Raw genomic sequence first — 57671 nt, 5'->3', positions numbered from 1 at the left:
AAGATAACAGCGGCGGCAAGCCAGTCAGGCTTGGATGACGCATTGGTCGATGAAGGCGTCTGTCTTTCCAATCCTTTTGTGACTCGTATTTCAATGCGTACCGGCAGCCCTGCTTCTGGTCTTGAAACTCAAGCAATGACCGGCAAGATGCGCGCGTCGGAGGCATATATAACATGACAATTTGGCAGACACGCGCAGCAGCGCTTTACGATGGCGGTTTTCGCCCAATGTTCATTGGCGGCCAGTGGGTTCCGGCCGCGTCAGGTGAGGTTCTCGAGGCTCGCAACCCCGCGACAGGCGCGCTTCTTGCGACGGTGCCGAAAGGTGGCAGTGCCGATATCGATGCGGCCGTCGCGGCCGCGCGCCGCGCCTTCGAAGGTCCGTGGTCGAAGTTTACCCCCTTCGAGCGTCAGGCTCTGCTTCTTCGCATCGCCGATCGGTTCGAGGCGGAGTGGGAAAATCTCTGCCTCTCCGACACGCTCGATATGGGCATGCCGATTTCCCGAACGCTGGCAAACAGCCGCCGCGTGATTGGAATGCTGCGCTTCTATGCCGGCCAGGCCGTGGCCTTGCATGGTGCAACAATTCCGAATTCCTTCCCGGGCGAAATCCTGTCGCAGACGGTGAAGGAACCGGTCGGCGTGGTCGGCGCCATTATTCCCTGGAATGCCCCGATTGCAGGTTCCGTCTGGAAGATTGCACCCGCCATCGCAACGGGTTGCACCGTGGTCCTGAAGCCATCGGAAGAGGCGTCCCTGACCGTCCTGATGATCGCTCGACTGATGACCGAAGCCGGCCTGCCGGAGGGTGTTCTGAACGTGGTGACGGGCACGGGGTCGGAAGCGGGCGCGGCGCTCGCTGCCCATCCCGGCGTGGACAAGATCGTATTTACCGGCTCGACGGCGACGGGCCAGGCCATTGCGCGCGCTGCAACCGGCAATCTCAAGCGCGTTTCGCTGGAGCTCGGCGGCAAGTCACCCGTGATCGTCTGCCGGGATGCCGATATCGATAAGGCGGTTCCTGTCGCGGCCATGGCCGTGTTCGCCAATTCCGGACAGATCTGCATCGCAGGGTCGCGCCTGTTCGTGGCGCGAGAAATCCATGATGAATTTACCCGCCGCGTCGCGGCATACGCAGCCGCGCTCAAGATCGGCAATGGTGTGCTGCCGGAAACCGAAATCGGGCCGATCATTTCTGATCGCCAGGCCGCCCGGATCGAAGGCTTCCTCAGTGCCGGGCGTGAACAGGGCGCAACCGTGCTGACGGGCGGCGCGCGATTGACGGGGAATGATTTCGAGGGCGGTAACTTCATCGCGCCAACGGTCTTCGGCGCCGTCACCGACGACATGGTCATCGCACGCGAAGAAATCTTCGGCCCTGTGATCTCTGCCCTGCCCTTCGACACGATTGATGAAGTGGTGGAACGTGCCAACGCCACGACCTACGGTCTTGCTGCAGGCGTATTCACCACGCATCTCGGCACCGCCCATAAGCTTTCCCGTCGGCTGAAGGCCGGCTCTGTCTGGGTCAACATGTATCACGCAATCGATCCGGCAGTTCCGTTCGGGGGCGTGAAGATGTCCGGCTATGGGCGCGAAGGCGGCGTCGAGCATCTTGAGGAATACCTCGACACCAAGGCCATCTGGATCAATACGGATTGACACGAGAACGGCTCGGTAGCTGTGCATTCGGAGCAGATTGAGAAGAATGGAAATACCGTATCTTCCTTTTCCAGGTTGCTTCGAATGCACAGTCACAAAAACTCGCGACGGAGCTAGATTTTCCGTCGCTCAACACGACCGATGCTTGGCCCAGGCGGGCGCAGCTTTATCTTGAGTTTCAATCAATTGACGTCGTAGGTTGAATCAAATCTTCACATTGTGAGCTTTGATTCGCCGTTGACTACGTTTCATCAGCTTCAAACGTTTGGACATCTGAGATTATTAGACTTTTGCGGAAATGAGATCTCATTTCCGCAGATGGGCTTAATCATTATTACTTATCTGAAGGCAAATGCGCGGACGGAATTCCCGCGTGCAGATATTGCTCGGCTTTTGTGGGGGGACACGGACACCGCGCGAGCACAGGCAAATCTACGCAAAGCAGCTTCACGCATCATAAATCGACAGAACGAAATCGGTCGGCAGTTCTTGTCATTTTCCGCCTCAAAGGTGTCTTTGGGAAGTGACATGCTCGAGGCGGATATCGATGGTTTGCTGGCGGCCGACCTTGGTATTGATCACGTGAAGGCCGACCGAATTGCGTTACGGCTACGGGAGGATTTCCTGGCGGACGTGAAGTCGCAGAGCGAAGGGCTTGCTGCTTGGATCGAGCGCGAACGTGATGCTCACCTAAGCTTGTTGCGCCCTCTGGTGCTTGCTTCGGATCTGACCGCTGGCAGTCGCGCAATGCGAGATGCAGCCATCAAGATACTGGAGCGCAACCCCGACGATCACGAAGTCCGCAACCATCTTGGCGGTTCATCGCGCCGACAACAGAACAGATGGCAGCTGCCATTTTCGACACCAGCGCAAGAGGCGTCACAGTTTTCCGAAGTTCCTAGCTTGGCTCACCATCATAGGCTTCCTCGGCTCGTTTTGCTTCCGCCCACATCCAACGGAGTGAATGTTGAGGTCGCGTCTTGCGCAGGTGCCCTGATAGACGATGTGACGATCGATTTATGCAGTCTTCGTGAAGTTTCGGTCATCGCTCCTTACACTGCCGCGAAAATACGTGATCAAATCGACAAGGCCTCGGTCTACGAAAATCATGGAATCCGGTACATTCTTGACACTCGCCTGACCATCGAAGGCAGCGGGTATTCCTTGTTCGCTCAGCTGATCTTCTTCGGAAGCGACGAGATTATCTGGGCAGATCGTTTCCATCTTTCGGACGCCGGATCAACCACATCCCGGCGCGAAACAGCATACCGCATGGCGGAAGCGATCTCACGGCAGATCAACACGAGCGAGTTCGTGCGTTCCGACTATGAGGCCAATGGATCAGTTTATCGTAGCTTCCTGCGCGGCCAAAACCATCTCATGAGACTGGGCCTTCCAGACGTACGACGGGCGCGCAAACATTTCCGCGAGGCTCTCCAAGTTGATCCGGAGTTTGCGCCCGCACAAAGTGGCATGTCGCGGAGTTATTTTCTGGAGTGGCTTATAACCGCACAAAACGACAGCCAATTGCTTTCCCTCGCAGAAAACTATGCAAAGGCTGCGATTGCGTCGGATTCGCGCTTGCCAGCGGCTTACAAGGAGCTGGGGGTCGCTAAACTCTACATGCGGCAGTTCGACGAAAGTGCCGAGTTTTTTGCAACTGCGGAATCCTTAAGTCCTGACTATGCAAACCTGATCGCGAGTTTTGCGGATGCCTTGATTCAGGCATCGCGTCCGATGGAGGGCTTGACAAAGGTGCAACAAGCGATTGAACTCAACCCTAAGTCTCCGGACGAATATTTCTGGACTGCGGCAGGCGCCTGCTATTCTCTCGAGCGATACGAGGACGCGTTGAACTATATCGGCCGGATGAGTGACAGGGCACCCGCGGACAGGCTTTCAGCAGCCAGTTGGGGAATGCTTGGCGACACGCGCAAGGCAGGCCAGTTTGTCCGCAAGACATTTGAAGTTCATCCTACGTTTGATCTCGATTCATGGATGGCATTGGTTCCGTTCAAAGAGGAGTGGCAGAAACAGCATTACAAAGAAGGATTGGTGAAAGCAGGCTTTTGATCGAATGGCTGGTCATTCAAGAGAGGAAAAGAAATGACAAAAGTTGTGATCATTGGAATTGAGGGTGAAAGCGGGCTATGGGTTGCGGATTTGGGCGCTGGGACCGTCACCAAGGCGCCTCAGATGGCTGCAAGCACACTTGAGATCGCGAACGAACCGAATAGCACAGGCGCAGCGATCACGAAGGGGATCAATCTCGCTGTTGTGGCTGCTTCTGCGGAGTCCCTTTCCGGCGGTTACATGGACCGCTGACACCGGCAAATGGACTTCGATAGAAGAACGTCTTTCTCCTGCGATCGTGTTTGCCAGCCCCTGGAAACATGGCAGCGCATACAGGGTGTATTGCCAAGTTTTGGCATCACACGCCTGTCGCGCCTAACGGGACTTGATATGGTCGGCATTCCTGTTTGGAATGCCGTCTCTCCCAACGCAAAGTCGATCGTCATAAATCAGGGAAAAGGCGTTAGCGACATTGATGCCAGAGTATCCGCGGCGATGGAGGCCTTGGAGCGGCAGGTTGCAGCCAGTCCGTGTGTCGTGACAGTCGAGGCAACAGCGCGCGAGTTGGCGACGGCAGGGGAGCGGTACGAACTTCTCCCTCAATTGATTGCTGCTGGAGAGTCCGATCTTGACGTTGATGAGGTCATGATCTGGGTCAAGGGACAAGACCTAGTGAATGCAGATATCGTTTGGATCCCCTTCCATGCTGTGACGCTGGACCGTACATCAGAGAGATGCAGATTTTGGCAGTCATCCGATGGACTGGCGTCTGGAAATAACGCAGCGGAAGCTGTTTTGCATGGCTTGCTTGAGCGTATCGAACGCGATGCGGATGTGTTGTGGCGCCTGCAGTCGACGACCAAGAGGTTAAAGACCTGCATTGATCCTGGACATTTCGGCGACTCCACGATCAACTCCCTTCTTGAAAAATACGCCGTGGCTGGATTGAAGTTACGGGCCTTTGATCTCACCAGCGACATCGCCGTGCCGTGCTATGCAGTGGTTTGCGCCGACAACGATATACTCCGTGCCAGACAGCCACGCTTCCACGATATCACGGTTGGGTATGGCGCCCATCCGGTGGCTCAGAGAGCTATGATCCGGGCACTCACGGAAGTCGCCCAATCACGGTTAACCTACATTAGTGGTGCTCGCGACGATGTTTTTCCCGAGACCTACTCCCGCCCCTTAGCGCCGGACACGCAGATGTTGTTCGAGGCAGAGCCGCACGCTCCTGAAGATTACCCAGCCTTCGATGAGATCGATAGTCCGAGTTCTCTGTTGGAAAGCCTTCTCCATCGGCTGAAGATGATGCGAATCAACAGCGTGATTGCTGTGCAACTTCATGCACCGGACCTTCCCGTTGCTGTCGTGAAAGTCATCGTACCCGATCTGGAAAATCCGGACGGCGCACGCAGACACCGTTGGGGCCCGCGCGCACTCGCCATGGCCATCGGTACAATATGAAAATTATCTTTGTTGGACCGACTCTTCCGGACGCTATTGCCCGATGCGATCGTAACATCGTCGTTCGGCGCCCTGCGGTTCAAGGCGACCTATTGCAAGCTGTTCGGGAAGGGGCTTCCGTCATCGGATTGGTTGATGGAAATTTCGAATATACCGCACCCGTCTGGCATAAGGAAATTCTGTTCGGCCTTTCCGAAGGGGTCCGCATTTTCGGCAGTTCAAGCATGGGCGCCCTTCGCGCGGCAGAGTGTCATACGTTTGGTATGGTGGGGGTCGGCGAAGTTTACCGACGATTTGCGCGTGGAGATTTGATCGACGATTCGGATATCGCGCTGCTCCACGCCCCAGCGGAAATTGGATATGCCCCGCTTTCGATACCGCTCGTCAACATTCTTGTCACATCTGAGCGAATGCTTGCCGCCGGCATCATTTCTAAAACTGAACTCGACAGGATCGGCAGGATCGCTACCCAGGTTTTTTATAAGGACCGGACGTGGGAAAGGCTCGCAAAAGAGATGAGGGCGCAGGGCTCTGATGACGACGATATACTGATCGAAAAAGTGCGCGCATCCTATATTGATGTAAAACGTGAGGATGCACTTGCTTTGCTAGAGTTGGTTTCCAGCAGTCCCGACAAAAGATCGGATATGAGAGTTTCTTGGACTTTCAATTCCACGTCCATGTGGAGACATGTATTTCATGGCGCGAAGTCGTAGGCGAATATTTCTCGCTTTACGCGTGTCACGCTGATGTCACGCGCCAATCTCGACCATCGTCCCTATCTTAGTCTCTAGAGCGTTTTGTCGAAGAGCTTTAGAGGACGGGATGAGTTCAGACATGGCTATATTGCCGGATGAAGACAGAAGCGAAGAATTGGTAGCGCTTGCGCGCCTTCTTGCCTATGCCAAAATAACGGCTAGATTACTTGATGCCGAGGTTGCGGCTTTTTGCATTGATTCCGCGCTTGGCGCAGTCGTTGAGCAGCTTTCTGCCACGACAGAAGGAATCGCCGGTCTCCATAATATTGCAGACTCAACAAAGTTATTGCCTTGTTGATCGTTCAGGAAAAGTTGCCTTGCCCCGTGAACTCTCGTCCGGTGGCGGGCAAACGCCATCAGCGTCCTCACGAATGGATCGCAATGGCCGTGGCTGCAAGCCGCTACGGCCATTCCTGCGCAGCCTTCCCGCCAAAGTTCCAGAGCCGATCTGAGATGAGGACGAGTGGTTCAATAACCGCCGCCTTCTAGAGCCCATCGACAACCTTCCGCCTGCCGAGGCAGAAGAGGGATATTATGCCATGCTGCCCCCCAGCTATGGCTGTATAACTTAACCCGAACGGTCTCCGGCAAAGCCGGCGCGGTTCAAGGTGATTTCCCTGAACCGATGAACGTCACGACGTTGTTGTTATCCTTTAAAGCATCAAGCGGCCCTTCAAGAGCCGTTCTTGGCGGAACCAGTTGCGGCTCGATTAATATGATTTGCGGCGCCGTCTCTTCCGCATCCAGAAGTTCAAAGCCTTTCTCCAACATTTCCCCTATGTTGGGGCGGATCATATACACCGGGAAGGGCAGAAAAGAGCCGAAGGGGTCGTAGTCGAAACACCCAACGATGATGTCCCCGAAGGCCTCGCCATCATGTTTGCCCATGAAGCGTAACAGGCCTTCGAAATTGATCGACGAATTGATGAAAAAGCACCGGGGCAATCTGCCATGGCGGTCATAGAAGCGTTCGAACGCAAGTGCGGTCATGCCTGGCGAATAGCCGGTACTTTCTGTGTCATTTGCGATCGAACTTCCTATGATTTCAGCCTTTGCGGAGTGAAAGCCGATGATACGCTCCCGGCTGGCATGGTCGTCGCGGCCGCCGAACAGGTAGACGTCGTCCGGGTTTAAAGGTCCCGTTTGGAGGGCATGGCGAATGATCGCCGCGGTCAACGCCCTTGCGCCCTGCCGGTTGTCGGAAATCACTGAGGAAGCCAACGCGCCCGGCAAGTCGATGTTCACATGCGGAACGCCTGCCCGCGCGCAGACCCTGTGAACTCCATCCGGGTCCGTGGCGCCTGCGATAAAGAGCGAGTCGATGGAATAGGCGACCAGCGATTCCACCACGCGGCGTTCTTCCTCGGGATCGCGTTGTCCGGATACAACGACGGGAAGGAGACCGCGATTGCGCGCCTGCACCTCGAAAGTCTGTGCCATGGAGGAAAAGAAGCGCGTGTCATAGACAGGCAATAGTAAGCCGGCGAGGCCCGACCGCGAACTCCGCAAAGCGCGTGCCTGCTGATTGGCAGTGTATTTCAACTCTTCCGCCAGCGATGTGATCCTCTTGGCCGTCTCCTCCGAGATCCGGCGCTTGCGCCAGGTGCCGTTCAATACGGCACTGACCGTGGATGCCGATGCTCCCGATTTGATCGAGAGATCGTAAATCGTTGCTTTCTTTTGTTCTTTTTCGCCCATGCCGGAATCTCCCCGCTTCTGGCATTTGTAGATTACGAGGCCTCTTGACGAAAGCCCGCTTGGTGATAATCTAATTGCACCATCGATTGTGCAAGAGCGAAATATCGATTGCGCAGATGGTTCGCTAGAGGAGCGACGAGGGAGGAGCCTGTAACGGGCTTGAGGATATGGCGGCTGCGCAACACCGTTGCGGCCGCGCCTTTCCGCGTCAGGGGATATTAAGAGGAGGAGCCCCCATGAAGAGAATTCTTGCAGCTGCGCTCGGCGTTTCGCTGGCGCTCATGTCGTCTACTGCATCCTTTGCCGCCGAAACGAAAATCGGCGTGGTCGTGAAGATCGGCGGTATTCCCTGGTTCAACGCCATGGAGGCGGGCATCAAGGAGCGCAGCGCCAAGCTCGGCGTCAATGGTTTCATGGTCGGCCCGACCAGTGCCGATCCCGCCCTGCAGGTCCGCGCTATCGAGGATCTGATTGCCCAGAAAGTGGATTTTATCGGCGTCGTCCCGAACGATGCCAAGGTGCTTGAGCCGGTTCTGAAAAAGGCGCAGGCAGCCGGCATCAAGGTCATCACCCATGAATCGCCGAAGCAGGCCGGTGCAGACTGGGATTTCGAACTGGCCTCCGCAAAGGGTTTCGGCGAAGCGCATGGCAAGCTTCTGGCGGAGAAGATGGGTGGCAAGGGTTCCTATGCTGTCTTCGTCGGCTCGCTGACCGTGCCGCTGCACAATGCCTGGGCCGATGCGGCGATCGCCTATATCAAGGCGAATTATCCGAACATGAAGCTCGTCGGCGATCGTTATGGTGTCGCCGAAGATCTGGACAAGAGCCGCTCGACGGCCCTTGACCTGATGTCTGCCAATCCTGATCTCGCCGGCTTCCTGGCCTTCGGTTCGCAGGGGCCGATTGGTGCCGGTCGCGCCGTGGAAGAGCGCCGCAAGGATGGCAAGGTCTTCGTTATCGGGCCGTTCTCGCCGGGACAGGGCGCCAAGCTGATCAAGAGCGGTGCTCTGACCGGCGGCTTCATGTGGAACCCGAAGCAGGCGGGTGAAGTCTTCGTGACGCTGGCTGATCGCATTGCCAAGGGACAGACGCCGAAAGCTGGCGAAAGCATTGAAGGTCTCGGCACGATTACTCCGGATGGCAACACCATCGTGGTCGATCAGCTTTTGAAGATCGACAAGGAAAGCATCGACAAACTCGTTTCCATGGGCCTCTGATCCTCCCGGAGCCTTGGGTCGCGCGCGGTTTCTCTTCGTGCGACCCTTTTTCCAATCAATGAAAAGCAATAGGGCCGCGATCCAGTGGCTGACGACGGGAAACGCGCCCTCATGAGTGCAGAACCGCTTCTCTCCCTCAAAAACATCAGGGTTACGTTCGGCGGTGTTCGCGCCCTGAAGGGCGTGTCCTTCGAGGTCAATCCCGGCGAAGTTCATTGTCTGGCAGGCGAGAACGGCTGTGGCAAGAGCACGCTGATCAAGGTCATCACCGGTGTGTACAAGCCGGAAGAGGGCGCTGAATTCGTCTTTGACGGAAAACCCATCTCCGGGATGACGCCGACCTTGGCCCAAACGCTCGGCATTCAGGTCATCTGGCAGGATCTGGCACTGTTCAGCGAAATGTCGGTGGCCGAGAACATCGGTTTCCAGCTTGCCGTGACCGGCAAATTTGGCCTGATCAACAAGCGCGCGATTGACGAAGCAGCAGAAAAGGCCCTGGCGCGGCTTGGCGTCAGTCTGGATATTCATCAACCGTTGAAGGAGCTTCCGATCGCGCAGCGGCAGATCGTGGCAATCGCCCGCGCGCTCGTCGGCGAAGCGCGCCTGGTCTTCATGGATGAGCCGACGGCTTCGCTGACGCAATCAGAGGCGGATTACCTGATCGGCATTGTCCGCAACCTCTCCGCGTCGGGCATCGCGGTTGTCTTCGTTTCCCACCGACTGGCGGAAGTCCTGGAAATCTCGCACCGCATCACCGTGCTGCGTGATGGTGCTTTGGTGGGCGTTTATCCTGTCGAAGGCATGACGCAATCCCGCGTGACGGAACTGATGACAGGGCGCAATTTCGACAGCGCCGTCATTGCCGCCGACCACGACGATGCACCAGTGGTGCTCTCTGTCCGCAACCTGACCCGCAACGGTGAGTTCGTCGATGTTTCCTTCGACCTCCGCCGTGGCGAAACGCTGGGGATTACCGGGCTTCTGGGTGCTGGGCGCACGGAACTGGCGCTCACGCTGTTCGGCATGCACAAACCGCATTCCGGTGAAATCCTGCTGGAGGGACAGAAGGTCAGCTTCGGCTCGAACCGTGATGCCATCCGCGCCGGCATTGCTTATCTTTCAGAAGACCGGCTGTCGCTGGGGCTGAACCAGCCACAATCCATCGCCGACAATCTGGTCATGGCGTCGCTAGATCGAATTCTGTCGGGCGGGCTCATCTCACCGACACGCAAGGCAGATGTCGTTTCCCGATGGATCTCGGAGCTTGGCGTCAAGATCGGCACGCCCGATGATCCCATTCGCACGCTCTCAGGCGGCAACCAGCAGCGTGTCGCCATCGCCAAATGGCTGGCAATCGGGCCGAAGATCCTGATCCTTGACGCGCCGACAGTGGGCGTCGACGTCGGCGCGCGCGCGGGCATCTTCGAAATTGTCCGAAAGCTAGCGGCCGAAGGGCTTTCTATCATCATCATTTCCGACGAGCCGCCGGAAGTGTATTTCAATGCCGATCGTGTCGTGCACATGGCGGATGGCCGTTTCCAGGCTGTCTACGATCCGCGACGCGCATCGCTGAACGAGTTGGAGTCCGCTGTCTATGCGTAGGCTCATCCAGGGTCGCACGACCGAATTCACCCTGTTGGCCGTGATGGTGCTTCTCTGCGTCGGCCTATCTTTCGGCACAGATCGCTTCCTCACGATTTCGAACGCGTTTGATGTTCTCAACGTGTCGGCGGTCAACATCATCTTCGCTGTCGGACTGCTCGTCGTCCTGATTTCCGGCGGCATCGACATTTCCTTCGCTGTTGCGGCGTCGGTGGTGCAGTACCTCACGGTTCTGGCGCTTACGGCGCTTGGCGGCGGCAACTGGGCCGAAGGTTTTCTGGTCGCGGGGATCATCGGCATTGGCCTTGGCGCGATCAACGCCTTTCTGGTCTATCGTCTGCAGATCATTTCGATCGTCGCCACCATTTCGACCTTCAACATCTTCTTCGGCCTGCTGATGTTCTTCACCAAGGGCGTGTCGATCTACAATCTGCCGGACTGGCTCTCGACACGCGTCGTCTTCTACGAACATGAGATGGCCGATGGCTCCTGGGTGGAGTTGACGCTGCCGGTCGTGGTGATGATCCTATGCTGCGCTGCGACGTCCTTCATGATCTCGCGCACGACGACCGGCCGGAAGCTTTATGCCTTCGGCGACAATCCGGAAGGCGCACGCCGCTTCGGCATCAATATCAGCGCTATGCATTACATCTCCTTCGGCTGGCTTGGCCTGATGGCCGGTATCGCCGGCCTGATGCAGGCCCATTATGCGCAGGAGGTCGTTCCGAATGCGCTTTACGGCCGCGAACTCGATGTCCTAGCGGCGACCGTATTGGGCGGTGCGCGTCTCGGTGGCGGCAAGGGTTCGGTCATGGGCTGCGTGCTCGGCGTGCTGCTCGTCTCCATCACACAGAACGGTCTCAACCTGATGGGGGTCTCCCCCTTCGCCTTCAAGATGATCGTCGGCGCCATCATCTTGATTGCTATTACGCTCTCTTCCGCGCGCTTCGACAAGCTCTTGCCGGATACGCTGAAAAGCTCTGCTCGAAAGGGAGGCCAGGGGTGATGAAAACGCTTGTTCAGAAGTTCAACGCCGCATTCGGTGCGGACATGGGCGGCCCGGTGATTGCCTTTGTCGCGGTCATGCTGATCTTTGGTCTGGCAGCAGACAATTTCCTGTCCATGGCAACATTCGGCTCCGTTGCCTTCCAGCTTCCGGAACTCGGCCTGTTGACGCTCGCCATGCTGCTGCCACTGCTGACGGGCGGCATCAACCTGTCCATCACCTTTGCCGCCAACCTCTCCGGCCTCGCCGCCGCCTGGGTATTGCAAGCCCATGGTGGGGTGGATGCGCCGGCGAGCGCGTTCCTGTTTGCATGCCTTGCTGCGCTCGCAACAGGTGCGGCCTCCGGCGCACTGACAGGCGTTGCCATCGCCTATACACGTGCGCATCCGATCCTGGTCACGCTGTCGATGATGATCTTTCTCCGCGGTCTCGGAGAGTTTCTGACGCGAGGCGGCGATGTATCCGGTTTCCCGGCCTATATCGCGCCTATCGGCCATGGCTCGGTTTTCGGCTTTCCCATACCCCTGCTGATCTTCATCATCTGCGTGGCCCTCTGGCATGTGCTGCTTGTCCGCAGCAAGCTGGGCTTCGGGCTGCTGATGATCGGCTCCAACATGGAAGCTGCCCACTACTCCGGCCTGAACACGCGCAAGATCCTGGTGCTGGTCTACACGCTCTCCGGGCTGATGTGCGCGGTCGCTGGCATCATCATGCTGGCCCGATTCAATTCCGTACGCGTCGGCCATGGCGAGTCCTATTTGCTGATCACCGTGCTCGCGGCCTTTCTCGGCGGCATTAATCCGTTTGGTGGCTTCGGTCGCGTTTTGCCGGTCTTCGTGGCCCTGATCGTGCTGCAGCTCTTGTCGTCCGGTCTCAACCTGATGGGCGCGAACCAGCATCTCGCCACAGCACTTTGGGGCGTGTTGATGATCGTCGTCATGGCCGCGCGCACGCTTGCTTCGAACTATCGCATTTTCATGAGAAAGAAGGCCTGACGTGCAGGGACTTGGCATACATGCAATGATGTGGACCACGGTGTGGGACCACGCAGGGGCACAGCGCGCCATCGAAGGTGCGGCACACCATAAACAGGATTTCATCGAAATCCCCCTGATTGATATTCCGTCCGTCGACGCGAAACACAGCCGCGCCCTGCTTGCGAAGCATGACCTTCGGGCCGCGTGTTCGCTTGTCATGCCCGAGCCGGCCTGGCCCTCGGTGCGCCCGGACGCAGCCATCGACCATCTCAAGTCAGCCCTCGACAAAGCGGCCGAGATGGGTTCTGAGGCTTTGACCGGCGTGACCTATGGCGGCACCAATGAGCGCACCGGCTTTCCGCCGACGCAAGCCGAATACGACAATCTGACCCGGGCGCTTGGCGCCGCAGCGAAGCACGCGAAGACACTCGGACTTCAGTTCGGGATTGAAGCCGTCAATCGCTACGAAAACCATCTCGTCAATTCAGCGGCGCAGGCGGTTCAGTTGGTCGAGCGCATCGGTCTCGACAATGTCTTCGTCCATCTCGACACCTTCCACATGACCATGGAAGAAAAGGGCGTCGCCAACGGCATTCTCGCAGCACGCGACCACCTCAAATACATGCATCTGTCCGAAAGCGACCGCGGTACGCCCGGTTACGGCAATGTGCCGTGGGATCCCATCTTCGCAGCACTCGCCGCCATCGGATTCAAGGGCGCGCTGACGCTCGAAAGCTTTGCTGCCATGCCGGTTGAGATGGCAGGGGCCATTTCCACCTGGCGGCCTGTTGCCAGAGACGCGGAAGAGGTGTTCGACAAGGGCTTGTCCTTTATCCGCAATAAGGCGGTGCAGTATGGCCTTGCCTGAGCACGCACTAGACGGAAAGGACGCAAGTGATGGCTGAGGCAGTTTCCACGGGTGTGAAGGCAGCGGCTGCGAAGATCGCCGCCGCCGCCGCCGAACGTTTCCGCAGCCTGGGCCGCAGCCGCATCCTCGTCGGCATCGCCGGCGCACCGGGTTCCGGCAAATCGACACTCGCGGAGCAGGTTGTCGATCTGCTCACCAAAGACGCCGGCATCCGTGCCGCGCTGTTTCCCATGGATGGCTATCACTATGACGATGCCGTGCTGAATGAGATGGGTCGACGTGCCTTCAAGGGTGCGATCGACACCTTCGACGCCCATGGCCTGCGGCACATGCTGCAGCGGCTAAAGGCGAATGAAGACGATGTGATCGCCGTTCCGGTGTTCGACCGTTCTCTTGAAATCGCTCGCGCCGGTGGCCGACTCATTCTGCAATCGACGGAGATCATCGTTTGCGAAGGCAACTATCTGCTCGCCCGCCAAGAGCCATGGGACAGGCTGAAGCCGATCTTCGACCTCACCGTCTTTGTAGATGTGCCAGTGGACGATCTTCGGCGCCGTCTTCAGGACCGTTGGCGCGGTTTTGGTCTTTCTGACCAGGAGATCACCAGGAAGGTCGAAGAGAACGATCTGCCGAACGGCCTCTTCATCATGTCCAGTAGCGCGGAGCCCGATCTGCGCGTCAACAACGGCGGGTGAGCCGACTAGGCGGCCCGGTCGCTACCCATGACTTCAATTTCAAAGGGAGACATCCATGAAACACGGTATCTACTATTCCTATTGGGAGCATGAGTGGAGCGCGAAGTTCGGCCCCTATGTCGAGAAGGTGGCAAAGCTAGGCTTCGACGTGATCGAGGTCGCCGCGCACCATATCAACGAATACAGCGACGCCGAACTTGCCGTCATCAAGCAGAGTGCCATCGACAATAACATCATTCTGACAGCTGGCATTGGCCCTTCGAAGAGCAAGTATCTGTCCTCGCCGGATGCGGACGTGCGCGCCGCCGGCAAGGCCTTTTTCGAAAAGACGCTCGCCAACGTCGCCAAACTGGATATCAAGACAATCGGCGGGGCGCTGCATTCCTACTGGCCCGTCGATTATTCGCAGCCGGTGGACAAGGAAGGCGACTGGGCGCGCGGTGTTGAAGGCATTCACGGCATTGCCGACTTCGCCAACAATCTCGGCATCAACCTGTGCATCGAAGTGCTGAACCGTTTCGAGAACCATGTTCTGAACACTGCCGCCGAAGGCGTCGCCTTCGTGAAGCAGGTTGGCAAACCGAACGTCAAGGTGATGCTCGACACCTTCCATATGAACATCGAGGAAGACAGTTTTGGCGAAGCGATCCGCACGGCCGGACCTCTGCTTGGTCACTTCCATACCGGCGAAAGCAATCGCCGCGTCCCGGGCAAAGGGCGGATGCCCTGGCACGAGATCGGGGCTGCCCTTCGCGAGATCAATTACACGGGCGCGGTGGTCATGGAACCCTTCGTCAAGACGGGCGGTACCATCGGCTCGGACATTCGTGTCTGGCGCGATCTGACCGGTGGTGCTGACGAAGCGAAAATGGACGAGGATGCGCACAATTCGCTGGCATTTTCCCGTTTCGTGCTGGGCGGCTGATCCCGCTCGGCTCATGGGAGCAGCCAGATACGGACAGGTGTCAGCGCGCCTGTCCGTTAATTGACCCTCTGGCCGCTGGTCGGCCGGGAACGTCTCGGCGATCCCATGCGTCTCTCACGTACCGTTGAGGTGGTGGAACGCGCCTGGCATTAACGCGGGGCAACGGACCGCGTCGCATTTCCAACCTTCGGTTCCTGCCACCGATGCGCGACTGGCCGCGCGGCCTTTATGAAGCTGCCGACCGGATGATACTCATGGTGCATGACGGCCATGAAGATCACGGCAGCCCGCTTTTGCCGCTGATGAAATGGGTGTTGTCGCGCATCCCGAAGCTGGGGCAGATTTGCCGCCCAAGGCTCTAGATGTTTAGTCCCTGCCCTACCACAGGCCCCGAAAGCAACACGCAAACGCCGCGCTTGCTGACCACGCGTGCTATCCGTGCCGATCGGTGAACGCACCGTCCTCAATGGCGGGCTTTTCCAGCCGGCGGGGATCATCCATCTTTGTTATCAATCTCAGAGAAATGGACGCCTAGCGTCGAGGCAGACTTGCATGAAAAAAATCGGCTTTCTTTCTTTTGGTCACTGGACCCCTTCCCCGCAATCACAGACCCGGTCTGCGAGCGATACGTTGCTGCAATCGATCGATCTGGCTGTCGCAGCAGAAGAGCTTGGTGCCGACGGCGCCTACTATAGGGTGCATCACTTCGCGCGGCAGCTCGCCTCACCGTTTCCACTGCTGGCGGCAGTCGGTGCGCGGACCAAGAGCATTGAGATCGGCACCGGCGTCATCGACATGCGGTATGAAAACCCGCTCTATATGGCGGAAGACGCCGGCTCCGCTGATATCATTTCGGGCGGTCGCCTTCAGCTCGGCATCAGCCGCGGCTCGCCCGAACAGGTCATTGAGGGCTGGCGCCACTTCGGATATGCGCCTGCTGAGGGCATGACGGATGCCGATATGGGCCGCCAGCACGCCGAAGTCTTCCTGGAGGTGTTGAAGGGTGAAGGCTTCGCTCAACCACACCCACGCCCAATGTTTCCCAACCCGCCGGGCCTTCTGCGGCTTGAACCTTACTCGGAAGGTTTGCGGGACCGTATCTGGTGGGGTGCGGGCTCCAATGCGACTGCCGTCTGGGCCGCCAAGCTTGGCATGAACCTGCAAAGCTCCACGCTGAAGGACGACGAAACCGGTGAACCCTTCCATATACAGCAGGCCAAGCAAATCCGTGCCTATCGTGAAGCGTGGAAGCAGGCGGGTCACACGCGCACGCCACGCGTTTCGGTTAGCCGCAGCATTTTCGCACTGGTTGATGACCGCGACCGCGCCTATTTCGGCCGCGGTGGCAAGGAACAGGATTCGATAGGTTTCATCGACGAAAAGACGCGGGCAATCTTCGGTCGCTCCTATGCGGACGAACCGGATAAGTTGATCGCCCAGTTGGCCGCCGACGAAGGCATTCAAGAGGCCGACACTCTTCTTTTGACGGTACCGAACCAGCTTGGCGTGGATTACAACGCGCATGTCATTGAATCCATTCTCAAACACGTCGCACCGGCACTCGGTTGGCGCTGACAGTCATGACTTTCAGCGTCATCTAGATTGCGAGCGTTGGATGGATCTACTCGCCGTCGTATCCGATCACGAGCGGACCGTGTAACCGAAGTTGGCGCAGCCGTTGGAGAAGATGGCGAATGCTTCAGTGGTGGGGATGCAGAAGCGATGGCATCCCCCATGTCCGTCATTATTCAAGCACGTGTGGCACGACGCCAATCTTCGTATTCTCCACGCGCATCGTCGTGCAACGGATAGTATCTTTGCAGCGAACCGCCTTCCATGAGCTTCGCGCGCGAGAACTCTTCCCATTCGTGATGCTTCTGGGCCTCTTCAATCAGCTTCTCGGCCATGACGACAGGAAGCACGACGACCCCATCATCGTCTGCAACAATGATATCTCCAGGGATGACGGTCACGCCACCGCAGGCAATCGGGACGTTGACGGCGTTAGGGTAGATGCTCGTCTGGACATGATAGTTCGGCGTCCAGCCGCGCAGCCAGAGGGACAGATCGAGCTTTTCGACATTCGGCCGGTCGCGCATGCAGCCGTCGATGACGATGCCAGCCCCGCCTCTGCCTTTGAAATAGGTCGACATCATATCGCCAAACACGCCGGAGCTCATATCACCACGTGCGTCGACCACCACCACATCGCCCTCCTGGACGTGATAAAGCACGTGCCGGTGCAGCTGCGTCTCCGGATCGGCATATTCCCCTTCATTGAAAAGATCCGGCCGCTGCGGCAGGAATTGCAGCGTCAACGCCGGCCCGACGATCGACTTTCGCCGGTTTTGCGACACGGGACCGACCATATGCGGATTTCGATATCCCATATGGCCGAGCGTTCCGGCAACGGTGGCGGCGCCGATATCCTTCAGTGCGTCGATCAGATGTTTGGGTGGGCGCGTGATATCCAGACCATGTGTCATTGGAGACTCCGATGCATGCGTTACCAATTCGTGACGGAACCGTCACGCCGTGTTAGGTGCGGGGCTTCCCAGAAGCGGAAGCTTTGCGTCTTGATCATCTCCTCGTTGACCTCGACGCCGAGCCCCGGCAGATCGCTGACCGGATAATCGGCACCATCAAGCCGGGGTTGGACGGGGAAGAAATCGGAATTGTCGAAGCCGAGCTTTGCCTCCGGCGCCCTGGTTTCAAGCCAGGCGAAATTCGGGACGGCAGCGGCGAGATGGATGGTCGCGGCCGTGCAGACCGGCCCAAGCGGATTGTGCGGCATCAGATCGACGTAATGCGCCTCACTCCAGCCGGCGACCTTCATTGCTTCGGTGAGACCGCCGACATTGCAGACATCCAGCCTGTTGAACTGGTGGATGCCGCGCTCGATATAAGGCACGAACTGCCATTTGCTGGCAAACTCCTCGCCGATGGCGAACGGGATGTCGGTCATGCTCCGGAGGGATACATAGGCCTCCGGTGTCTCGTCCCGGATCGGCTCCTCAAGGAAATCCAGCACGCCCCGTCCAAGTTTGTTGCAGAAGCTTGCCGCCTCTGCCACCGACAGGCGATGGTGATAGTCGATGCCGAGAACGACATCGTCGCCCAATGCCTCACGCGCCTTGTTCAGCATGCGTGCCGTGACGCCGATCGACTCGCGCGGTTCGAAAATATCCCTGCTGCTTTGACCGCTGGGGAAGAAACGGATGGCTTGCCATCCCTGTGCGTGCAGTTCTCGGGCTCTCTCGATGGCAGCATCACCCTCAGGCTCATCACCGGTTGAAGCGAAGGTGGGAATTCGTTCGCGCTGCTTGCCGCCCAGCAGATCATAGACCGGCACGCCCAGCGCCTTTCCCTTGATGTCATGAAGGGCAATATCGATGGCAGAAATGGCCGCCTGCAGCACGCGCCCGCCTTCGAAATACTGGCTGCGATAGGTTTCCTGCCAGATCCGGCCAATCTGCATCGCATCCTGCCCAATGAGGAATTCACGATAGTGCTCGATCGCGCCGGTCACGGCCTTCTCGCGGCCGCTCAAACCACTTTCACCCCAGCCGAAGATGCCACCATCGGTCTCGACCTTGACCAGCATCTGGTTGCGTATCCCGACCCGCACCGGATAGGGCTTGATCGCCGTGATTTTGAGCTTCGCAGTCATGTACGCCTTCTTTTCCCTCGCATTGCTGTGGGGTTAGCTGGCCTGTAGGGCCATTTCCGTTTCACCGTCAAAGAGATGCATGCGGTCCTGGTCGAACTCGAGCCAGATCTGCTCGTCGGGAGCGACGGCGACAGTCGGCGGAACGGAGACATTGACGATGGCACCGGACAGGAATGCCTGGACGAACGTGATGTCCCCGGTTGGCTCCACCGTATAGGCTCTGGCGGGGATGCTCCCCGGCACCGCGCTCTTGTGCAGCTTGATCGTCGAATGCCGCGCGCCGAGAACGACCTTCTTGGTTTTTGCCTTCGCCACCTTCTGTGCATTGTGAGGCGAAAGCTGGAGGCGCCATCCCTCCGCGCCGATCAGCACGGGGGCGCCTTCCTCTGTTGACGCTTCGACAGGAACAAGGCTCATGGCCGGACTGCCGATGAAGCTCGCCACAAACATGTTGACGGGATGCGCAAAGACCTGAGCCGGCGTATCGTATTGCTGCAGATAGCCGCCGCTCATCACGGCCATCCGGTCGGCCATCGTCACCGCTTCCAGCTGGTCATGCGTGACATAGATGATCGTCGCCTTCAGATCCTGATGGAACCGCTTGATCTCTGAGCGCATCTGCACCCTGAGTTTTGCATCGAGGTTGGACAGAGGTTCGTCCATCAGAAAGACGGCCGGATCGCGAACGAGGGCACGACCGAGCGCCACACGCTGCTGCTGACCACCGGACAGCTCGCGTGGCTTACGCTCCAGCAGCTGCGTCATGTCGAGCACGCGCGCGGCTTCCCGGACCTTTTTGTCGATCTCGTCGCTGGGCAATTTGCGCATCTGCAGCGGGAAGGCCAAATTTTTATAGACCGATTTCTGCGGATAGAGCGCGTAGTTCTGGAACACCATGGCGATGTCCCGGTCCTTAGGGTCGAGGTCGTTGACCACCCTGTCACCGATGACAATTTCGCCGGATGAAACGGAGGTAAGCCCAGCCACGAGATTGAGCGTGGTAGTCTTGCCGCAGCCTGAAGGGCCGACCAGCGCGACAAATTCGCCGTCGTTGATGGTCAGCGAAACATTGTTCACGGCTTTGAAGGCGCCGTAGGTCTTGACGAGATCGTTGAGGACCACGTGGGCCACGGGCAACTCCTAATGTTTGACTGCGCCCTCGGTGAGCGCGCGCACGAAATAGCGTTGAAGAAGGAGAAACAGGACGACGACCGGGACGCTCATCATGAAGCTCGCCGCCATCAGGCCCGGGAAGTCCGTCGTATTTTCGGAGAAGAACCGCTGAATGCCGACCGGCAGTGTCAGCTGCTCGTTCTTTGAGAGGAAGGTGTAGGCGTAGATGTATTCGTTCCACGCGCCGATGAAGGAATAGATCGCGGTTGCAATGATGCCGGGGGTCGAAAGCGGCATCACGATCAGGACAAAGGCCTGAAAACGTGTTGCCCCATCAATCCGTGCAGCCTGTTCAAGCTGCACGGGAATGTTGTCGTAGAAGCCCTTGAGCAGCCAGATTGCCAGTGGAAGGCCGAATGTCAGGTAAGTGAGGACCAGGGATCCATGCGTGTTTACCAGCCCGATCGCGCGCATCAGAATGAAGAGCGGCACCAAAAAGATCACCGCGGGGAACATGTTGCGCAGAAGCACCGCGAAAAACAGGAAATTCCGGCCCGGGAAGGTGAAACGCGAAAAGGCGTAGGCAGCCGGAACCGCCACGATCACCGAGAGGATTGTCGTGGTCGTCGAAACGAACAGGCTGTTCCAGAAGAAGTGCAGGAAGTCTTGTCCCACGCTGTTTTGCGGGTCGAGCAGCTTCTCGTAGCTCGCGAGCGTCGGCTGGTCAGGCCACCACTGCGGTGGAAATTGCATCGCCGCGAAACCGGACTTGATCGAGGTGATCAGCATCCAGACCATAGGCAGGGCGGTATAAAGGAGCATGAAGACGAGAAAGATCCGTCCGCTCCACCGCCAGCCATCGATCTGCCTGCGGCGAGACGAGGGGCGGCGGGCAACAGTGTCGGTCATTGCGGTCATTCGGCACCGTCCTTCTGTTCGTTGCCGCTCAGCGCACGGACGTAAAAATAGCCCAACGACATGAGGATCACGAACAGCAGCACCGAATAGGCCGAAGCCACGCCCCAGCGCTGACGGCCAAAGGCGAGTTCGTAGATATGAGTGATCCAGATGTGCGATGCGTTCGATGGCCCGCCGCCGGTCATGATCCATGGGATGATGAACGAGTTGAAGTTGGCCACGGCCAACAGAAGGATCGTTACCGTCGAGACGTTTCTGAGATGCGGGAACGTCACATGCCAGAACCGCTGCCACGCATTGGCACCGTCGACTTTTGCCGCGCGCAGCAACTGGTCGGGAACTGTCTGCAGGCCCGCCATCATCATGATCATGGCAAAGGGGAACTCGCGCCAGATATTGACGACGATCAGCGAGGGCAGCACCGTGGAGACGCTATCGATGAAATTTGGCGGACGGTCGGTCCAGCCCAGTGCCACGAGAACTGCGCCGATAATCCCGAAGTCCGAATGATAGATCCATTTCCAGATATACGAAGCTGCAACCGCGCTGATCACCCAGGGAATGATCAGGATCGCCCGGAGGATGCCACGCCCCAGGAAGTCTCGATGCAGCGCAAGCGCGCAGGCAAAGCCCAGCACGAACGAAAGGAAAGTGGAGGCCACCGTCCATATCAGCGTATTTTTGGTGACGGTCCAGAACACCGGACTTGTGAGGATGGCGGTGTAGTTGTTGAGGCCGACGAAAACCTTGTCCCTCAACTGCAGGCCAGGCGGCGTGGCGAAGAACGAAAGCTCAATGGTGTAATAGATCGGATAGGCGATGACGATGAGCATCACGGCGATCGCCGGAAGGACGTAGCCATAATCCGCGCGATGATCCCAAATCTTCCGCAGCAGACCGCCTCCTTCGGGTCGACGTCTACCGACAGTCTCGGCCTTGCCGGTCAATATCGTCACTGTGCCATGCCCCTATTTATGGAAGATGCCGGCCGCAGACTCGGTGCGGCCGGTCAGTTCACCAGGCATGGGCTAGAGCCCGCCCTCCGTCAGGTTCTTGACCTTCTTGGCCGCGTCTTCCGCGGCTTGGTCTATGGTCATGGCGCCGGTCAATGCATTCTGCAGCATGTCCGGGACGATGATGTTCATGATCTCAGGCGATTGCGGCAGTGCCGGGAAGGGAATGCCGTAGGGCAGCATAGACGTTGTCACGTCCAGGAACTTGATGCTGCTCAGGCGTTCCTTCATCCATTTGGTCTTGAAGCCGTTGAGATTACCCGGGTTCGAGCCGGCATAGGCCAGCTTCAGCGACCATTCGGGGCTCGCCCACATGCAGCCGAGAGCCTTGGCCGCCGGTTCGTCAACCTTACCGCCCTCGACATATTCAGGCTTCAGGATGTGAATGTTCGAGCCGCCAAATACCACGGCACGCTTGCCGTCCGGGCCCGCCGGAATGAGACCGTAGCGCATGTTGTCGATGACAGTCTGTGCCTTTGCGGTATCCGCGCCGGTCGTCTTCTTCTGCAGGTCCAGCATGACCGTATAGTCTGAGGGATGCGAGACCATCATGGCGACCTGGCCGGCCAGGAACAGCGGCTGGTTATCCGCCTGTTGATTGGTCAACGCCGAAACCGGGACCGACTTGTCGCGCACATACATATCATAGGAGGCTTGCAGTGCTGCCTTGCTCTGCGGGCTGTTCAGCAGGATCTTTTTATAGGTCGGGTTCGCGGACGCTTCGTCGAACACGCCACCGCCATAAGCCCAGAGCTGCGGCATGAAACGGTAAGGCGTGTTGCCGGCATTCTTTCGCGCCACCAGGCCATAGCCGGCAATGCCGAGCTTGTCATGGATCTGCTTGGAGTATTTGACGACATCGTCCCAGGTCGCCGGCGCCTTTTCCGGATCGAGACCTGCGCGCTTGAAGATATCGGCATTCCAGATGAAGGCCATGGTTTCATTGTTGGTCGGCACGCCGTAGGTCACGCCCTCCCAGGTGACGGCCTTCATCGCGCCGGGCCAGAAATCGCTGGTGGAATAGCCGAGATCCTCTGGCTTCAGCGGCCGAAGATAGCCCTTTGCTGCAAATTCAGTGCCGCCCAGGATCTGCAGGCGAATTGCCATGGGCGCCGCATTGCCGAGGAGGGCGGTGCGGAACTTGTCCAGAAGGTCGTTATAGGTCAGGGCCTGGTCTTCGAGCTTGATATTCGGATAGGTCTTGCGGAAGGTCGCAAAGAAATCCTTATAATACTCGCGCAGCATGTCTGGGTCGCCCTCGAACACGCCTTGATACCAGAATGTCAGTCGCCCCTTGTAATCAAGGGGGGTGACTTTGGCACAATCGGCCGCCGTATCGAAATCCTGCGTGCCGGCAATGGAACGCACATACTCCGGTGACCACTTACTCAGGTCGACCGGTGCCGCCAGTGCGGATGTGGATATCAACGATACCGATAAAGCAGTGGACACAGCGCCGCACAAAACGGCACTGCCCAACGAATGACTGGTCATAGGATCCTCCCAGATTCCTCCGATGCCGCTCTGTGTCGAAGCGAGCGGTCTTTCACTCCCCGGCCGTCGGACGCTCCACCCAATGTATCCACTCGACCAGATTGTACGTTTTCAGATCTGAGTTTATCTGTCAATCGAGGAAATCGTACATTGTTTTCGCGATAACCGCGTGATATTTGCAAATTTAGAGTATTTTCTGGGGACAAACTTGGCCGACACAACTGAATTTAAGGCGCAGCCACCCGAAGGGATCGACGCGCTCGGTGCCTCAAACGAAGGCGCCTCCCTCTATCAGCAGATCAGGGATGACATCATCGAAGGACGGCTTGCTGCAAACGAGCGGCTTGTGGTCACCGACCTTGCGAGGCGTCACGGCACATCAACCAACCCGGTGCGCGAGGCTCTGCAATTGTTGCGGGGAGAAGGGTTTGTTACCCTCGTCGCCAACCGTGGTGCCAGGGTTCGGCCGATCGACCAGGATTTTGTTCGGGACATTTACGAGATCGGTGTCCTCATCGAGCCGGCTCTGACGCGTTGGTTCGTGAATATGGCCACCGCAGAGGATATCGCCGAGCTTGAGCGCATCCAGGATTTGATCGAAGCGAACAACTTCAAAGACCCATTGCGACACAGCGAGTTGGACACCGCCTTTCACACCGTCATGTATCAGAAGCACTACAATCGCCACGCGGCGGAACTCTGGTGGAAACACCGTGAAGTGCTGCGCGCTGTCAGCCGCCGTTTCAATTTCACGCTTGCCAGGCGAGCGGCAATCCTTAGCGAGCATCGCGAGCTTATTGCGCTTGTCAAAGCGGGAAACGCCAACGAGGCGGCCGAGCTGATTGCCCGCCACGTCGAAGGTTCCGGCCGCCACATCCTCGAGCACATGCGTGCCCGCAACGCAGCAAGGGCCGGCTAGACTGAAAGCCGGCCTCGCATATCGCAGTCCCCTCCCCTTCAGATAAAGGCAGTTGCGATGAAAATCACCAGTGTTCGGCCGTGGCTCATCAAATCCGACGCCTCCTATTGGGGCGAGTTTCTGTTTGTCGAAGTGACGACCGATGAAGGGATAAGCGGCTGGGGAGAAATCACCACAACGACGAAACTCGCCAATCGCGCGCTCTGCACCATCCTGAAGCAGATCGGTGTAGCGGTGACCGGCGAAGATCCGGCGCGCATCGAATATCTCTGGCACAAGATATTCCGCAGTTTCACCTACATGGGCAGCCGTGGCGCTGCTGTCGAATGCGTGAGCGCCATCGATATTGCCCTCTGGGACATCCGCGGGAAAGTGCTTGGAAAACCGATCTATGAGTTGCTAGGTGGGCCGGTGCGGGATGAGATCGCACTTTATACCCATCCCAACCAGGCCAAATTTACCAGCAAGGACGCGGTGATCCGCGAAATTCGCGACATCGTCGAATCCGGCCATACCGCGCTCAAGTTCGATCCCTTTCCCCACCAGGGCCATTCACCAGATGGACAGTTCCGTGAGCAGCGGGACGGCTATCTCGATGGCAGCATGACCCGCAAGGATGAGCGTGAAGCCGCCGAACTCACCGCATTAATACGCGAAACCGCGGGTTCCGACGTCGATATCCTGATCGATGCGCATGGCCGTTTCGATGTCCCAACCGCCATCCGCCTGTGCCGCAGCCTTGAGGAAGCCGGTCAGATCGACTGGTTTGAAGAGCCCTGCCCGCCGGAAAGCCTCAATGCGCTCAAGCAGGTGCGTGAAAAGGTGAATGCGCCGATTTCCTGGGGCGAGCGGGGCCACACGAAATGGGACTTTGTGCCGGTTCTCGAAAACAGGCTTGCCGATTACATCATGCCCGACGTCACATGGACGGGCGGCATTACTGAACTCAAGAAAATTTCCGCCCTGTGCGAAGCCTATTATATCCCTGTCTCGCCGCATGACGCCGCAGGCCCGATCAACGTGGTGGCGGGCGCGCAGGTGATGATGACGGTTCCCAATTTTTATAAGCTGGAAACCTCCGAGTGGAACCTCGGCAAATACGACCACCTCATCGACAAGCCGCTCGATGTGTCAAACGGCAACCTCAAGCTGACCTCCCAATCGGGTCTCGGGGTGGAGATGAACCGTGCATACCTTGAGGAACACGAGATCGCTCTGGACTGACCCGTCATGCGACGCCGCCAAAAGCGTTCGTGACGACTTACTTATCAACCAAACGAGGATAGATCATGGCAGACGCAGCCGGAGCCGGAGCCGACGAAGCGCTCAATCGGGTCAACACGCATTCCAAGCCATCCGATCTTCGTATCACCGATATGCGGGTTGCCGAAATCGTCGGTGCGCCGTTCACGTCGGCGCTCCTCAAGATATACACCAACCAGGGCATTGTTGGCCTCGGCGAAGTGCGTGATGGCGCCAGTGCCACCTATGCGCTGATGCTGAAAAGCCGGTTGCTCGGGGAAAATCCGTGCGACATCGACCGTCTGTTTCGCCGCATCAAGCAGTTTGGCGGGCACGGTCGACAGGGCGGCGGCGTCTCGGCCGTCGAGATCGCGTTATGGGATCTTGCCGGCAAGGCTTACGGCGTCCCCGTCTACCAGATGCTGGGCGGTCGTTTCAGGGATAAGGTGCGTGTCTATTGCGATACGGATGCCACAGTCCCGAGCGGGACTGAAACCGGCAAGCGCCTGAAGGAGCGCATGGATCTCGGCTTCACCTTCCTGAAGATGGATCTGGGGCTGATGCAAATCGCGGAGGTCCCGGGCGCTGTGGTGTCGCCCGCAGGCTCGCTGGAAGGCTATCGTCGCGATCCCAGTCGCGGCCCGTTGAAGACGATGGAGGAGCGGCGCCTGCGCAACGCGGCCTACGACCTGCACAACGTCGCTCATCCTTTCACCGGCCTCCACTTTTCCGACAAGGGATTGGACTTCCTGGAGCAATATATCGCCGAGGTTCGCGAGGTCATCGGCATGGCGGTTCCGTTGGCCATCGACCACATTGGCCATATCTCCGTGCAGAACGGCATTCGACTTGCCAGGCGCATTGAAAAATACGTGCCGGCCTGGCTCGAGGATGTGATCCCCTGGCAATATACCGATCAGTATCGACAGCTGCAGGACGCGACCACGGTGCCGATCTGCACCGGCGAGGACATCTATCTGAAGGAAGGCTTCGAGCCTCTGCTGAAGAGCCGTGGCCTCTCCGTCATCCATCCGGACCTTTTGACCAGTGGCGGCATTCTCGAAACCAAGAAGATCGGTGACATGGCGCAGGATCACGGTGTCGCCATGGCCATTCACATGGCAGAAAGTCCTATCGCGGCGATGGCCGCGGCCCATGTCGCAACCGCAACAGAAAACTTCATGGCGCTCGAATACCACTCCGTCGATGTCGACTGGTGGGACGACATCGTCACCGGACCTCCGAAGCCGATCGTGAAAGATGGGTTTATCACTGTGACGGACAAGCCAGGCCTGGGGATCGACGATGTCGTTGACGAGGTGATTGCGCAACATCTGCAGCCGGGGGTCACCGGCATTTGGCAACCGACCGATCACTGGAATGATGAATATTCCTGGGACCGCACCTGGAGCTGAGGCAAAAGAACATGAAAATCACCGATCTCCGTTGTGCCGTCATCGGCAGACATCCCATCGTCCGGATCGTCACCGACGAGGGTCTATATGGACTGGGCGAAGTCGAATTTACCAAGACCTATCTCAAGCCTTGGGTGCTGCATTTCCGCGAAGCGCTGATCGGTGAAGATCCGACCGATGTCGAGAGGGTGATGCTGAAGATTCGCCAGCGTGGCTCTTTCAAACCCTATGGCGCCGCCGTCAGCGCTATCGAGCATGCGCTTTGGGACATAGCCGGCAAGGCCGCGGGCGTGCCCGTCTACAAACTGCTGGGCGGCAAGGTGCGCGATAAGGTGCGCGTCTACAATGGTTCGATCCGCCAGAAACGCACGGGCGACCGGCCGGAGGATTATGCCGCCGACGTCAAATGGATGATGGAGCAGCCCCAGAACTTCTTCATGGTCAAGCAGGGCATCTCGTTCCACTCCAACATGAAGGACACGATCGAGGACTTCCACTACGGCGTGACACAGAAGAAGGCTGGCTATCACGGCGCCATGGACCAGGGCGTGATCAGCGAGCGCGGTTTCAACCACATGCTCGACTGCGTCATCGCGATGAAGGAAGTGCTGGGCGACAAAGTGAGCCTGGCGCTCGATTGCGGGCCGGGCTGGATGCTGCCCGATGCCATCAAGTTCGCGCGCGCCGTGGAGAAGTACAATTTGATGTGGCTTGAGGACATGCTGACTGGGGACTATGTTCCCTGGGTCAATCCGCAGGCCTATCGGGAGCTGACAACCTCCACCTCGACGCCGATCCACACCGGCGAGCAGATCTACCTGCGGCACAACTTCAAGGAACTGATCGAGACCCAGGCGGTGCGCGTCATCGGCCCCGACCCGGCCGACATCGGCGGCATTGCCGAACTCAAATGGGTCGCCGAGCACGCCTACATGCACTCGATCCTGATGGCACCGCACGGGACAGCCAATGGCTTGCTGGGCCTCGGTGCGCTGATCAATGTCTGCGCCACCTTGCCGGCCAACTACGTGGCCTTCGAGTATCCAAGTGCGTCTGATCCCTGGTGGGAAGATCTGGTCATCGGCCTGCCGTCGCAGATCGTCAAGGACAGCATGGTGGACCTTTTGGAAGCGCCCGGTCTTGGCCTCGACATCGACGCAGAAGCCGCCAAAAAATATCTGAAGGAAGAGGATGCCGGCTTCTTCGATTGAAGGTCAGGCCGACAGGCTCTGCCAATTCATTTTGTATTGAGCTGCCGAGATGGAGCGGAATAGCGCTCGCCATGCGGTGTGATTTTCGAAAACATCTCGTCGATTTGCGCAAGGTCCTGTTCATCGAAATCAATGGATACGGCAGCCAGATTCTCCTCAAGTCTGTGCAGCTTGGTCGTGCCTGGGATTGGCACGATCCATGGCTTGCGGGCCAGCAGCCATGCGATCGCTACCTGCGCGGCTGTGACACCCTTCTGTTGCGCGATTGAGAGGATTGCGTCGACAATCGGCTGATTGGCCGCGCGATTTTCCGCTGAAAGATAAGGATTGGTTTTACGCTGATCATTCTCGCTGTCGAAACTGGTGCTTTCCCCCATGGTGCCCGAGAGAAAGCCACGCCCGAGCGGGCTGTAGGAGACGAAGCCGATGCCAAGCTCTTCGACTGTCGAAAGAGCGCCTTGTTCCGGCTGCCGCCACCAGAGAGAATATTCGCTCTGCAGCGCCGCCACAGGCTGTACCGCATGAGCCAGCCGGATCGACTGGTCGTCAGCCTCCGACAGACCGAAATGCAGAACCTTGCCGGCGTCGATCAAGCTCTTGACGGTTCCCGCCACATCCGCCATCGGCACGTCAGGATCGACGCGGTGCTGGTAGAGCAGGTCTATTCTATCGGATTTCAGCCTCACCAAGGCAGCATCGACCATTCGACGGATGCTCTCCGGCCGACTGTCGAGCCCGGTGCTCGGACGGCCGTCCCGAAAGCCGAACTTTGTCGCGATGACAACATGATCCCGAACCGGGGCAAGCGCCTCTCCGACGATTTCCTCGTTGGTGAAAGGACCGTAGATCTCGGCGGTATCAAAAAAGGTAACGCCGCGCTCAACGGCTGCACGCAGCAAGGCGATTGCATCCTCCTTGCGCAAAGCGGGTCCCCGATGGTGGTTCAATCCCATGCAACCGAAGCCCAGAGCCGAGACTTCCGGACCATGTTGTCCAAGCTTGCGCTTGCGCATCTTTCCCTCCTCAGACGGGTTGGTGGTTAGCACCATCAGATCAAGTAAGGACTACGGGATGCTGCACGTGGCCTTAAGACAAGTGTGGGCAGCCTCGATAGTTGTAGAGACTAGCATCTTGAACACGTTGAATTATATTTCTCACCGCGGCAATGACAATATCTTCAGAACTGCGATCCATATATGCCTCCTTCAACTTGCTTCACATAAATACTAAAATCTTAGAGTGTTGCAAAAAGGCCAATAAGGTTTGTCTCATCCACGGCTGCTCAGGATGGAATGCCAAGATCGGTGGACAAACTGGACCGTGGGTCGCATGGCAGGGATTGAAGTGGAAAACCGTGCCCGGGATGCGCTAAGAAGAACCGCCTCGAATTGCAAATCAGGCACGACAAGAGTTATACTAGTGTTTTAGAAGGCGAGCTGCGGGTTAGGTAATGCTGCGACGAGAAAAGACGGGCCTGGGCGTTCAAGTATATCAGCACGTAAGGCAGATGCTTCTGGACGGAACGCTCCCCGTGGACAGCATGGTTCCAATCGACGCGATCGCAAGTGATCTCGGCGTCAGCCGTCAGCCGGTCATGGATTCTGTGCGGCGATTGGCGCTTGAAGGTTTCATCAGCATCATTCCGCAGGTGGGCAGCTACCCTCGCCAGTATAGTGTTCAGGAGATGGTCGACTTCTATCGGCTGTTCGCTGAGGCGGAATGTGTCTGCGTCGCGCTTGCCTGCGAGCGTGCCGAGCCCGCTCATATCAGGCAACTTAAATCCATTTCGTCGGAAATCGCCCAGCTGGTGAAGAAGCCCCCGAGCGGAAGCGAACTGGCGCGGGAGTATCGCAGGCTGAACCAGAGATTTCATTCTGAAATCCACAGCATGATCAGATCTGCCCCGCTTGCGGACTCCACCGAAATCATGGGCGACCTCGGCGACTTCATGGTTGCTACGGCGAAGGCACCTATTTTCATGGAACGTCTCAAGATCGCTCACAAGGAGCATCAGGAGTTGATCGCTGCGATCGAGGCCCGCGACGCGACGCGTGCGACCACAGTCATGAGGCAGCATGTTCTGGCGGTTGCCGAGCGAATTGCCAAGGTGGGCGGGCAGCAGCCCGTCAAATGATCAGGCCAAACGAAACGGACCTGGGCTACAGCGTTAATCGGCGAAGCAAAGAAGCGACCGGGAATCCTGCGACTTATTCTGGCTCGGAAAATACTTTCGGGCGGGCTCAAAGGCTCGTTTCCGTGGGATGAGATGCTGAAAGGCACTATGTTCCGCCCCCTGATTGAACCGACCCCATCCGAGGTTTCAGGAAGACCAAGGTGCGTGCATCTGCGCGCGCAAAACACATAACTCCATCGCAAAATCCAGCCGCGCCATGGGAGTTTAGACGCGCCCGCATCTTTGGTTTCTTCAGTGGCTGGTCCGTCACAAAATCTCTCCCCCTAACCTCGCATCGCACGACGAAAGGCGTCGATGTGAAGCAGCTTCAACACGTTGACCGAACAAAAATACTAGAATATATACGAGATGTAGGCGTCGCGGTTTCTCGGTATGAGCCGTGGACAAACCGGGCTGACATGCCGCTCTTTCAGATCGGTGAACTCGGTCAACAGAAGGCAGAGCCAGGTCTTTCGGGAGGTAGACATGACTTCGACAACCATTCTCAGCAAAATCCCCGCCGGATGCCCCATGCATCAGGCCGGAGAGCGTTTTCAGCCCTTCGAACACAAAGGCATGACGGACTTCTATGCGTCCGTGCGACCTGAGGTGCCGATCTTCTACGCCCCGAGCATCGACTGCTGGGTCGTGACCCGGCGGGAAGATGCGCTGGCGGTCCTGCGGGATCACGAACGCTTCTCGGCCTCGAACGCCACGGCACCGATCGTACCCTGGCCCGAGGAAATGCATCAATTCCTGCGGGATCAGCATTTCACCAATGAGAGCGTACAGGTTGCCTGCGACCCCCCCAGGCATACGCGCGGTCGCAACGCGGCGATGACATTTCTAAACATGAAGAAGTTTCAGAACTACGAGGCCGATGTCAGAGCTCTTGCCCGCTCATATATCAACGAAATCAGCAATAGCGGCAAAGACATCGTCGATCTTGTGGAATCCTTCACCTACGAATACCCCGCAAAGGTGGCCTTTCTTCTCCTCGGCGAAAAGCAACTTGACGCACGCAAGCTGAAACAGTGGGCCGATCTGCGCATCAAGCTGATCTTTGGTACGCTTACCCATGAACAGCAAATGGAGGCAGCGCGCGATCTGGCCGACTTCTGGCATTTTGCCAGTGCATTGGTCGAGCAGCGCAAGAAAAAACCCGGTGACGATTACCCTAGCGCATTGCTCGCCGCACGCGCCGGCGACGATTCCATTCTCACAGAAAACGAGGTCAAGAGCCTCGTGTTCGGGCTGCTTCTTGCAGCGCATGAGACAACAACGAACGCCGCCGGAAATCTGCTTTTCGAACTACTCAAGCGACCGATAACCTGGCAAGCGATCGTCGAAGATCAATCCCTGATCCCAAACGCGGTCGAGGAAGGCCTGCGATACGCGACATCGACCATTGCCTGGCGTCGTCGAGCCAAAGTGGATGTGGAGATTGCGGGAGTCCAGCTTCCTCGGGGATCACAGATCCTGCTTTCGCTAACTTCCGCGAACCGTGATGAGAAGCAGTTTGCCGATGGAGAGATTTTCGACATTGGACGCAGCAATGCCCGATCCCACATCGCGTTCGGAAACGGCATTCATCACTGCCTGGGCGCACCGCTGGCGCGGATGGAATTGCGCATCTTGCTTGAGGAGTTAACCACCGCTTTCCCGAAGATGCGGCTAGAGGACGAGGAGTCGATCAGCTTTCTCCCGACCTTGTCGTTCCGCGGGCCAGATCGTCTACCGGTTCGGCTAAACAGATGAGATGAGAGTACATCGCTGAAAGTAAAACCGCCCGGCTGATCATTCCGTCGGGCAGATGCATCCTATCCATTACCCTTCCGCGCCTATCTGTGGAAGCACAGGACATTTCATGCCAAAACTCACCTTCATATCCTCCTCCGGAGATCGACACGAAATCGCCGCGTCTAATGGCGCGTCCGTCATGGAATGCGCCGTAGAACATGGCATCGAAGGCATTGTTGCCGAATGCGGTGGATCCATGTCATGCGGCACCTGCCACATCTATCTTGATCAGGAAGCTTACGAGCGTCTGGGCATCCCAGCCACAGCTGAAAACGATCTGCTCGACTTCGTGAATGCGCCTCGTCGCCCGACCAGCCGCCTCAGCTGCCAAATCAAGGTGGACGAACATCTTGACGGCGCGGTCATTTCAGTTCCGCAAAGCCAATACTAGTTTGCCAGCAAAAGGTAGAAACCGGTTTCGCGACCAAAAGGAATAGCAGACACAGCCTCCGTCGGACTCTGGCGCCCGACAGAGGCATTCAGTGCCGCCGCTCTCCTATCTCCGCTCATCATATATCAATGAGCATGCGCAGGACCTGCGGGCCCTGCCTGATTTGCTCTGCGGTCGGTTTTGCCGAAGCAGCCAGCAGCCTGCGCGCGAGCACGTGCTCGGCCGGATTGTTGATGGTCTCGACTGCCACGAGATCTGCACCACGCAGATGATAGACAGCGAGGCGGCCCGGTTCGTCGCGCACGATCCGTTCGGTGGAACCGGACGACAATCCGGCGATCTGCAATTTTGCAGGCCCTATGTCTGACCAGAACCACGGGATTGACTGATAGGGTTCTACTCGCGAAGTAGCGATACATCTGGCGACGTGACGAGCCTGGTCAGTGGCGTTCTGGACGCTCTCAATCCTCAATCGTGTTCCGTTTTCGCGAGACATCACATTTGCGACGTCGCCGATCGCCCACACGCCGGGCGATGTTGTCCGTAGAGCGGGATCGACCAAAATGCCATTGTCAGTGGCGAGAGACGGGGAATGCGCGAGCCTCACCTCCGCGTCCGCACCGATGCCGACCACGACGAGATCGGAGGTAACTCTGCCGCGATTGGTCTCAATCCCGATGACGCGACCTTCTCTGCAATCCACATTGATGATTTGAGTGTTGCTTAGGATCTCGACATTCATTTCTTCGAGAACAGCCTCAACCGCCGCAGAGATTTCTGCAGCGGCCACGCGCTTGAGCACGCGATCGGCGGCTTCCAGCACGACAACGTCCCGCCCGGTTGATCGAAGCGACGCAGCAAGCTCGAGACCAATGAATCCTCCGCCAACGATCACGACGCGGCGGGTCTCCATCATCGCCGCTCGCAGCGCATAAGCATCCGCCAGTGATCGCAGGGAAAATACGTTGCTGGCCTTGGGCCAGGCTGCGAAACTGCGGTTGCGCGATCCGGTCGCAAGAACCATGTGCTCATAGGAGAGACGCTGTCCGCTCTCCAACGCGACCTTGCGACCGACAATATCGACATGCGATGCGCGCCCGGCAATTCTCTCGATCTCGCGATCATCATAGGCGGAAGCGGGACGAAGCGGCATTGGTCTCGCGTCGCTCTGCTTGAGAAACGTCTTCGATAGCGGCGGTTTGTGATAAGGAAGCTCGCCTTCCGCGTCGATCAGGGTGATGGCCCCATCATAACCCTCATCGCGCAAGCTGATGGCGAGTTGGCTTCCGCCGTGGCCGGCACCGATGATGACGACACCGCTCATGAACGCCTCCCTGCGCAATCCGCTCAATACACGAACTGGATATGAGCACGATGTCGGCTCGGTCTTTCAATCTCGGCCGCAACGGCAGCGGCAAAATCTTCGCCGCCAATGGCCGATTTTCCTTCCGGGTCAAAAAGCGCCACCTCGTCACCCACACGATAGGTGCCCCGACGCTCGCCCGGGGCGAAGGCACCAAAGACGCGACCAGGGCTCATATAAAGCCAGTCAAGATCGCCTGGCGCCTCGGAAAGCAGGCATTCTAGTACGTCTGCTGTTTCTCGTGCTGCGACGGCAAACTCCGGCGCAACTGTGCCTGTATCTATAAATCTTTCGGCATCGGGGTTGGGACGAAGCGCCGTGAAGCCGCCTACAACCAGCAAACGGGCCTTAGCCTGCGTCGCCAAACCTATGACGCCGCGATAAGCTCTGACCATTGCGCCCGCGAGCTCGCCGCGCGGGGAGAGCGCACCGATAACAACATCGGCGCCCTGCAAAAGGGGTCTGACGGCCTCGATGTCGGTGATGTTCCCATGCCGATAATCAACGCCTGGTACAGGTTCTGCCGAGCTTGAACGGCTGAAGGAGGTGACATGATGGCCGCGGGCAACAGCCTCGCGCGCGATGTGTCGACCTGCATAACCGGTTCCACCGATAACAACTATTCTAGCCACCTTGCCATTCCTCCCGGTCATATGTTTGTGGTGCGCGACACCGCATCAGGGTTCGAGCGCGAAAGGTATGCCGGCTGCCCGGTATTCCGGCCCCTCCAGCGGTCCCCAGAGGTTGCGCACCCTGCTTTCCGGGCCGAGGGACCATGTGCGGGGCACATAGATGTCGTCGGAATCGATGCGCTCCATCTCGATCGAGTTCTCGACCACGCAGCCGTTCGGATCGGCATAATAGGTGAAGATATTGTCACCAGCCCCATGGCGCCCTGGTCCCCACAGCATCGCGCGACCCTTGAGTGCAAGCGTGTCCGCGATCGTCGCGAGATCCTCGAAGCAGCGAACGTCGAATCCGTAATGGTGAAGTTTCGCTTCGCCGGTGCCGATGGCAATCGTGTGATGGAAGCCGTCGGCAGCCCTGAACCATTGCAACTCGTCATGCGTGGTGCGATCGGAAAGCTTCATCCCGAAAACGGTCTCGCAAAAGACGCCAAACCCCTTCGCGTCCGTAACGCGAATATTGACATGCTCCAGACGAACAGGATGCGCGCCGTGTTCCCCATATCGGGCGGTTTGGTCACGCGGTACGGGCGTATGCACTTCGAATATCGGCCCCTGCGGCGTGACAAAACGCACGGCCTTGTCGACATGGGGGAAATAAGACCGGTCGGACAGAATTTCACAGCCGTTATTGATCGCCCGCCGCCTCACTTCATCAACCGCGCCTGCATCAATGGCTTCCAGGCCAAGCGCGAGAACCGCCTTGCGATTGCTTCTGAAATAGCCGACCTCATGCTTGCGGGTGTTGCTCGACAGGGTAACCAGATCGGGCGTCCGATCTACGATACGAGGACCGGAAATCTCGGCGAGATCCTGCGCCGAGCCTTCGGGATCGGGCGTGGCGAGCGCAATGTGGCCCATCTGGCGAATAAGGTAGCTCACGATGAATCTCCTCCCTGCTGCAGATCTGGATCAGATGGCAAAATCTGCGGGTTCTTTGATGATCCCGTTCCTCAGGACGCCGATCCCGGAAATCTCGATCTCGACCGTGTCGCCCGCCTTCATCCAGAGCGGCGGCTTGTGGAATGCACCGACGCCACCGGTCGTCCCGGTGATGATCACGTCGCCCGGCTCGAGCGTGATGAAGCTGGAGCAATAGGAGACCAGTTCCGGCACGTTGAAGATGAGATCATCGAGCGTAGCGTTCTGCACCTCCTCGCCGTTCAGCCGCGTTTTTAACGTCTGCGCGGAGATATCCGGCAGTTCATCCGTGGTGACCAGCCACGGTCCGAAAGCGCCGGTCTTGGGGAAGTTCTTGCCCGGCGCAAATTGCTGAGAGTGGCGCTGCCAGTCGCGGACGCTGCCGTCATTGTAACAGGAATAGCCGGCAACGCGTTGCATGGCCTGCTCCGGCGTCACATAGCGACTGCGCTTGCCGATAATGACCGCAAGCTCGCCTTCATAGTCGAATTGCTCCGACACTTTCGGGCACAGCATATCCTCATTCGCCCCGACTTGCGTCTCGGCAAAACGGGTGAAAATCATCGGCTTTGTTGGCGTCTCGCGACCAGTTTCCTTGATGTGGCTGGCATAATTGACACCAACGCAAAGGATCTTCGAGGGGTCTGTGATGACAGGCAGCAGGCGCACTTCGCTCCATGCGACGGATGGCTGCTCATGTGCGCGGGATCCGGCATACTCAAGCCCGGACGGATCGGCAAGCAGCGCCCGAAGCGAGGCATAACGATCGCCGAGATCAATGATACCGGTCGGTTTGGCCGCATCTCCCGTCACGAGACCGCAGCTCTCGCGACCACTCTTTTCAAGGTAGCTGATCAGTTTCATTGGCGTTTCAATCCTCTCAAATCCCTATTGTGTCACTTGCCGCCCAGAATGGTGACGACGGTTGCGGCTTCCTCGAAGCCCAGAAAGCCACCGCCGTTCTCCGCGATCGCCCATCGTGCATTCGGCACCTGCCGCGCTCCGGCCTCACCGCGCAATTGAGTGACGAGTTCGTGAACCTGAATGACGCCGGTGGCCCCGATCGGGTGCCCCTTGGAGAGCAGACCGCCCGAAGGGTTGACGGGAATGCGCCCGCCGAGCCGGGTGGCTCCCTCTTCTGTCAACCGCCCACCTTCGCCCCGCGGAGCAAATCCGAGGTTCTCTACCTGCAGGATTTCGGCAAAAGCCGTGGCATCATGCACCTCCGCCAGCGACATGTCCGAGGGGCCGACGCCAGCCTGTTCATAGGCTTTCATGGCTGCCCGCCGTCCCAGATGATTGTCGAAGTCATCGGCCATACGCGGACTGGAGGATGTCAGCGCACAGGCCGCGATAGGAATGGCGCGTCTCGTCTCGAAACGATGAAGCGCGCGTCCGGTGCACAGAACCAACGCTCCCGCGCCGTCGCTGATCGGCGCACACATCGCCCGCGTGAAAGGCCATGACACTGACTTATCGGCCAGAACTTCCTCGATCGTCATGTCGAAGCGGTATTGAGCATCCGGGTTCAGCGTCGAATTGTGGTGGTTCTTGGCGGCTACGGCCGCGATCTGGCGCTGTGTTGTGCCAAAGCTTGCCATGTGGTGGCGGGCAAAGGCCGCGTAAATGTCCATGAACACACTGCGTTCGGCCGCAGGCTGAACATCATCCGGAATGGGCGTTCCGTGGGCCAGAGCCAGCAATTGCTCAAGTTGCTGATCGAATTGCTGGACGTCGGTGCTCCCCTTGAAGGCGGCAAACATGCCTTGGCGATTGTCCGGGAAAAACATCTTCTCCGCCCCGACAACCAGCGCCACTTCGCCGAATCCCGCCTTGAGATACGCCATCGCATTGAGCAAGGCGGTGCTACCGCTGGCACAGGCATTTTCGACATTTGTCACGGGAATGCCAGCAATACCGCTGGAGCGCAGAGCTACCTCGCCACGAATGCCATTTTGCCCCTCAAGAAGAGCCTGACGTGTATTGGAAAACCAAGCCGCCTCGATAGCGGTCGGGTCTGTGAGGCCTGCGTCGGCAAGCGCCTTCCCCAACGCAATGGCCGACAATTGTCGAACCGATCGATCCGGCTGTTTTCCAAGAGACGTTATGCCGGAGCCGACAATATAGACTTGTTCCGCTTGCGACATCATGCGCCCTCACTCTCAAGGGCTTCGACCGCACTCAGGACGTCGCGGCGTGTCACCTTTCCCACCGGGTTGGTAGGCATTTCGCTGAGGAAATGGATGGCTTTTGGCGACCGGACCGGCCCGACCTGCTCTCTGGCGAAGGCGATCAGTTCGGCTGGCGTGATAAGACTGTTTTCCGCACAAACGACTGCGGCTTCGACGCGCTCACCCCAATAGTCGTCCTCGCGCGCAATCACCGTCACGTGACGCACGTCGGGATGCCGGGCAATCGCCGCCTCTACATCCGCCGGGTACACATTGAAACCGCCGGAGATGATGACGTCGCGCGAGCGCCCTTTCAGGGTGAGATATCCCCGTTCATCGAACGAGCCGAGGTCGCCTGTGTGCAGCCAGCCATTCACGATGGTTGATGCAGTCAAGTCGGGCCTGTTCAGATAGCCCCGCATGACGAGGTCCCCTTTCACCACAACTTCACCTGTCTCGCCGACCGGCAGAAAATCGCCTCCCGGTCCCATGATCTGTACATCGTTGTAGGGACAGGGCCGGCCGACCGATCCGATGTTTTGCGCGTCGCACAACTCGCTTGCCGTGATCGCCGTGATCATGGTCGGCGCTTCGGTCTGGCCATAGATGGCCGCCAGGCAGGGACCGAATACTTCTTGCGCTTGCCGGACCTTGGAGGATGGCATCGGCGCGGCCCCGTAGATCAGGTGGCGAAGCGCCGGAAATTGCATCCCATTCTCGATCGCGTGATCCATCAGCGAATAGATCAACGTCGGAGGCATGAAGCTCGCGGTGATCCGTTGTTCAATCATCACATCGGATATGCGCGGCGCCTTGGCTCCATCCAGAAGGACGATGCATCCTCCGACAGCCAAAACCGGCAAGATGAATGTGCCCGCGCCGTGGGTGAGGGGAGCGACCGTCAGCATGCGCTCATCCTGACCAAATCCGAAGACTGTCAGCATGCTCGCAATGCAGTTCATGAAGGCCCGATAGGGCTGCATCACGCCCTTTGGACTCCCTGTCGTGCCACCGGTAAACTTGATCGCCATGATCCCTTCATCGGGGTTCAAGACCTCGGTCGGATGGCAGCCGGCATGTCGCCCGCATAGGGCTGCGATGCCGTCTCTGTCCTGTGCTCCACCAGCCGCTAGGACCAAAGGCAATTCAAGCTTCTCAAACAGCGGCAGGAACTCGTGATCCGTTACGACGAGCGAAAGTTCGGACGCGAACGCAATGCCCTCAAGCTCCTCGCGCGAATTGCGGGGGTTGAGCGGAACCCAGGTGTGTCCCGAGGCAAAGATTCCCAGCATGGCGACGACGTGCTGCCAGTTATTGTGCGCACAGAGCCCAATGCGCGCCTGTGGCTCAGGCAGCGTCTTCTGAAGATAGTCCGCGAAGGCATCGACATGCCGGGCAAGTTCCATATAGGTAAGCGATAGCTCACCATCTACGAGCGCCACGCCTTGCGCGTTTATCCTGAGCCCGCGTTGGAGCATCTTGATCGGTATCATTTCATTCCCGCTAAATTCGGCTAGCTGACATTCTTATATTCTAGAATCTAAGAATGTCAATCACGGCTACCGGGCATGCGACAGACGACTTTCTTCGTTTCAGATGTCGGCAGCGCGAAGGACCTCGCGGACATCGTAAACGTAAAGCCACTCGCCCTTGTGAAGCGTCGCCTTCGGGTTGCGATGTTGCCGGATTTTGAACTTCAGGTTCCGTATGAAGCGCTGGACGGGAGACTTAAGATGATTTTCGGTCGCGCGCATGCGTGATCCGATCTGGGCTCGGGCCGTCCGTGGCAGACGCAGCCTCTCATACAGGGACAACCGATCCGCGATCGTTCGATGATCCTGCGACAGCAGCAGTCCGAGCATCAGGCCGTCTTCAAGCGCCATGGCGGCACCCTGACCGAGAAATGGAAGCATGGGATGAGCGGCATCGCCGAGAAGCGTGACCCTCCCCTCCGACCATCGGGCAAGCGGAGGCCGATCAAACAATCCCCACTTGAAGCAGGTGTCGGCCTGCGCGAACATGCTCCGAAGGTGAGTGTTCCAGCCGTCAAAGGCATGAACCATCTCTTCCCTATCGGCTTTGAGAGCCCAGGACTCTGCGGTCCATTGAGCGGTCTCGCGAACGGCAACGACGTTTACCAACTGCCCGCGACGCACATAGTAATGAACCACATGCCCCCCAGGCCCCAGCCAGTTTGTCACGGCGGGCTCTATCGCATGCGACAGCGCCTCGATCGGCAGTGTGAAACGCCATGCGACATTGCCCGTGAACTCCGGCTCATCCTTGCCATACAGGCTCTCGCGAACGGCGGACTTGATACCATCCGCACCAATAACCACGTCGGCCTCAACCTCTTCCCCATTGTCGAGATGAACGACTGCGGACCCTTCGCTCTGGGTGACTGACACGCAACGAGATTGAAAGCGAACCTCACATTTCGGCAGGGCAGCCGCCAAAATTTCATGGAGATCGGCGCGGTGGACGCTGAGATGCGGGGCACCAAAACTTGTCTCGTATTCGGAACGGATATCGGCGCAGAAAAGTGTTCGTCCGCTTCTCCAGTCACGGAAAACATGGCGTTCTGGCTGAAAGGCGCAACGTCGCAACGGCTCTTCCAGTCCAAGCTCTCTCAGGACCTTAAAGGCATTGGGGGACATGTTGATGCCCGCCCCGACCTCGCCGAAGCGAGACCCCTGCTCGAGGATCACAATCTCAGCATCTCCCCGCAGGGCCTGAGCGACCGCAAGGCCTCCCAGGCCGCCGCCGACAATTGCGACGCGCAATCGTCTGCTCATGATTTCCGCCTCCATGAACCGTTTCCGCAGGTCGAGCAGAATGCGCACCCGCTGGCTGAACCCGATTTACAGCGGCTTGATCTCGACCGGACGGTCAATGAGACCGCGGATTGCCCAGATCTTGTCAGCGGCCTGACCCAGAAGGTCCCGCGCACAATCCTTCGCGAAAGAGTTCGAAACGATGCGATGTTGGGAGGCGGTGAACATGTCTCTGAAGCAACGCTGCAGGGCGGTATCACGAATAGAAATGCCGCCCGCCGCCTTGTGAGCGAACACGCAGACATCGGCAGCCGTGTTCGTGACATGGACCAAAGCAAGTCTCGCCAACGTGTACTGTCGCGTCTGGACCGGGTTGCCGGCCCCCAACGTGTCAGAGATATCGCGCCACACTTCGTAGCAAAGCGCGCGCGCCGCTCTCAACTGCCCTTCGGCAAGCCCGTAATTTTCCTGAAACTGATCGTCTCCACCCTGGACGGCGAGCCGCGATGGTCGGCCATCGGGAGACTCCGCCAGCGCCGCAAGCTCCGTCAGCGCCCTTCGTGCGATCCCCAGGGCTGCGCCCGTATGTCCCAACGGGGACATTCCGACGATTCCGAGCCGAAACAGATTGCCGCCCTGCTGGGCAACATTGGCATCCGGGAAATGCGTGAACTCCTCCGGAACAAAAACATCATTGAACTCGTAATCGACGCTGCCCGTTCCACGAAGGCCGACGACGTCCCAGTTTCCGAGCATTTTCGCCTGCTCCGTGGGTACGATGAATGTTCGGACTTCGGGCTGACCCGTCACCGGATTGACGCGCGGCTTTCCATTCTCGAACACGCGGCCACCGCTGTGGATCCATTGAGAATGGAGAACGCCGCTGCCATAGCTCCAGCGACCGGACAATCGGAAGCCTTTTCCGTCCACATCGGCTCTGCCGAACGGTCCGCCATTTCCGGCGATAATGGGAATACCCCCACTAAATACCTTGCGTGCGCCTTCAGTCGGCAAATAGCCGGATGCGGAGCCGATGGCCACATTGGAAGCCATCACGACCCACCCCGCAGCCGCATCGGCCTCACACAGGGTTTCGTAGACCTCCAGTGCTTCCACGGGACTGACCTCCGCCCCGCCGAACGGCCGCGCCGCCAGCATGGTGAAAAAGCCGTTTTCGCGCAGCGTATCCAGAGTAGGAGACGTAAGGCAGCCGGCAGCCTCGTTCGCTGCCGCATGCGGACGCAGAGCGGGCGCAGCCTCCCGCGCCTTGTCGACCCAGTTTGAAGAATGCGCGGTATTCACCTTCTCGGCGCTCGCCTTTGGCATCGGATTCTCCTCGATCCATGAATGCAGCAATGTCCACCCGCCAAGCCATTGTCGGCAGGCTGCCTTCCGGTGTCTGCCTGACGCCGGATAATCCCGTTTTGTTCTAGACGGTCTTCAACCTTCAGGTGGCAGTCCAGCCACCGTCCTGTACCAGCAGCTGACCCGTCATGTAGGCCGATGCGGGCGACGCAAGATAAAGGGCAACGCCAAGGATTTCCTCCGCCTGGCCGCGTCGCTTCATCGGAATGCGACTGTGGATCGCGGAATAAAACCGCTCCTCGTCTCCACTCGAAGCCTGCTGCCGGCGAGCCGCTCCCAGCCTTGTACCCCCGTGCCAACCCGGCGCGATCGTGTTCGCACGAATGTTGTATTCGGCGTATTCAACGGCGACCTGCTTTGTGAAGCCGATGATGGCGGCTTTCGAGGCTGCATAATCCACCCCCGCTGACACGAAGCCGGGATAGTAGCCACCCATGCCCAGTATCGAGGCCAGATTGATGATGGAGCCGCCCGCCTCGAACATCATCGGAAGTGCGGCGCGCGTGACGAGAAAAGTCCCGGTCAGGTTGATGTCGATGACGCGACGCCAGTCCTCAAGGCGGGTCTCGTGAGTGCGAGCGGGTACGGCCGCAATGCCGGCACTGTTAACGAGCACATGCAATTTCCCCTGCGGGATGCATGCGACGGCTTCTGCGACGGATGCCTCGTCCGACACATCGATCCGGCAGGCAGTTGCCTGCCCGCCGGCGGACGTGATCGCCTGCACGACCTCTGCGCAACGATCCTCGAAAATATCCGCGCAGATCACCGATGCGCCGGCCTTGGCAAAACCTTCTGCCATCACCCGGCCCAATCCACTGCCGCCCCCCGTCACAAGGGCCACTTTGCCATCAAGTCTGAAAAGCTCGTCCAAAACCATCCTCCCTTCACTCAATCACGACAGATCAGCCCGACCGAACCTGGCCGCCATCGACGTAGAGCGTCTGCGCCGTCATGAACGCGGCGTCGTCGCTCATCAGGAAGGACAGAGCACCGGCCAGATCCTTGGGCTCAGACGGGCGTGGAATGGCCTGTCGATTGGCGTGCGCCTCGAAGAGCTGCTCGGATGTCATGCCGTTAAAGTTCGGCTTACGCGCCAGAGTGCCGGGCGTCCGCGTAAAGCCGGGCGCAATCGCATTGACTGTGATTCCATCGGCGCCCAGCTCACTGGCGAGCGCACGCGTAAACCCGATAACGCCAGCCTTGCTTGCAATATAGTGCGTAAGCCCAGGGGCAACCTGGGCATAGGAATTGGAGGTCATGTTGACCACACGGCCCCATTTGCGCTGACGCATGCCTGGTACAAACTGCTTCGCCATCAGGAACATGGAATCGAGATTGACCGTGATCATCTGGCGCCATTGTTCGTAGGACAGGTCCTCGAAACGGCAGCTCGGAAAGATGCCGGCATTGTTGACGAGGACATCGCATCGGCCGAATCCCTCAAGTATGGTGACACCAAGCTGCCTGACTGCTTCGGGATCCCCCACATCGCATGCATGCGCCACGGCCTTGCCGTTCTCCTTCGTGATCTCATCCACCACTTCGTCGGCCGGGATGCGGTCGACGATGACCACGTTCGCACCTTCCTGTGCGACACGCTGGGCAAAAGCGCGCCCAATTCCGGCAGCTCCGCCAGTGATGACAACCACTTTGTTTTGATGACGCTTTTCCATGTCGAGTTCCATCAACTCCAATTGCATAAGGCGTTCTTATATTCTAGAGTTTCAGTTGTCAACGGGCAGTTCCTTGGGTTCGGAATGCACTCGGCCCCTCGGCTGACGAGGAAAACTCCGCGCGTAGCCGCAACACGACGATCAGTTGGATGCCCGTTCTCCCGACCTATGCTCATCCTGTAAGGAACCACCTATGACGTTGAAATCATCCCCTCCGCACCGGGCCTCTCTTGGTGAAATGGACCCGGAATCCATAGCCTTCATGGCAGCGCTGCCCAGAACGGCTGCACCGCCGACGGTGGAGACAATGCGTGAAGGTCTGCGGCGCGCACGGCCTGGATATCAGCCTGAATTGCCGCATGTTGCCTCGACACGAGAGTTTACCCTTGTCGGCGCACATGGTGAGTTTCAGTTGCGCTACCATCGAGGAATGCAGACTGCGAAGGAGGCGGACCTGCCCGTCCTTGTCTGGTTTCATGGCGGCGGCTGGGTCGTCGGCGATCTCGACAGTCACGATTGGGTCTGCCGCGCCATTGCAAATGCCGCCAACTGCGCGATCATCAGCGTCGACTACCATCTCGCGCCGGAACATCCCTTTCCCGCGGCCTTCGATGACGCCTTGACAGCAACGCGCTGGGTTTTTTCGACGGCGGCAGTCTTGAAGATCGACCCGTCACGCATTTTCGTTGGCGGGGACAGTGCCGGCGGCAATCTTGCGGCCGCGACGACGATTGCGCTGATCGGTGACTCGCAAGTCAAGTTGCACGGGCAGGTCCTCGCCTACCCGATTACGGATCTGACATTCGACTACGACCCGCGGTTCGGAAGCGGGGTTGCGCTCACAAACGGTGACATGCACAGGTTCATGGACCTCTATGTGCCCGACACTGCGAAACGGCGGGATTGGCAATGTTCACCGCTTCTGGCACCCAGCCACAAGGGCCTCCCACCGGCGAAGATCATTCTGGCCGGCTTCGATCCGCTTTATGATGAAGGCGAAGCCTATGCGACGCAGCTTGCTTCTGAAGGTGTGGAGACACAGGTTTCACGTTTTCCCGGCCAGATGCACGGTTTCATGTCACGGCCAACGCACATGCCGAAGGCGTATGAAGCCATCTCCGAAATTGCCGAGTTTGTGATAACGCGCTCTTGAGCCATGTTGTAGGTGGCGTGATGCAAGATTCCTGTCGGCGATCGAACACGAATTGCCGGTTTGCTTGTCACCTCAACGAAACGATCTTGATCGCGAACTGGCATCCCACCCGGACCCAACGCCTTTCTGCAGGGGAGCGCAACTGAACGGCAGTTGCCAAGCGCTCACACTTGACGAGGCCCATTCTTTTATACTAGAATTTATAAAGGCTTAAATCCGCTGATGTAGAAGGAGCTTCATGCCCATGCCTCTGACTGATACGGCCGAACCTTCTCCAAGCGCAGCTTTTGATTTGCGCGAACTGAGAGATTGCTTTGGTGCATTCTACACGGGCGTCACGGTCGTCACGACGACAGACGACGCAGGACGTTTTTACGGGACGACCGTCAATTCCTTCAGTTCTCTGTCACTGGATCCGCCCCTGATCTTGTGGAGCCAGCGTCGTGTCGCGGCCACCTTTCCCATCTTTGGTGCCGCACGATACTTCGCCGTCAATATCCTGTCCGAGGATCAGGTTGAGATATCGCGGGTCTTTTCCAGCAGCACCCCCGACAGGTTTGCCGGCGTGAAGACGCAACCAGGGTTGGGCGGCGCGCCCCTCATCCTGGGCTGCTCGGCCTATCTCCAATGTTCAAGGGAGACGAGCTATCCAGGTGGCGACCATGAAATCTTCGTTGGTCGCGTCGAACAGATCGAAACTATGAAGCGCGCGCCGCTGCTGTTCGGTGCGGGAAGCTACCGGACATCTCAGCTCTTGCAAGCGAACATCAGTCAATAAGTTCCTCCCGAGAGAAAGGTCTGTCAGTTTCTCACGGAACTGACAGACCTTTTATATCGACGCTCCGCTCAGCGCGCTCTTGCGAACATTACGCTTCGGCAGGACGACGAAGACCATCCAACGTCCAGCTTCCACCGCCGGCAAAGGCAATATAGAAAAATATGAAGCAGAAGAAGATCGCGGATTCGCCCTGATTCAATGTCGGCCAGAAACTGGAAGGCATGTGGCCCTTGAAGTAGGCGACCGCCATCTCACCGGATGCGATAAAGGCTGCGGGACGCGTCTGATAGCCTATGAGGATCAGGATCGAGGTGACCGCCTCAATGAGACCCGCGGCCAACAGGATCATCGGCAGAGGGCTGGCCACTCCCGGTATCGCTGCCGGAAACTGCAGAAATTTCATCGTTGCATGTTCCAGGAAAAGAAGTGCAGTAACAATCCGAAGAATGGCCAGGATATTCGGTGTCCAGCTATTGAAGTTCGGCATGCTGTTTTCTCCAGTTATTTCTTGTTTCCCTCTGGCAGCAGGCGCTGCCGTTGCTTTCATTCTGCTTGCTCCAGACGAGAGCCAGCCCAACGGTTTGTGAACCGACAAGCAGACTTTATTGCCTGGAAGGTCTACTCCAGGGCACATGGAGAGGTTGAAGGGTTGTCAGGCCCTCATGCTGGAACGACAAGGACGCCAGGTCACCGGAGCACGCACATTTCGTGGACGCTCTCGATCACCCGCCGAAAAGTTTCGTTCTTGATATGCCCAGGGACTTTTGAATCATCCGCAACAACAGGCGTTTGCACATGGTGTGCAGTCGCCCGAAGCCTCGTTCCCTCAATCGGCCCTCCATCTCCCCGCTTTTATATATTCTAGTATTTAACATCGGTCAAATCGGAGAAAATCCTTCATACTGTATCTGGAAAAACCAAGATGCAGACGGTGCCCGCAGATTTGACATTTGTAAGATGCTAGAATATATCATTTCGAGCGATCCGGCGCTGGACACCATTGTTTTGGAATGAATTCGCCGGGCCCAAATGGAGGCGGTGCGTTGGCGGGAACTGGAGAGCCTGCCGTCGCAGGGCTTTAGTGCCCAGTCCGCCGGAACCACATCAGGGAGGAACTTAATGAACCATTTATCGAGACTGGCTTTCGGCGCCTGCATCGGCGCGGTTGTAAGCCTAGCTGCGGCCCTTCAGGCGCAAGCCGAGATTGTCGTTGGAGGGACATTTTCGCTGACCGGCCCGGCCGCCGCGCTTGGAACGTCGTTTCAGAGGACCCTTCCTCTTCTGCCAAAGGAAATCGCCGGAGAACCGGTACGTTACGTCATCGTGGACGATGGCTCGGACCCGTCGGCAGCCGTCCGAAACGTCCGGAAACTCATCACCGAGAACCATGTCGATGTTCTGATCGGCCCCACAAATGCGGCGACCGGTTATGCCATCGCTCCCGTCCTCGGGGAACTGAAGGTGCCCCTGATCTCCGGAACTGCGCTCGATCTTTTCGGCGACAAGAGCGAATGGTTCATCAATTTGTCCACGCCGATCACCATGTGGGTGGCACAGATCGTCAATCACATGAAGGACAGCGGGCTCAAGAAGGTCGCCTTCGTCGGCTACAATGACGTCTACGGCGATACGGCGTTTGCTGCGTTTAAGAAGGATTGCGCCGAGGCCGGTCTCGAAATTGTCGCCGATGAACGTTTTGCCCGCTCCGACACCAGCTTCGTTGGTCAGGCTCTTCGTATCTCGACAGCTAAGCCTGACGGCATCTTCATCGCGGCCTCTGGCAGCCCGGCCGTATTGCCCAACGTGACGCTGCGCGAACGTGGATATAACAAGCCACTCTATAACGCCCCCGTCGCGGTGAGCCAGGATTTCCTCCGTTTGGGCGGCTCGAAGGTGGAAGGGGTTATTTCAGCAGCATACCTGATCGCAGTTCCTCATCAGATCCCCGACAGTAACCCATCGAAGAAGGCGGTGACCGAACTTTTCGACGAGTTCACGAAAATGTATCCCAACATGCAACCCGACACGCAGAACCCGACTGCATATGACTCGGGCGTGGTCCTCAAGATGGTTGCAACCGAGGCGCTGAAGGTGGCAAAGCCCGGCACCGAAGAGTTCCGGGTCGCCATTCGCGATCGCATGCATACGATCAACGGCTTGGTCGGCAGCGTCGGGGTCTACCAATTCAAGCCGGGCGAACCCTACGGTGTTCAGGAGAACAGTATCGCCTTCGTCTACGTCAAGAACGGGAAATGGACATACCTCGGAAAGTAGTTGCCGATCCTTTGGACGGCATGAGAAACCTAAACTATCGCCGGACCGGATGCTATTGCAACTTGTCCGGCGATTGCATTTTTGCTTGGCAAATTATTGGTCGTTCGATGGCGGCGAGGTGTCAGGCTTTGGGCGGAAAACGATGTCAAAACCCGCCATAACGGCTGAATTGGCCGAATTCGAATATCCCGCGCGTTGTGCAAGAATAACGGACGCCTGGCAGAGACAGGTAACGACACGATGGCTCACCCACCGCAGATCTCCGCCATCGGCAGGAAGCTCATGCGCCACCCAGATAGGCTTTTGCCAGGCGCGGGTCTTTGAGCAACTCGGCTGCCGAGTTCTGAAGCGTGACTTCGCCCGTCTCCATGAGGTAGCCGTAGTCCGCGCATTCCAAGGCAGCACGCGCATTCTGTTCCACGAGCAGGATGGCGACGCCGGCTGCTTTCAGTTCCTTGATGATCCGGAAAATCTCCTGGACGATTAGTGGCGCGAGCCCGAGACTCGGCTCATCGAGCATCAGGAGCCTTGGCTGGCTCATGAGCGCCCGGCCGAGCGCAAGCATCTGCCGCTCACCGCCCGAAAGGGTGCTCGCCTGCTGTTTCCGGCGTTCCGCCAGTTTCGGGAAAAAGTCGAACACGTCGGCCATACGGTCCGCCATCCGGCCGCGCTGCCTGCGGTGAACATAATATCCCAGCTGCAGATTGTCCTCCACGGACATCGTCCCGAATAGCTCCCGTCGTTCCGGAACAAGGCACAGTCCCATCTCTGCGCGGTCTTCAACATCGAGAAGATCAAGAGCATGACCGTCGAATTCGAAATGACCTGTCGCGGGGATTAGCCCCACGGCCGCATTCAGCAGCGTCGTCTTGCCGGCGCCGTTGGCGCCGATGATCGTGGCCATCGTACCGGGTGAAACTTCTATGCTTGCGCCGTGTACTGCAGCGATCCTGCCGTAGCTCACCTGCGCGTCGCGCACTTTCAGAATAGGGTTCAAATTATGCCTCCCAAATAGGCTTCGCGCACCACGGGATTGGAACGAATTTCCTCTGGCGTCCCCTCCGCCCGCTGCTTGCCGAAGTCCAGCATGATGATGCGATCGACGAGACCCATCACGAACTCCATGTCATGCTCGACGAGAAGCAGGGTCACGCCGGCAGCGGATATTTCCTTGAGCAAGTGGCTGAGTTGCTCCTTTTCAAGACGCCGCAATCCTGCCGCCGGCTCGTCCAGGAGAAGGATAACCGGATCCGATGCCAGAGCTCTTGCGATCTCGACCGCCCGCTGTTGACCGAGCGGCAGGCTGCTGACCATGTCGTCAGCCCGGTCAAGCAGGCCGATACGCTGCAGCGCCAATGCGGCTTGAGCGCGCACTTGTTTCTCGACTGTGGCATCCAGATGCAGCGCACCGGCGAGAAATCCTGTCTTCGTTCTGGAATAGGCACCCAGCATCACGTTCTCGAGCAGTGACATGTTCGGCCGCAGTTTCACGTGCTGGAACGTGCGTGCGACACCCACCTTGACAAGATGAAGTGGCTTCTCCGACGTCAAGTTCTGTCCGGCGAATGTGACGGTTCCCTTCGTCGGTCGCAGGGCTCCTGAGATCAGGTTGAAGGTCGTACTCTTACCGGCCCCGTTGGGACCGATCAGCGCGACGATTTCACCCGCATTGACCTTGAAGTTGACGTTGTCGACAGCGGTCAAGCCCCCGAACTGCTTTGACAGGCCGGAAACCTCCAAAAGGGGCGACCCGCGCTTCGGAAGTGATCGCCGTTCAAGGGGTTCGGCAGCGAGTGAGACGGGTTCGCGCTTACGCCAACCGAAGCGGGGCAGCAGGCCCACGAGCCCCGACCGAGCATGTTGCAGAACCAGAATAAAGAGGCATCCGTAAATGATCTTCTCGATGTTGCCTGCGCGAGATGTGATCAGCGGCAGCAGATCCTGCAGCACGGAATGCAGCGTGGTGAAGAGCGTGGCGCCAATGATCGCGCCGGCAATGTGACCGGAACCGCCGATGACCGCCATCAGCAGGAACTCGATGCCCGTCTGGATGCTGAACGGATCCGGGCCGACATAGCGCTGGGAGTGCGCGTAAAGCCAACCGGCAAGGCCTGCTAAAAGCGCGGAGATGACGAAGATCCCCAGACGGATGCGGAACTGACTGATCCCGAGGCTTGTGACAAGTGTCTCGCCGCCCTTGAGCGCCCGGATCGCCCGCCCCTGCCTGGACTGCATCAGGCATGTCGTTCCGATCACCACCAGGACAAGGCAGGCAGCGACCAGATAAAAGTACCGTTCTTGAGGTGCCAGAGAAATGCCGGCGATCGAAAGCGCGGGAATATCACTGATGCCCGTGTGACCGCCGAGCTCCTCGATATTGCCGAACAATAATGTGATCACCATGCCCCACGCCAGCGTGACAAGCGCAAGATAGTGGCCCGAGAGGTGCAGCGTTATCATCCCCAGAATCGTGGCTGTCAGCGCTGATAGCGCGAGCGCTACCGGCAGTCCCAGCCACGGGGAGAAACCGAGATTGGCGCTGAGGACGGCCGTCGCATAGGCGCCAAGCCCCACAAAGGCCGACTGGCCAAACGATATCAAGCCTCCCGATCCGGTGAGGATGACGATCCCAATGGCAACGATCGAATATATGCCGACAAAATTCAGTATCGCGATATAGAAACTGCCGAGAACAAAGGGCGCAAGTGCCACAATCATCAGCAGGGCGAGGCTCGGCAGCCCGTAACGAATGGCCATCAGCTTTCCTCCTCCTCTTCTTCAACCTCGGAATGGACAGACAAGCCGCGCAGCAGAACGATGGGGATCAGCAATGCGAACACCGCGACATCCTTCAGGGCGCTTGAATAGAAGGAGCCGAAGGACTCGATGATCCCGACAAGCAGAGAACCAAACAGAGCGAGCGGATAGCTCGCTATGCCGCCGATGGCCGCGCCGACGAAACCCTTTAGGCCGATCAGAAATCCGGTATCCGAATAGACCGTGAGGCTCGGTCCGATCAAAATCCCCGAAATCGCTGCCAGCGCGGCTGCAATGAGAAACGCAGAATTGCCGGCCGACGCCACACGGATCCCCACAAGACGGGCACCCACGCCGTTGACTGCAGTCGCCCGAAGTCCCTTGCCCCACAAGGTGCGCTCGAAAAGGACGTAGAGGCCAACGGCGATGACTGCCAGAGCGATCAGAACTACAACGTTAGCAGCCGGAATTTCAAAACTGCCGATGTTGAGGCTTCCACTGATATACTCCGTTGTCCGGTATCCCTCCGCTCCAAAGAACAGCAGCGCCAGACCTGCCATCGGGAAGTGAACCACGGCCGCCGTCATCAGCAAGGTCAGCACGGAGGCAGTCCGCATGGGCTGGAACACGACACGATACATCAGCGGACCGAGGGGCAGTATGAGCGCAAATGTCAGCGCGATCTGAAAGGCCATCGGCAATTCATATGTCGGAAGCACCGCCGCGACCGCCACTGGCGCACACGGCAACACACCATAAGCGAAAATTGATCGCCACAGCATAGCAAGACGTTTGCGCCTATAAAGCTCGAAGGCTTCCATGAAGAGCGCCAGTCCCGCAAGAATGAGGATAAGCCATACCGTCCCCGGAAGGGTATTCGCCTGAATCGATGCGAGCGTAAGCACGGAATAGGCAATCAGGTCGCCATATGAAACAAACGCGATGCGCGTTATTTTGAAAACGAGAACCGTGCCGAGAGAAAGCAGCGCATAAATTGCGCCACCGGCAACTCCTTCTCTCAGGAGAAGCAGGGCAATGTCGAAGTTCATTTTAGAGATTCGCTCCCGACGATTATGCGTTTTAGGATCGCAGTGAAGGATGATCCACCGAGCGTTTGGCGCGGCATCTTCTCTCGCGCCAATCAGAAATGCCGCTCACCGAGACTGCCGCAAAAAACTGGCCATCTTCCAAAGCCTCCACTCGAACCGTCCTCCACCCCACGCCCTCTGGCTTCGCAAGCCATTTCCCCGCGCACCGCCACATACAGACGAAAGCCGCTTTTCTTATATTCTAGAGTATTAGACCAGGGCTTGACGCGAGTCAACTTCGAAGGGGCACCCGCTGGTGACAGGAAACTGAGGACGCAAGAAACCCCAGCGGCGCAATCGCAAAGCCGGTAAGATTCTCAATTCTGATTTTTGGTCCGCCACACCCCAATTCATCGGAGCTTCATGGGCGATCCGCGGAATTTCCTCCTTGTCTTCGGTCCCGCCTTTGTTGGCAGCCACGGGCCGCTGCGAAAACGGGAGCGGATGCGACCAAACTTCAGATGACCGGGAAGGCTTCAGCGCTTCGTCGCCATTCCCCCAGTCGCCCGCAACCTCTTCGTGCCGCCCGACTCATGTCGTTTCCGCATTCCAAAACCGCACTCACGTCATGCTAGCAATTGCAGAATGGCAGACTGCGGCCGGAACCATCGCCCTACATCAGCCCCATGGAATATTGGCTTCTGTACATTCAAATTGAATTTAATCAATAAGACCGATTTCCGAGATTTTATGAACGTTTCCTATCGTAACCGATCATCAAAATAATTTAACGTGGAATTTTCGGGAAACATGATGACAATGTCACCAATCTTTACTACGAAATTTCCGAACAAGACACCGTTCTATATTTTCGAATCGCCATAAAATACAGCATATTATATACAATAAACAAGGCGGAGCTAATATTAATTTTGGATCAATCATTTAGGATTTCACGACTATGGATTGTATTTCTCGAATTTTGATTTGGCGCTCGCAGCGGAGGCTTTACTACCTGAGGGCGTGAGCTTGCGGACTGAGCAGATGGAATGGCTCTTCCTAAGGGGTACTCAAGAAGAGCGGACGTTGGAGTGGAAATACGAAGCGCATGGGGGATAGAATGACGAAATACAATCACGCAACGCGTTCGGCACGTCTTGCAGCTTGGCTTGCATCGACTGCGCTCGCCCTACATCCCATGGCTGGAATGGCGAGTGATGTCCTTCCAGCCGGCGGTCAGGTTGTCTCCGGTTCAGTCGCGATTGGCGCGAACGGATCGGCAATGACGGTGACGCAAGGGTCCGATAAGGCGATTGTCAATTGGAACGGCTTTTCCATCGGGTCCGGCAATTCGGTCAACTTCGTTCAGCCTCATGCGTCATCCGCCATCCTGAACCGTGTCACCGGCAGCACCACTTCAACCATTGCCGGCTCGCTTACCGGGAATGGTCAGGTCTATCTCATTAATCCCAATGGAATTGCCATCACGCCCAGCGGCTCGGTCAAGGTTGGCGGCGGCTTTGTCGCTTCGTCGCTCGACATGTCCAACGAAGACTTCCTGAAGGGCCAGTATAACTTCAACGGCAATGGCGCTTCCGCCGGTGTCAGCAACGAAGGTGTGATCACGGTCGGCCGCGGTGGCTATGCAGCCCTGATCGGGGGCACGGTAAGAAACGACGGCCTTATCGCTGTCCCCATTGGGAAGGTCGGTCTGGGTTCCGGCGAGCAGGCGACGCTGGATCTGTCGGGCGACGGCTTCCTTCAAGTGGCGGTGCCAACGAAGAATGGCGCCGAGGGCGATGGCGCGCTGATCGAGAACCGCGGCAAGATTTCCGCCGACGGCGGCACTGTGGTCATGCAGGCGGCAACCGCGCGCAACGCCGCGCGCAAGGCTGTGAACATCTCCGGTTCCATTGAAGCCAACAGCATTTCCGGTGGTGATGGTGAGATCGTCATTGGTGGCGGAGAGGGTGGAGATCTTGCCGTTTCCGGCAAGATCAAGGCGACTCCCGATGCGGGCAAGGGCGGAAAGGTCACGCTGACGGGCAAGTCGATCGCGCTGAAGGGAGCGACGGTGGACGTGTCCGGCGCGAAGGGCGGCGGCGAGGTCAAGATCGGTGGCGACAAGCAGGGCAAGGGCAAGACGCAGCGGGCAGAGACGGTCAGCATTGATGCTGCCAGCGCGATCAGGGCGGATGCCACCCAGTCCGGCAATGGCGGCAATGTTGTCGTGTGGTCGGATGAGTTCACCAGCTTCACCGGTCTGATCACTGCGCTTGGCGCTGGAAGCGGCAAGGGCGGTGATGTGGAAGTCTCCGGCAAGGCGGTGCTCGACTATGCCGGCTTGACCAATCTCTCCGGTCCCGGCGGTTTCGGCACGCTGCTGTTGGACCCCTACAACCTCACCATTTCCAACGCCGCAGACAGCGGCATGTCCGGCTTTTCCGCCAATGCCGACGACAGCGTGTTGAACGTTAACACCCTAACCACTGCCCTTGGCAGCGCTAATGTCACGGTGACGACGGGCATCGCAGGCTCGGATGGCGCGCAAGCGGGCACCATCACCGTGGCAAATACCGTTCAATGGAGTTCGGGTACGCAACTGATCCTATCGGCCTACGGAAGTGTTAACGTCAATTCCGATATTCGAGCCGATAACGGCGGCAGCGTTCTGCTCCGGGCAGACAATTCCGGCACAGGAACCGGAACTGTAACTTTTGCGAGTGGAATGAAGGCGTATGCGACAGGTGGGGTGTCTATCTACTATAATCCGACCAGCTATACGTCGCCGACGGACTACAGCGCCAATGCCGGCGCGGGGACGACGCTGACCGCCTATATGCTGGTCAATACACTGCAGAACTTGCAGGACATCAACGATAACCTGTCCGGCAAATACGCCCTGGGCCGCGATATTGACGCGAGCGCCACCGCAAGCTGGAACACCGGCGCGGGTTTCGTGCCGATCAGCGACGGAAGCACGCCGTTCACCGGCAGTTTCGACGGCCAGAACCACACCATCACCGGGCTTACCATCAAGCGCCCGTCGGGTTCTAACATTGGTCTTTTTGGCTTCAATGGGAATGTTGTAAAAAATGTTGGTCTGATCAATGCTGATATCACCGGCCAGTACACCGTCGGCGCATTGGCAGGATACAATGGCGGGACAATTTCGGGTTCCTACGCCACGGGAACTGTGGCCGGCGACGGAGCCAGTTCGAACGGTATCGGCGGCCTTGTCGGCAGCAACAATGGCACCATCAGTCAATCCTATGCTTCGGTAGCAGTGAGCGGCGGCGCCTTCGTCGGCGGCTTGGTGGGAGACAACCAAACCACCATTGACCAGACCTATGCAGATGGCTTCGTGACCGGCACGGAATCGATCGGGGGACTTGTCGGCGTGAATGAAGGAACCCTGGCCAACAGCTATGCGACGGGCGATGTGAGCGGTGCCGCGAGCGTCGGCGGATTGGTCGGAGCGAATCCTGGCGCCATAGTCAATGCTTATGCGGTTGGCAGCGTGAACGGGACCCTCGCCGCTTCCACCGCCGCACTCGTTGGCTTGAACACGGGCTACACTGAAAAATCCTTCTGGAACACAACCACGTCCGGTCAAACGACCGGCGCTGGCGGATCAAGAGGGTATTTGGTCGGCCTCACGACGGCCGAGTTCCAGGATACGGCAGCGTTCAAGGCGCGTCTGAAGGGATCAAACTGGGATTTCACGAGCACATGGGCGCCGCCGAGCTCAGGCTACTATCCGCAGCTCTATGCGCTGACCCCCGTTGTCTATGTCTCCAGCGCTACCTATTCCAGCACCTATGGTGATTTTACCGCTACAGCGCGCCCCGTGACACGCAATGGCGGCCCCTCGGCCTATGTCTTCGGCCCCGCGGGCGACAGCCTTTCGCTGTCAGGCGCGACCATCACCGTGGACCCGCTGACCAAGGTCGGCACCTTGACGGTCGCGATGAACGGCTCCAGCCAGGCTGCGACAAGTACGGGTGGCGTAAACTACCGGGTGCTGTATGCGGGAAGCGCCACAGCGACCGTGACGAAGGCGCCGCTAGAAGTGACGGCGGCCGGCACCCAGGTCTATGGTGACGCCAGCCCAACCTACAGCGCGACGATCACGGGATGGAAGAATGGCCAGGGCGATAGTAATCTCAACGGCCTTACCTACAGCACCACGGTCACGGCGACATCAAACGCTGGCGGCAGCTACAAAGCGACGGCCTCCGGCGGTACCCTCAACGGTGCAGCGGAGGGCAACTACGAGATTTCCTATGTCGAAGGAGCGGTCAGTGTCGCGGCCCGTCCTATCACCATCACTGCCAATGCTCAATCGATGGTTTATGGTGATACAGCTCCCACTCTGACCTACACGGTGGGCGGGTCTGGTCTGGTCTGGTGAATGGCGACACGCTCTCCGGTACGCTTGCAACAGTAGCCACGCCTGCCTCCAATGTCGGCACCTATGGGATCACGCAGGGCACGCTCGGCAATTCCAATTATGCGATCACTTATACCGGCGCCGATGTGACAATCTCAGCCCGTCCCATCACGGTGACCGCCGATGCGCAGTCGATGGTTTACGGCGATGCGGTTCCCACGCTGACCTACACCGTGGGCGGTTCCGGCCTGGTAAATGGCGACACGCTCTCCGGTACGCTTGCAATAGCAGCCACGTCTGCCTCCAATGTCGGCACCTATGGGATCACGCAGGGCACGCTCGGCAATTCCAATTATGCTATCACCTATACCGGCGCGGATGTGACAATCTCAGCCCGTCCGATCACGGTGACCGCCGATGCGCAGTCGATGGTTTACGGCGATGCGGTTCCCACGCTGACCTACACGGTGGGCGGTTCCGGTCTGGTGAATGGCGACACACTCTCCGGTACGCTTGCAACAGCAGCCACGCCTGCCTCCAATGTCGGCACCTATGCCATTACGCAGGGCACGCTCGGCAATTCGAATTATGCGATCACCTATGCAAGCGCCAACGTCTCCGTAACGCCGGCGACTCTCATCATAACGGCAAGCGATGAAACAGTGGCAGAGGGTGGCACGATGCCACAGATCGGCTACACCGTATCCGGCTGGAAGAACCAGCAGACAGACAGCCTGTTGACGGCGGTTATGACATCCTCTGATGCCCCGGCTTCCCTGCCGCCTGGGAACTACAAAACATACGCATCCGGCGGCGCCTTGTCTGGCGCGGCAACTGGCAACTACACCCTAACCTATCAGCAGGGGCAGTTTACGGTAACTGCTGCAAATGGCGGTGGTACCAATACCGGTGGTGGCAGCACGACCCCAGGCACGGGCGGCGGCAATTCCGGCGGCGGCAATGGCGGTACCACGCCCGGCGGCGGGACCAATCCCGGAGGTGGCAACACGGACCCAGGCACGGGTGGCGGCAATTCCGGCGGCGGCAATGGCGGCACCACGCCTGGCGGTGGTACCAATCCCGGTGGCGGCAGCACGACCCCAGGCACGGGCGGTGGCGATTCCGGCGGCGGCAATGGCGGTACCACGCCTGGCGGCGGGACCAATACCGGTGGTGGCAACACGAACCCGGGCACGGGCGGCGGCAATGGCGGAACCACGCCTGGCGGCGGAACCAATACCGGTGGTGGCAACACGGACCCGGGCACGGGTGGCGGCAATTCCGGCGGCGGCAATGGCGGCACCACGCCCGGCGGCGGGACCAATACCGGTGGTGGCAACACGAACCCGGGCACGGGCGGCGGCAATGGCGGAACCACGCCGACGCCACCTGTAACGAAGCCTGAAACGCCCGTCGTCGATGTACCTACGACACCGCCCGTGGTGACGCCACCTGTTGTGGTCATTCCGACTGTACCGCCAATTGTGACCATACCGGACGCTACGATCACGCCGCCGGTTTTCAATCCGGTCTCCGTGGTGTCAACGAGTTATGGGCTCAATCTTCAGCAGGTGACGACTGTGTCCACTGTCCTGCCACAGGTCGTCATCTATTCGGCCGCGTCAGGCAATGGTGCATCCGGGGATGCTAGCTCCGGCAGCAGCATGACGACGCAGCATCCGCAGCTGACAAGCGCGCTGTGCTCCCTTGGTCCGAATTTCACAATCTCATGCTCCGCCAACTAATGCCGAATAGTGATATTGCGATCGAAAAAATAACTTTAAACTGGCAGTCACATTGCAGTTTGCTCGCAATGACTGCTCTCCTCGCTGTTGCCACAGTGCCCATGCAAAAGGCCCATGCACAGACGGCAAGCCAGGTGGTTGCACCGAGCTACGCGCCGCCGGTGGTGCGCCCGGTTGAGGGCGGCATGTCGCTTGACGGGGCAACTGGGCTTGATGCGCCGAAGGATGCAGAGAAGCTCAGTGTCACGCCATCCGGCCTGGTGGTCGAGGGTGGAAGGGCG

At 58.3% G+C, this 57671-nt stretch carries 50 protein-coding genes (2 of these 50 running past the window's edge); 28 read left to right on the top strand and 22 right to left on the bottom strand.

Annotated features, from left to right (window positions below):
• From Q2T52_RS15590 to Q2T52_RS15560, 7 genes are all read left to right on the top strand, one after another.
• A protein-coding gene (locus Q2T52_RS15590; RefSeq protein ID WP_302077698.1) for an SDR family NAD(P)-dependent oxidoreductase crosses the window boundary here: on the top strand, positions 1 to 7 show its final stretch. Its footprint begins 737 nt before the window's first position; only the last 7 of its 744 coding nucleotides appear in the window; the start codon falls outside the window, past its left edge; its stop codon occupies positions 5 to 7.
• Between the two features lie 166 nt (positions 8 to 173).
• The gene (locus Q2T52_RS15585) at positions 174 to 1661 is read left to right on the top strand and encodes an aldehyde dehydrogenase family protein (RefSeq protein WP_302077697.1); all 1488 of its coding nucleotides are present in this window, start codon (positions 174 to 176) and stop codon (positions 1659 to 1661) included.
• Between the two features lie 318 nt (positions 1662 to 1979).
• Positions 1980 to 3734 carry a hypothetical protein gene (locus tag Q2T52_RS15580; protein WP_302077696.1) on the top strand — a complete coding sequence of 585 codons (1755 nt, stop codon included), beginning with the start codon at positions 1980 to 1982 and terminating at the stop codon, positions 3732 to 3734.
• A gap of 33 nt (positions 3735 to 3767) precedes the next feature.
• A complete protein-coding gene (locus tag Q2T52_RS15575) occupies positions 3768 to 3986 on the top strand; it encodes a hypothetical protein (protein ID WP_302077695.1) in 219 nt (72 codons plus the stop codon).
• A 9-nt stretch (positions 3987 to 3995) separates the two neighbouring features.
• A complete protein-coding gene (locus Q2T52_RS15570; protein WP_302077694.1) occupies positions 3996 to 5201 on the top strand; it encodes a YcaO-like family protein in 1206 nt (401 codons plus the stop codon).
• The gene (locus tag Q2T52_RS15565) at positions 5198 to 5917 is read left to right on the top strand and encodes a TfuA-like protein (RefSeq protein ID WP_302077693.1); all 720 of its coding nucleotides are present in this window, start codon (positions 5198 to 5200) and stop codon (positions 5915 to 5917) included. Before Q2T52_RS15570 ends, Q2T52_RS15565 begins: the two co-directional genes overlap by 4 nt.
• Before the next feature lie 109 nt (positions 5918 to 6026).
• The gene (locus Q2T52_RS15560; protein ID WP_302077692.1) at positions 6027 to 6257 is read left to right on the top strand and encodes a hypothetical protein; all 231 of its coding nucleotides are present in this window, start codon (positions 6027 to 6029) and stop codon (positions 6255 to 6257) included.
• 305 nt (positions 6258 to 6562) lie between these two features.
• Here the strand turns inward: Q2T52_RS15560 and Q2T52_RS15555 are convergent, their stop codons facing one another.
• On the bottom strand, positions 6563 to 7657 hold the full coding sequence (locus Q2T52_RS15555; RefSeq protein ID WP_302077691.1) for a LacI family DNA-binding transcriptional regulator: 1095 nt from the start codon (positions 7655 to 7657) through the stop codon (positions 6563 to 6565).
• Positions 7658 to 7893: 236 nt separating this feature from the next.
• Between Q2T52_RS15555 and Q2T52_RS15550 the strand changes: the two genes are divergently transcribed.
• The 8 genes from Q2T52_RS15550 (at position 7894) to Q2T52_RS15515 (ending at position 16522) form a co-directional block, all read left to right on the top strand.
• A complete protein-coding gene (locus Q2T52_RS15550; RefSeq protein WP_302077690.1) occupies positions 7894 to 8874 on the top strand; it encodes an autoinducer 2 ABC transporter substrate-binding protein in 981 nt (326 codons plus the stop codon).
• A gap of 111 nt (positions 8875 to 8985) precedes the next feature.
• Entirely contained in the window at positions 8986 to 10476 is a 1491-nt protein-coding gene (locus Q2T52_RS15545; RefSeq protein WP_302077689.1) for a sugar ABC transporter ATP-binding protein, read from the top strand.
• Positions 10469 to 11482: an ABC transporter permease gene (locus Q2T52_RS15540; RefSeq protein ID WP_302077688.1), complete on the top strand. Its 1014-nt coding sequence runs from the start codon at positions 10469 to 10471 to the stop codon at positions 11480 to 11482. The genes Q2T52_RS15545 and Q2T52_RS15540 overlap by 8 nt, the downstream gene beginning before the upstream one ends.
• Entirely contained in the window at positions 11482 to 12477 is a 996-nt protein-coding gene (locus Q2T52_RS15535) for an ABC transporter permease (RefSeq protein ID WP_302077687.1), read from the top strand. The genes Q2T52_RS15540 and Q2T52_RS15535 overlap by 1 nt, the downstream gene beginning before the upstream one ends.
• Before the next feature lies 1 nt (position 12478).
• Positions 12479 to 13327 (top strand): sugar phosphate isomerase/epimerase family protein, encoded by an 849-nt coding sequence (locus Q2T52_RS15530; protein ID WP_302077686.1) that lies wholly within the window; start codon positions 12479 to 12481, stop codon positions 13325 to 13327.
• Positions 13328 to 13356: 29 nt separating this feature from the next.
• Positions 13357 to 14022: a nucleoside triphosphate hydrolase gene (locus Q2T52_RS15525; RefSeq protein ID WP_302077685.1), complete on the top strand. Its 666-nt coding sequence runs from the start codon at positions 13357 to 13359 to the stop codon at positions 14020 to 14022.
• Between the two features lie 55 nt (positions 14023 to 14077).
• Positions 14078 to 14947: a D-psicose 3-epimerase gene (locus Q2T52_RS15520; RefSeq protein ID WP_302077684.1), complete on the top strand. Its 870-nt coding sequence runs from the start codon at positions 14078 to 14080 to the stop codon at positions 14945 to 14947.
• A 552-nt stretch (positions 14948 to 15499) separates the two neighbouring features.
• The gene (locus Q2T52_RS15515; protein ID WP_302077683.1) at positions 15500 to 16522 is read left to right on the top strand and encodes an LLM class flavin-dependent oxidoreductase; all 1023 of its coding nucleotides are present in this window, start codon (positions 15500 to 15502) and stop codon (positions 16520 to 16522) included.
• Positions 16523 to 16695: 173 nt separating this feature from the next.
• Here the strand turns inward: Q2T52_RS15515 and Q2T52_RS15510 are convergent, their stop codons facing one another.
• The 6 genes from Q2T52_RS15510 to Q2T52_RS15485 all read right to left on the bottom strand — a co-directional run bounded on the left by Q2T52_RS15510 (position 16696) and on the right by Q2T52_RS15485 (position 23155).
• Entirely contained in the window at positions 16696 to 17433 is a 738-nt protein-coding gene (locus Q2T52_RS15510) for a ribonuclease activity regulator RraA (RefSeq protein WP_302077682.1), read from the bottom strand.
• Between the two features lie 20 nt (positions 17434 to 17453).
• Complete coding sequence (locus tag Q2T52_RS15505) at positions 17454 to 18617, bottom strand: mandelate racemase/muconate lactonizing enzyme family protein (RefSeq protein ID WP_302077681.1); 1164 nt, start codon at positions 18615 to 18617, stop codon at positions 17454 to 17456.
• 33 nt (positions 18618 to 18650) lie between these two features.
• Positions 18651 to 19748, bottom strand: coding sequence for an ABC transporter ATP-binding protein (locus Q2T52_RS15500; RefSeq protein WP_302077680.1), 1098 nt, complete (start codon positions 19746 to 19748; stop codon positions 18651 to 18653).
• A gap of 9 nt (positions 19749 to 19757) precedes the next feature.
• The gene (locus tag Q2T52_RS15495) at positions 19758 to 20648 is read right to left on the bottom strand and encodes a carbohydrate ABC transporter permease (RefSeq protein ID WP_302077679.1); all 891 of its coding nucleotides are present in this window, start codon (positions 20646 to 20648) and stop codon (positions 19758 to 19760) included.
• Positions 20645 to 21604: a carbohydrate ABC transporter permease gene (locus Q2T52_RS15490; RefSeq protein ID WP_302077678.1), complete on the bottom strand. Its 960-nt coding sequence runs from the start codon at positions 21602 to 21604 to the stop codon at positions 20645 to 20647. Before Q2T52_RS15490 ends, Q2T52_RS15495 begins: the two co-directional genes overlap by 4 nt.
• Before the next feature lie 72 nt (positions 21605 to 21676).
• Positions 21677 to 23155: an ABC transporter substrate-binding protein gene (locus Q2T52_RS15485; RefSeq protein WP_302077677.1), complete on the bottom strand. Its 1479-nt coding sequence runs from the start codon at positions 23153 to 23155 to the stop codon at positions 21677 to 21679.
• Between the two features lie 208 nt (positions 23156 to 23363).
• On the opposite strand from Q2T52_RS15485, the gene Q2T52_RS15480 reads away from it, so the two are divergent.
• The 4 genes from Q2T52_RS15480 to Q2T52_RS15465 all read left to right on the top strand — a co-directional run bounded on the left by Q2T52_RS15480 (position 23364) and on the right by Q2T52_RS15465 (position 27942).
• Positions 23364 to 24074, top strand: coding sequence for a GntR family transcriptional regulator (locus Q2T52_RS15480; protein WP_302077797.1), 711 nt, complete (start codon positions 23364 to 23366; stop codon positions 24072 to 24074).
• A 57-nt stretch (positions 24075 to 24131) separates the two neighbouring features.
• A complete protein-coding gene (locus Q2T52_RS15475; protein WP_302077676.1) occupies positions 24132 to 25298 on the top strand; it encodes a mandelate racemase/muconate lactonizing enzyme family protein in 1167 nt (388 codons plus the stop codon).
• Positions 25299 to 25363: 65 nt separating this feature from the next.
• Positions 25364 to 26731, top strand: a complete 1368-nt coding sequence (locus Q2T52_RS15470; RefSeq protein WP_302077675.1) for a mandelate racemase/muconate lactonizing enzyme family protein — start codon at positions 25364 to 25366, stop codon at positions 26729 to 26731.
• An 11-nt stretch (positions 26732 to 26742) separates the two neighbouring features.
• The gene (locus tag Q2T52_RS15465; protein WP_302077674.1) at positions 26743 to 27942 is read left to right on the top strand and encodes a mandelate racemase/muconate lactonizing enzyme family protein; all 1200 of its coding nucleotides are present in this window, start codon (positions 26743 to 26745) and stop codon (positions 27940 to 27942) included.
• Positions 27943 to 27968: 26 nt separating this feature from the next.
• On the opposite strand, the gene Q2T52_RS15460 is transcribed toward Q2T52_RS15465, so the two are convergent.
• Positions 27969 to 28955, bottom strand: coding sequence for an aldo/keto reductase (locus tag Q2T52_RS15460; protein ID WP_302077673.1), 987 nt, complete (start codon positions 28953 to 28955; stop codon positions 27969 to 27971).
• Positions 28956 to 29392: 437 nt separating this feature from the next.
• Between Q2T52_RS15460 and Q2T52_RS15455 the strand changes: the two genes are divergently transcribed.
• The 3 genes from Q2T52_RS15455 (at position 29393) to Q2T52_RS15445 (ending at position 32306) form a co-directional block, all read left to right on the top strand.
• Positions 29393 to 30076: a GntR family transcriptional regulator gene (locus Q2T52_RS15455; protein ID WP_302077672.1), complete on the top strand. Its 684-nt coding sequence runs from the start codon at positions 29393 to 29395 to the stop codon at positions 30074 to 30076.
• Positions 30077 to 30601: 525 nt separating this feature from the next.
• Positions 30602 to 31873: a cytochrome P450 gene (locus Q2T52_RS15450; RefSeq protein WP_302077671.1), complete on the top strand. Its 1272-nt coding sequence runs from the start codon at positions 30602 to 30604 to the stop codon at positions 31871 to 31873.
• A gap of 109 nt (positions 31874 to 31982) precedes the next feature.
• Positions 31983 to 32306 carry a 2Fe-2S iron-sulfur cluster-binding protein gene (locus tag Q2T52_RS15445; protein ID WP_302077670.1) on the top strand — a complete coding sequence of 108 codons (324 nt, stop codon included), beginning with the start codon at positions 31983 to 31985 and terminating at the stop codon, positions 32304 to 32306.
• 118 nt (positions 32307 to 32424) lie between these two features.
• Here Q2T52_RS15445 and Q2T52_RS15440 read toward each other — a convergent pair whose 3' ends face one another.
• The 10 genes from Q2T52_RS15440 to Q2T52_RS15395 form a co-directional block, all read right to left on the bottom strand.
• Entirely contained in the window at positions 32425 to 33630 is a 1206-nt protein-coding gene (locus tag Q2T52_RS15440) for an NAD(P)/FAD-dependent oxidoreductase (RefSeq protein ID WP_302077669.1), read from the bottom strand.
• A gap of 23 nt (positions 33631 to 33653) precedes the next feature.
• Entirely contained in the window at positions 33654 to 34301 is a 648-nt protein-coding gene (locus Q2T52_RS15435; RefSeq protein WP_302077668.1) for an NAD(P)-dependent oxidoreductase, read from the bottom strand.
• 45 nt (positions 34302 to 34346) lie between these two features.
• The gene (locus Q2T52_RS15430) at positions 34347 to 35237 is read right to left on the bottom strand and encodes a VOC family protein (protein WP_302077667.1); all 891 of its coding nucleotides are present in this window, start codon (positions 35235 to 35237) and stop codon (positions 34347 to 34349) included.
• 30 nt (positions 35238 to 35267) lie between these two features.
• Positions 35268 to 36140 carry a fumarylacetoacetate hydrolase family protein gene (locus Q2T52_RS15425; protein WP_302077666.1) on the bottom strand — a complete coding sequence of 291 codons (873 nt, stop codon included), beginning with the start codon at positions 36138 to 36140 and terminating at the stop codon, positions 35268 to 35270.
• 32 nt (positions 36141 to 36172) lie between these two features.
• Positions 36173 to 37423 (bottom strand): thiolase family protein, encoded by a 1251-nt coding sequence (locus Q2T52_RS15420; protein WP_302077665.1) that lies wholly within the window; start codon positions 37421 to 37423, stop codon positions 36173 to 36175.
• Positions 37423 to 38940 (bottom strand): class I adenylate-forming enzyme family protein, encoded by a 1518-nt coding sequence (locus Q2T52_RS15415; protein WP_302077664.1) that lies wholly within the window; start codon positions 38938 to 38940, stop codon positions 37423 to 37425. The genes Q2T52_RS15420 and Q2T52_RS15415 overlap by 1 nt, the downstream gene beginning before the upstream one ends.
• A 99-nt stretch (positions 38941 to 39039) precedes the next feature.
• Complete coding sequence (locus tag Q2T52_RS15410; RefSeq protein WP_302077663.1) at positions 39040 to 40242, bottom strand: FAD-dependent monooxygenase; 1203 nt, start codon at positions 40240 to 40242, stop codon at positions 39040 to 39042.
• Between the two features lie 66 nt (positions 40243 to 40308).
• Positions 40309 to 41547: an acyl-CoA dehydrogenase family protein gene (locus Q2T52_RS15405; RefSeq protein ID WP_302077662.1), complete on the bottom strand. Its 1239-nt coding sequence runs from the start codon at positions 41545 to 41547 to the stop codon at positions 40309 to 40311.
• Positions 41548 to 41668: 121 nt separating this feature from the next.
• Positions 41669 to 42460 (bottom strand): SDR family NAD(P)-dependent oxidoreductase, encoded by a 792-nt coding sequence (locus tag Q2T52_RS15400; RefSeq protein WP_302077661.1) that lies wholly within the window; start codon positions 42458 to 42460, stop codon positions 41669 to 41671.
• Between the two features lie 31 nt (positions 42461 to 42491).
• Positions 42492 to 43262, bottom strand: coding sequence for an SDR family NAD(P)-dependent oxidoreductase (locus Q2T52_RS15395; RefSeq protein WP_302077660.1), 771 nt, complete (start codon positions 43260 to 43262; stop codon positions 42492 to 42494).
• Positions 43263 to 43455: 193 nt separating this feature from the next.
• On the opposite strand from Q2T52_RS15395, the gene Q2T52_RS15390 reads away from it, so the two are divergent.
• Together Q2T52_RS15390 and Q2T52_RS15385 are read left to right on the top strand one after the other, a co-directional pair.
• A complete protein-coding gene (locus Q2T52_RS15390; protein ID WP_302077659.1) occupies positions 43456 to 44415 on the top strand; it encodes an alpha/beta hydrolase in 960 nt (319 codons plus the stop codon).
• A 238-nt stretch (positions 44416 to 44653) separates the two neighbouring features.
• Positions 44654 to 45193, top strand: coding sequence for a flavin reductase family protein (locus Q2T52_RS15385; RefSeq protein WP_302077658.1), 540 nt, complete (start codon positions 44654 to 44656; stop codon positions 45191 to 45193).
• An 88-nt stretch (positions 45194 to 45281) separates the two neighbouring features.
• On the opposite strand, the gene Q2T52_RS15380 is transcribed toward Q2T52_RS15385, so the two are convergent.
• Positions 45282 to 45680: a DoxX family protein gene (locus tag Q2T52_RS15380; protein ID WP_302077657.1), complete on the bottom strand. Its 399-nt coding sequence runs from the start codon at positions 45678 to 45680 to the stop codon at positions 45282 to 45284.
• Positions 45681 to 46222: 542 nt separating this feature from the next.
• Between Q2T52_RS15380 and Q2T52_RS15375 the strand changes: the two genes are divergently transcribed.
• A complete protein-coding gene (locus Q2T52_RS15375; RefSeq protein ID WP_302077656.1) occupies positions 46223 to 47467 on the top strand; it encodes an ABC transporter substrate-binding protein in 1245 nt (414 codons plus the stop codon).
• 280 nt (positions 47468 to 47747) lie between these two features.
• Here the strand turns inward: Q2T52_RS15375 and Q2T52_RS15370 are convergent, their stop codons facing one another.
• The 3 genes from Q2T52_RS15370 to Q2T52_RS15360 are packed head-to-tail and all read right to left on the bottom strand — an operon-like array spanning position 47748 to position 51273.
• Positions 47748 to 48464 carry an ABC transporter ATP-binding protein gene (locus tag Q2T52_RS15370; protein ID WP_302077655.1) on the bottom strand — a complete coding sequence of 239 codons (717 nt, stop codon included), beginning with the start codon at positions 48462 to 48464 and terminating at the stop codon, positions 47748 to 47750.
• Positions 48461 to 50224: a branched-chain amino acid ABC transporter ATP-binding protein/permease gene (locus Q2T52_RS15365; RefSeq protein ID WP_302077654.1), complete on the bottom strand. Its 1764-nt coding sequence runs from the start codon at positions 50222 to 50224 to the stop codon at positions 48461 to 48463. Before Q2T52_RS15365 ends, Q2T52_RS15370 begins: the two co-directional genes overlap by 4 nt.
• Positions 50224 to 51273: a branched-chain amino acid ABC transporter permease gene (locus Q2T52_RS15360; RefSeq protein ID WP_302077653.1), complete on the bottom strand. Its 1050-nt coding sequence runs from the start codon at positions 51271 to 51273 to the stop codon at positions 50224 to 50226. Before Q2T52_RS15360 ends, Q2T52_RS15365 begins: the two co-directional genes overlap by 1 nt.
• A 1099-nt stretch (positions 51274 to 52372) precedes the next feature.
• Here Q2T52_RS15360 and Q2T52_RS15355 point away from each other — a divergent pair.
• From Q2T52_RS15355 to Q2T52_RS15345, 3 genes are all read left to right on the top strand, one after another.
• Positions 52373 to 55666, top strand: coding sequence for a beta strand repeat-containing protein (locus Q2T52_RS15355; protein ID WP_302077652.1), 3294 nt, complete (start codon positions 52373 to 52375; stop codon positions 55664 to 55666).
• On the top strand, positions 55663 to 57390 hold the full coding sequence (locus tag Q2T52_RS15350; RefSeq protein WP_302077651.1) for an MBG domain-containing protein: 1728 nt from the start codon (positions 55663 to 55665) through the stop codon (positions 57388 to 57390). The genes Q2T52_RS15355 and Q2T52_RS15350 overlap by 4 nt, the downstream gene beginning before the upstream one ends.
• A gap of 68 nt (positions 57391 to 57458) precedes the next feature.
• Positions 57459 to 57671, top strand: partial view of a ShlB/FhaC/HecB family hemolysin secretion/activation protein gene (locus Q2T52_RS15345; protein ID WP_302077650.1) — the start only. The gene runs 1497 nt beyond the window's last position; the window shows 213 of its 1710 coding nt (coding positions 1-213); it begins with the start codon at positions 57459 to 57461; its stop codon lies beyond the right edge, outside the window.

It is taken from the genome of Rhizobium oryzicola (assembly GCF_030504645.1).
Taxonomy (GTDB): domain Bacteria; phylum Pseudomonadota; class Alphaproteobacteria; order Rhizobiales; family Rhizobiaceae; genus Neorhizobium; species Neorhizobium oryzicola.
Note: the sequence above shows the minus strand (reverse complement) of the source record. Positions and strands in the feature narration are given on the sequence as shown.

Bases quoted from the DNA above. Each gene is read 5' to 3' on its own strand.
- Q2T52_RS15420 (WP_302077665.1), bottom strand. From the start codon at position 37,423: ATGTCGCAAGCGGAACAAGTCTATATTGTCGGCTCCGGCATAACGTCT.
- Q2T52_RS15405 (WP_302077662.1), bottom strand. From the start codon at position 41,547: ATGCCAAAGGCGAGCGCCGAGAAGGTGAATACCGCGCATTCTTCAAAC.
- Q2T52_RS15585 (WP_302077697.1), top strand. From the start codon at position 174: ATGACAATTTGGCAGACACGCGCAGCAGCGCTTTACGATGGCGGTTTT.
- Q2T52_RS15455 (WP_302077672.1), top strand. From the start codon at position 29,393: ATGCTGCGACGAGAAAAGACGGGCCTGGGCGTTCAAGTATATCAGCAC.
- Q2T52_RS15380 (WP_302077657.1), bottom strand. From the start codon at position 45,680: ATGCCGAACTTCAATAGCTGGACACCGAATATCCTGGCCATTCTTCGG.
- Q2T52_RS15465 (WP_302077674.1), top strand. From the start codon at position 26,743: ATGAAAATCACCGATCTCCGTTGTGCCGTCATCGGCAGACATCCCATC.
- Q2T52_RS15510 (WP_302077682.1), bottom strand. From the start codon at position 17,433: ATGACACATGGTCTGGATATCACGCGCCCACCCAAACATCTGATCGAC.
- Q2T52_RS15415 (WP_302077664.1), bottom strand. From the start codon at position 38,940: ATGATACCGATCAAGATGCTCCAACGCGGGCTCAGGATAAACGCGCAA.
- Q2T52_RS15395 (WP_302077660.1), bottom strand. From the start codon at position 43,262: ATGGAAAAGCGTCATCAAAACAAAGTGGTTGTCATCACTGGCGGAGCT.
- Q2T52_RS15565 (WP_302077693.1), top strand. From the start codon at position 5,198: ATGAAAATTATCTTTGTTGGACCGACTCTTCCGGACGCTATTGCCCGA.
- Q2T52_RS15485 (WP_302077677.1), bottom strand. From the start codon at position 23,155: ATGACCAGTCATTCGTTGGGCAGTGCCGTTTTGTGCGGCGCTGTGTCC.
- Q2T52_RS15360 (WP_302077653.1), bottom strand. From the start codon at position 51,273: ATGAACTTCGACATTGCCCTGCTTCTCCTGAGAGAAGGAGTTGCCGGT.
- Q2T52_RS15355 (WP_302077652.1), top strand. From the start codon at position 52,373: ATGACGAAATACAATCACGCAACGCGTTCGGCACGTCTTGCAGCTTGG.
- Q2T52_RS15390 (WP_302077659.1), top strand. From the start codon at position 43,456: ATGACGTTGAAATCATCCCCTCCGCACCGGGCCTCTCTTGGTGAAATG.
- Q2T52_RS15385 (WP_302077658.1), top strand. From the start codon at position 44,654: ATGCCCATGCCTCTGACTGATACGGCCGAACCTTCTCCAAGCGCAGCT.
- Q2T52_RS15450 (WP_302077671.1), top strand. From the start codon at position 30,602: ATGACTTCGACAACCATTCTCAGCAAAATCCCCGCCGGATGCCCCATG.
- Q2T52_RS15515 (WP_302077683.1), top strand. From the start codon at position 15,500: ATGAAAAAAATCGGCTTTCTTTCTTTTGGTCACTGGACCCCTTCCCCG.
- Q2T52_RS15460 (WP_302077673.1), bottom strand. From the start codon at position 28,955: ATGCGCAAGCGCAAGCTTGGACAACATGGTCCGGAAGTCTCGGCTCTG.
- Q2T52_RS15525 (WP_302077685.1), top strand. From the start codon at position 13,357: ATGGCTGAGGCAGTTTCCACGGGTGTGAAGGCAGCGGCTGCGAAGATC.
- Q2T52_RS15440 (WP_302077669.1), bottom strand. From the start codon at position 33,630: ATGAGCGGTGTCGTCATCATCGGTGCCGGCCACGGCGGAAGCCAACTC.
- Q2T52_RS15425 (WP_302077666.1), bottom strand. From the start codon at position 36,140: ATGAAACTGATCAGCTACCTTGAAAAGAGTGGTCGCGAGAGCTGCGGT.
- Q2T52_RS15550 (WP_302077690.1), top strand. From the start codon at position 7,894: ATGAAGAGAATTCTTGCAGCTGCGCTCGGCGTTTCGCTGGCGCTCATG.
- Q2T52_RS15410 (WP_302077663.1), bottom strand. From the start codon at position 40,242: ATGAGCAGACGATTGCGCGTCGCAATTGTCGGCGGCGGCCTGGGAGGC.
- Q2T52_RS15520 (WP_302077684.1), top strand. From the start codon at position 14,078: ATGAAACACGGTATCTACTATTCCTATTGGGAGCATGAGTGGAGCGCG.
- Q2T52_RS15540 (WP_302077688.1), top strand. From the start codon at position 10,469: ATGCGTAGGCTCATCCAGGGTCGCACGACCGAATTCACCCTGTTGGCC.
- Q2T52_RS15445 (WP_302077670.1), top strand. From the start codon at position 31,983: ATGCCAAAACTCACCTTCATATCCTCCTCCGGAGATCGACACGAAATC.
- Q2T52_RS15580 (WP_302077696.1), top strand. From the start codon at position 1,980: ATGGGCTTAATCATTATTACTTATCTGAAGGCAAATGCGCGGACGGAA.
- Q2T52_RS15575 (WP_302077695.1), top strand. From the start codon at position 3,768: ATGACAAAAGTTGTGATCATTGGAATTGAGGGTGAAAGCGGGCTATGG.
- Q2T52_RS15545 (WP_302077689.1), top strand. From the start codon at position 8,986: ATGAGTGCAGAACCGCTTCTCTCCCTCAAAAACATCAGGGTTACGTTC.
- Q2T52_RS15560 (WP_302077692.1), top strand. From the start codon at position 6,027: ATGAGTTCAGACATGGCTATATTGCCGGATGAAGACAGAAGCGAAGAA.
- Q2T52_RS15470 (WP_302077675.1), top strand. From the start codon at position 25,364: ATGGCAGACGCAGCCGGAGCCGGAGCCGACGAAGCGCTCAATCGGGTC.
- Q2T52_RS15505 (WP_302077681.1), bottom strand. From the start codon at position 18,617: ATGACTGCGAAGCTCAAAATCACGGCGATCAAGCCCTATCCGGTGCGG.
- Q2T52_RS15365 (WP_302077654.1), bottom strand. From the start codon at position 50,224: ATGGCCATTCGTTACGGGCTGCCGAGCCTCGCCCTGCTGATGATTGTG.
- Q2T52_RS15475 (WP_302077676.1), top strand. From the start codon at position 24,132: ATGAAAATCACCAGTGTTCGGCCGTGGCTCATCAAATCCGACGCCTCC.
- Q2T52_RS15495 (WP_302077679.1), bottom strand. From the start codon at position 20,648: ATGACCGCAATGACCGACACTGTTGCCCGCCGCCCCTCGTCTCGCCGC.
- Q2T52_RS15375 (WP_302077656.1), top strand. From the start codon at position 46,223: ATGGAGGCGGTGCGTTGGCGGGAACTGGAGAGCCTGCCGTCGCAGGGC.
- Q2T52_RS15570 (WP_302077694.1), top strand. From the start codon at position 3,996: ATGGACTTCGATAGAAGAACGTCTTTCTCCTGCGATCGTGTTTGCCAG.
- Q2T52_RS15535 (WP_302077687.1), top strand. From the start codon at position 11,482: ATGAAAACGCTTGTTCAGAAGTTCAACGCCGCATTCGGTGCGGACATG.
- Q2T52_RS15555 (WP_302077691.1), bottom strand. From the start codon at position 7,657: ATGGGCGAAAAAGAACAAAAGAAAGCAACGATTTACGATCTCTCGATC.